The sequence below is a fragment of the Klebsiella sp. JB_Kp042 genome, from assembly GCF_040065275.1.
GTDB lineage: Bacteria > Pseudomonadota > Gammaproteobacteria > Enterobacterales > Enterobacteriaceae > Klebsiella > Klebsiella quasipneumoniae.
The window spans coordinates 56766-108422 of record NZ_JBEAJL010000026.1; the positions used below are offsets into that span (position 1 = coordinate 56766).

77 protein-coding genes, 2 tRNA genes and 3 pseudogenes (2 of these 82 running past the window's edge) are annotated in these 51657 nt (G+C 54.2%); 26 read left to right on the forward strand and 56 right to left on the reverse strand.

Going from position 1 to position 51657, the window contains the following annotated elements; all coding sequences use genetic code 11:
- The 5 genes from ABLV54_RS08445 to ABLV54_RS08465 form a co-directional block, all read right to left on the reverse strand.
- A protein-coding gene (locus ABLV54_RS08445; RefSeq protein WP_110236459.1) for a DUF2612 domain-containing protein crosses the window boundary here: on the reverse strand, positions 1-442 show its 5' portion. Its footprint begins 146 nt before the window's first position; the window shows 442 of its 588 coding nt (coding positions 1-442); it begins with the start codon at positions 440-442; its stop codon lies off the left edge, out of view.
- Entirely contained in the window at positions 435-1667 is a 1233-nt protein-coding gene (locus ABLV54_RS08450) for a baseplate J/gp47 family protein (protein WP_101881433.1), read from the reverse strand. Before ABLV54_RS08450 ends, ABLV54_RS08445 begins: the two co-directional genes overlap by 8 nt.
- Before the next feature lie 7 nt (positions 1668-1674).
- Positions 1675-2031 (reverse strand): hypothetical protein, encoded by a 357-nt coding sequence (locus tag ABLV54_RS08455; RefSeq protein WP_001518114.1) that lies wholly within the window; start codon positions 2029-2031, stop codon positions 1675-1677.
- Positions 2032-2128: 97 nt separating this feature from the next.
- Positions 2129-3067: a phage antirepressor N-terminal domain-containing protein gene (locus tag ABLV54_RS08460; RefSeq protein WP_185953508.1), complete on the reverse strand. Its 939-nt coding sequence runs from the start codon at positions 3065-3067 to the stop codon at positions 2129-2131.
- Between the two features lie 106 nt (positions 3068-3173).
- A complete protein-coding gene (locus ABLV54_RS08465; RefSeq protein ID WP_014342925.1) occupies positions 3174-3350 on the reverse strand; it encodes an Arc family DNA-binding protein in 177 nt (58 codons plus the stop codon).
- A 115-nt stretch (positions 3351-3465) separates the two neighbouring features.
- On the opposite strand from ABLV54_RS08465, the gene ABLV54_RS08470 reads away from it, so the two are divergent.
- Both ABLV54_RS08470 and ABLV54_RS08475 read left to right on the forward strand, forming a co-directional pair.
- Positions 3466-3828: an Arc family DNA-binding protein gene (locus ABLV54_RS08470; protein WP_032693640.1), complete on the forward strand. Its 363-nt coding sequence runs from the start codon at positions 3466-3468 to the stop codon at positions 3826-3828.
- A 17-nt stretch (positions 3829-3845) separates the two neighbouring features.
- Complete coding sequence (locus ABLV54_RS08475; RefSeq protein WP_227507444.1) at positions 3846-4052, forward strand: hypothetical protein; 207 nt, start codon at positions 3846-3848, stop codon at positions 4050-4052.
- A gap of 26 nt (positions 4053-4078) precedes the next feature.
- Here ABLV54_RS08475 and ABLV54_RS08480 read toward each other — a convergent pair whose 3' ends face one another.
- The 45 genes and pseudogenes from ABLV54_RS08480 to ABLV54_RS08700 form a co-directional block, all read right to left on the reverse strand.
- On the reverse strand, positions 4079-4459 hold the full coding sequence (locus ABLV54_RS08480; RefSeq protein ID WP_348813939.1) for a zinc ribbon domain-containing protein: 381 nt from the start codon (positions 4457-4459) through the stop codon (positions 4079-4081).
- Positions 4460-4470: 11 nt separating this feature from the next.
- Positions 4471-5061 carry a Gp138 family membrane-puncturing spike protein gene (locus tag ABLV54_RS08485; RefSeq protein ID WP_348813941.1) on the reverse strand — a complete coding sequence of 197 codons (591 nt, stop codon included), beginning with the start codon at positions 5059-5061 and terminating at the stop codon, positions 4471-4473.
- 1 nt (position 5062) lies between these two features.
- On the reverse strand, positions 5063-5917 hold the full coding sequence (locus tag ABLV54_RS08490; protein ID WP_004196801.1) for a hypothetical protein: 855 nt from the start codon (positions 5915-5917) through the stop codon (positions 5063-5065).
- A complete protein-coding gene (locus tag ABLV54_RS08495) occupies positions 5914-6219 on the reverse strand; it encodes a hypothetical protein (protein WP_004177055.1) in 306 nt (101 codons plus the stop codon). Before ABLV54_RS08495 ends, ABLV54_RS08490 begins: the two co-directional genes overlap by 4 nt.
- Before the next feature lies 1 nt (position 6220).
- The gene (locus ABLV54_RS08500; RefSeq protein ID WP_004196852.1) at positions 6221-7063 is read right to left on the reverse strand and encodes a phage baseplate protein; all 843 of its coding nucleotides are present in this window, start codon (positions 7061-7063) and stop codon (positions 6221-6223) included.
- A gap of 3 nt (positions 7064-7066) precedes the next feature.
- Positions 7067-8983, reverse strand: a complete 1917-nt coding sequence (locus ABLV54_RS08505; protein WP_348813944.1) for a lytic transglycosylase domain-containing protein — start codon at positions 8981-8983, stop codon at positions 7067-7069.
- 204 nt (positions 8984-9187) lie between these two features.
- Positions 9188-9664, reverse strand: a complete 477-nt coding sequence (locus ABLV54_RS08510; protein ID WP_001518122.1) for a hypothetical protein — start codon at positions 9662-9664, stop codon at positions 9188-9190.
- A gap of 77 nt (positions 9665-9741) precedes the next feature.
- Positions 9742-10272 (reverse strand): KilA-N domain-containing protein, encoded by a 531-nt coding sequence (locus ABLV54_RS08515; protein ID WP_224347518.1) that lies wholly within the window; start codon positions 10270-10272, stop codon positions 9742-9744.
- 181 nt (positions 10273-10453) lie between these two features.
- The gene (locus ABLV54_RS08520; protein WP_001518124.1) at positions 10454-10897 is read right to left on the reverse strand and encodes a hypothetical protein; all 444 of its coding nucleotides are present in this window, start codon (positions 10895-10897) and stop codon (positions 10454-10456) included.
- Positions 10897-12378 (reverse strand): DUF3383 domain-containing protein, encoded by a 1482-nt coding sequence (locus ABLV54_RS08525; RefSeq protein ID WP_348813947.1) that lies wholly within the window; start codon positions 12376-12378, stop codon positions 10897-10899. Before ABLV54_RS08525 ends, ABLV54_RS08520 begins: the two co-directional genes overlap by 1 nt.
- Before the next feature lie 3 nt (positions 12379-12381).
- A complete protein-coding gene (locus ABLV54_RS08530) occupies positions 12382-12933 on the reverse strand; it encodes a hypothetical protein (RefSeq protein ID WP_047720241.1) in 552 nt (183 codons plus the stop codon).
- Entirely contained in the window at positions 12915-13283 is a 369-nt protein-coding gene (locus ABLV54_RS08535; RefSeq protein WP_012542594.1) for a hypothetical protein, read from the reverse strand. The genes ABLV54_RS08530 and ABLV54_RS08535 overlap by 19 nt, the downstream gene beginning before the upstream one ends.
- A gap of 3 nt (positions 13284-13286) precedes the next feature.
- Positions 13287-13871, reverse strand: coding sequence for a hypothetical protein (locus ABLV54_RS08540; RefSeq protein WP_348813950.1), 585 nt, complete (start codon positions 13869-13871; stop codon positions 13287-13289).
- Between the two features lie 196 nt (positions 13872-14067).
- Entirely contained in the window at positions 14068-14637 is a 570-nt protein-coding gene (locus ABLV54_RS08545) for a hypothetical protein (RefSeq protein ID WP_064157446.1), read from the reverse strand.
- Positions 14638-14639: 2 nt separating this feature from the next.
- The gene (locus ABLV54_RS08550; protein WP_012542596.1) at positions 14640-15083 is read right to left on the reverse strand and encodes a DUF4054 domain-containing protein; all 444 of its coding nucleotides are present in this window, start codon (positions 15081-15083) and stop codon (positions 14640-14642) included.
- Complete coding sequence (locus ABLV54_RS08555) at positions 15083-15409, reverse strand: hypothetical protein (protein ID WP_014342914.1); 327 nt, start codon at positions 15407-15409, stop codon at positions 15083-15085. Before ABLV54_RS08555 ends, ABLV54_RS08550 begins: the two co-directional genes overlap by 1 nt.
- A 1-nt stretch (position 15410) precedes the next feature.
- A complete protein-coding gene (locus ABLV54_RS08560; protein WP_019724831.1) occupies positions 15411-16448 on the reverse strand; it encodes a DUF2184 domain-containing protein in 1038 nt (345 codons plus the stop codon).
- Positions 16448-16930: a hypothetical protein gene (locus ABLV54_RS08565; RefSeq protein WP_064157444.1), complete on the reverse strand. Its 483-nt coding sequence runs from the start codon at positions 16928-16930 to the stop codon at positions 16448-16450. Before ABLV54_RS08565 ends, ABLV54_RS08560 begins: the two co-directional genes overlap by 1 nt.
- A 1-nt stretch (position 16931) precedes the next feature.
- Positions 16932-17255 (reverse strand): hypothetical protein, encoded by a 324-nt coding sequence (locus ABLV54_RS08570; protein ID WP_348814039.1) that lies wholly within the window; start codon positions 17253-17255, stop codon positions 16932-16934.
- Between the two features lie 309 nt (positions 17256-17564).
- Positions 17565-18497 (reverse strand): annotated as a pseudogene (locus tag ABLV54_RS08575) (DUF2213 domain-containing protein); the annotation flags it as partial.
- Between the two features lie 10 nt (positions 18498-18507).
- Complete coding sequence (locus tag ABLV54_RS08580; protein ID WP_348813954.1) at positions 18508-19200, reverse strand: phage minor head protein; 693 nt, start codon at positions 19198-19200, stop codon at positions 18508-18510.
- 52 nt (positions 19201-19252) lie between these two features.
- A complete protein-coding gene (locus ABLV54_RS08585) occupies positions 19253-20773 on the reverse strand; it encodes a DUF1073 domain-containing protein (RefSeq protein WP_348813956.1) in 1521 nt (506 codons plus the stop codon).
- A complete protein-coding gene (gene terL, locus ABLV54_RS08590; RefSeq protein ID WP_004196799.1) occupies positions 20774-22450 on the reverse strand; it encodes a phage terminase large subunit in 1677 nt (558 codons plus the stop codon).
- 1 nt (position 22451) lies between these two features.
- Positions 22452-23084: a terminase small subunit gene (locus tag ABLV54_RS08595; RefSeq protein ID WP_072040663.1), complete on the reverse strand. Its 633-nt coding sequence runs from the start codon at positions 23082-23084 to the stop codon at positions 22452-22454.
- 322 nt (positions 23085-23406) lie between these two features.
- Positions 23407-23658, reverse strand: coding sequence for a hypothetical protein (locus tag ABLV54_RS08600; protein ID WP_049106316.1), 252 nt, complete (start codon positions 23656-23658; stop codon positions 23407-23409).
- Positions 23543-23932, reverse strand: a complete 390-nt coding sequence (locus tag ABLV54_RS08605; RefSeq protein ID WP_348813960.1) for a DUF2570 domain-containing protein — start codon at positions 23930-23932, stop codon at positions 23543-23545. Before ABLV54_RS08605 ends, ABLV54_RS08600 begins: the two co-directional genes overlap by 116 nt.
- Complete coding sequence (locus ABLV54_RS08610; protein WP_004146527.1) at positions 23929-24459, reverse strand: lysozyme; 531 nt, start codon at positions 24457-24459, stop codon at positions 23929-23931. The genes ABLV54_RS08605 and ABLV54_RS08610 overlap by 4 nt, the downstream gene beginning before the upstream one ends.
- 2 nt (positions 24460-24461) lie before the next feature.
- Positions 24462-24710: a phage holin gene (locus tag ABLV54_RS08615; RefSeq protein WP_004146526.1), complete on the reverse strand. Its 249-nt coding sequence runs from the start codon at positions 24708-24710 to the stop codon at positions 24462-24464.
- 195 nt (positions 24711-24905) lie between these two features.
- Positions 24906-24980: transfer RNA gene (locus ABLV54_RS08620), tRNA-Gly, on the reverse strand.
- A gap of 173 nt (positions 24981-25153) precedes the next feature.
- Positions 25154-25654, reverse strand: coding sequence for an antiterminator Q family protein (locus ABLV54_RS08625; RefSeq protein ID WP_004884209.1), 501 nt, complete (start codon positions 25652-25654; stop codon positions 25154-25156).
- Positions 25651-25791, reverse strand: coding sequence for a YlcG family protein (locus tag ABLV54_RS08630; RefSeq protein ID WP_004884232.1), 141 nt, complete (start codon positions 25789-25791; stop codon positions 25651-25653). The genes ABLV54_RS08625 and ABLV54_RS08630 overlap by 4 nt, the downstream gene beginning before the upstream one ends.
- Positions 25788-26171, reverse strand: a complete 384-nt coding sequence (locus ABLV54_RS08635; RefSeq protein ID WP_348813964.1) for a hypothetical protein — start codon at positions 26169-26171, stop codon at positions 25788-25790. The genes ABLV54_RS08630 and ABLV54_RS08635 overlap by 4 nt, the downstream gene beginning before the upstream one ends.
- Positions 26168-26806 carry a recombination protein NinG gene (locus tag ABLV54_RS08640; RefSeq protein WP_040227079.1) on the reverse strand — a complete coding sequence of 213 codons (639 nt, stop codon included), beginning with the start codon at positions 26804-26806 and terminating at the stop codon, positions 26168-26170. Before ABLV54_RS08640 ends, ABLV54_RS08635 begins: the two co-directional genes overlap by 4 nt.
- On the reverse strand, positions 26799-26969 hold the full coding sequence (locus tag ABLV54_RS08645) for a NinE family protein (RefSeq protein WP_032413853.1): 171 nt from the start codon (positions 26967-26969) through the stop codon (positions 26799-26801). Before ABLV54_RS08645 ends, ABLV54_RS08640 begins: the two co-directional genes overlap by 8 nt.
- Positions 26970-26974: 5 nt before the next feature.
- Positions 26975-27571 (reverse strand): DUF1367 family protein, encoded by a 597-nt coding sequence (locus tag ABLV54_RS08650; RefSeq protein ID WP_348813966.1) that lies wholly within the window; start codon positions 27569-27571, stop codon positions 26975-26977.
- Positions 27572-27727: 156 nt separating this feature from the next.
- Positions 27728-27919, reverse strand: coding sequence for a hypothetical protein (locus ABLV54_RS08655; RefSeq protein ID WP_348813968.1), 192 nt, complete (start codon positions 27917-27919; stop codon positions 27728-27730).
- Positions 27916-28644: a hypothetical protein gene (locus ABLV54_RS08660; protein ID WP_348813970.1), complete on the reverse strand. Its 729-nt coding sequence runs from the start codon at positions 28642-28644 to the stop codon at positions 27916-27918. The genes ABLV54_RS08655 and ABLV54_RS08660 overlap by 4 nt, the downstream gene beginning before the upstream one ends.
- 132 nt (positions 28645-28776) lie before the next feature.
- Positions 28777-29553, reverse strand: a complete 777-nt coding sequence (locus ABLV54_RS08665; RefSeq protein WP_348813972.1) for an ead/Ea22-like family protein — start codon at positions 29551-29553, stop codon at positions 28777-28779.
- Positions 29546-29941, reverse strand: coding sequence for a hypothetical protein (locus ABLV54_RS08670; protein WP_086549653.1), 396 nt, complete (start codon positions 29939-29941; stop codon positions 29546-29548). The genes ABLV54_RS08665 and ABLV54_RS08670 overlap by 8 nt, the downstream gene beginning before the upstream one ends.
- Entirely contained in the window at positions 29938-30423 is a 486-nt protein-coding gene (locus ABLV54_RS08675; RefSeq protein ID WP_348813974.1) for a hypothetical protein, read from the reverse strand. The genes ABLV54_RS08670 and ABLV54_RS08675 overlap by 4 nt, the downstream gene beginning before the upstream one ends.
- A complete protein-coding gene (locus ABLV54_RS08680) occupies positions 30420-30722 on the reverse strand; it encodes a helix-turn-helix domain-containing protein (RefSeq protein ID WP_123806356.1) in 303 nt (100 codons plus the stop codon). Before ABLV54_RS08680 ends, ABLV54_RS08675 begins: the two co-directional genes overlap by 4 nt.
- Positions 30722-31498 carry a replication protein P gene (locus ABLV54_RS08685; protein WP_004178817.1) on the reverse strand — a complete coding sequence of 259 codons (777 nt, stop codon included), beginning with the start codon at positions 31496-31498 and terminating at the stop codon, positions 30722-30724. The genes ABLV54_RS08680 and ABLV54_RS08685 overlap by 1 nt, the downstream gene beginning before the upstream one ends.
- Positions 31495-32223: a helix-turn-helix domain-containing protein gene (locus tag ABLV54_RS08690; protein WP_101865526.1), complete on the reverse strand. Its 729-nt coding sequence runs from the start codon at positions 32221-32223 to the stop codon at positions 31495-31497. Before ABLV54_RS08690 ends, ABLV54_RS08685 begins: the two co-directional genes overlap by 4 nt.
- A 133-nt stretch (positions 32224-32356) precedes the next feature.
- On the reverse strand, positions 32357-32578 hold the full coding sequence (locus ABLV54_RS08695) for a CII family transcriptional regulator (protein ID WP_004139615.1): 222 nt from the start codon (positions 32576-32578) through the stop codon (positions 32357-32359).
- 40 nt (positions 32579-32618) lie between these two features.
- Positions 32619-32846: a Cro/Cl family transcriptional regulator gene (locus ABLV54_RS08700; protein ID WP_032431544.1), complete on the reverse strand. Its 228-nt coding sequence runs from the start codon at positions 32844-32846 to the stop codon at positions 32619-32621.
- 152 nt (positions 32847-32998) lie between these two features.
- Between ABLV54_RS08700 and ABLV54_RS08705 the strand changes: the two are divergent.
- The 17 genes and pseudogenes from ABLV54_RS08705 to ABLV54_RS08785 all read left to right on the forward strand — a co-directional run.
- A pseudogene (locus ABLV54_RS08705) lies at positions 32999-33133 on the forward strand (helix-turn-helix transcriptional regulator); the annotation flags it as partial.
- Positions 33134-33220: 87 nt separating this feature from the next.
- Positions 33221-33637: a S24 family peptidase gene (locus ABLV54_RS08710; RefSeq protein ID WP_224750898.1), complete on the forward strand. Its 417-nt coding sequence runs from the start codon at positions 33221-33223 to the stop codon at positions 33635-33637.
- A 24-nt stretch (positions 33638-33661) separates the two neighbouring features.
- Positions 33662-33940 (forward strand): hypothetical protein, encoded by a 279-nt coding sequence (locus ABLV54_RS08715; RefSeq protein ID WP_077273355.1) that lies wholly within the window; start codon positions 33662-33664, stop codon positions 33938-33940.
- Positions 33928-34527, forward strand: coding sequence for a hypothetical protein (locus ABLV54_RS08720; protein ID WP_137916672.1), 600 nt, complete (start codon positions 33928-33930; stop codon positions 34525-34527). Before ABLV54_RS08715 ends, ABLV54_RS08720 begins: the two co-directional genes overlap by 13 nt.
- Positions 34528-34901: 374 nt before the next feature.
- Positions 34902-35027 (forward strand): hypothetical protein, encoded by a 126-nt coding sequence (locus tag ABLV54_RS08725; RefSeq protein ID WP_009652632.1) that lies wholly within the window; start codon positions 34902-34904, stop codon positions 35025-35027.
- Complete coding sequence (locus ABLV54_RS08730; protein ID WP_004151303.1) at positions 35020-35214, forward strand: hypothetical protein; 195 nt, start codon at positions 35020-35022, stop codon at positions 35212-35214. The genes ABLV54_RS08725 and ABLV54_RS08730 overlap by 8 nt, the downstream gene beginning before the upstream one ends.
- Before the next feature lie 88 nt (positions 35215-35302).
- Entirely contained in the window at positions 35303-36274 is a 972-nt protein-coding gene (locus tag ABLV54_RS08735; RefSeq protein ID WP_348813979.1) for a hypothetical protein, read from the forward strand.
- 7 nt (positions 36275-36281) lie between these two features.
- Positions 36282-36566, forward strand: a complete 285-nt coding sequence (gene gamL / locus ABLV54_RS08740) for a host nuclease inhibitor GamL (RefSeq protein ID WP_008807813.1) — start codon at positions 36282-36284, stop codon at positions 36564-36566.
- A gap of 15 nt (positions 36567-36581) precedes the next feature.
- Entirely contained in the window at positions 36582-37427 is an 846-nt protein-coding gene (gene bet, locus ABLV54_RS08745; RefSeq protein WP_032438697.1) for a phage recombination protein Bet, read from the forward strand.
- Positions 37424-38104, forward strand: a complete 681-nt coding sequence (locus ABLV54_RS08750; RefSeq protein WP_348813982.1) for a lambda exonuclease family protein — start codon at positions 37424-37426, stop codon at positions 38102-38104. The genes bet and ABLV54_RS08750 overlap by 4 nt, the downstream gene beginning before the upstream one ends.
- Positions 38101-38529 (forward strand): regulator, encoded by a 429-nt coding sequence (locus ABLV54_RS08755; RefSeq protein ID WP_348813984.1) that lies wholly within the window; start codon positions 38101-38103, stop codon positions 38527-38529. Before ABLV54_RS08750 ends, ABLV54_RS08755 begins: the two co-directional genes overlap by 4 nt.
- The gene (locus ABLV54_RS08760) at positions 38526-39182 is read left to right on the forward strand and encodes an MT-A70 family methyltransferase (protein WP_230128134.1); all 657 of its coding nucleotides are present in this window, start codon (positions 38526-38528) and stop codon (positions 39180-39182) included. The genes ABLV54_RS08755 and ABLV54_RS08760 overlap by 4 nt, the downstream gene beginning before the upstream one ends.
- Positions 39179-39946, forward strand: a complete 768-nt coding sequence (locus ABLV54_RS08765; RefSeq protein WP_348813986.1) for a dcm methylase — start codon at positions 39179-39181, stop codon at positions 39944-39946. Before ABLV54_RS08760 ends, ABLV54_RS08765 begins: the two co-directional genes overlap by 4 nt.
- Positions 39943-40161: a hypothetical protein gene (locus tag ABLV54_RS08770; RefSeq protein ID WP_023304908.1), complete on the forward strand. Its 219-nt coding sequence runs from the start codon at positions 39943-39945 to the stop codon at positions 40159-40161. The genes ABLV54_RS08765 and ABLV54_RS08770 overlap by 4 nt, the downstream gene beginning before the upstream one ends.
- 1 nt (position 40162) lies before the next feature.
- Positions 40163-40378 carry a TraR/DksA family transcriptional regulator gene (locus ABLV54_RS08775; RefSeq protein ID WP_348813989.1) on the forward strand — a complete coding sequence of 72 codons (216 nt, stop codon included), beginning with the start codon at positions 40163-40165 and terminating at the stop codon, positions 40376-40378.
- Between the two features lie 3 nt (positions 40379-40381).
- A pseudogene (locus ABLV54_RS08780) lies at positions 40382-40474 on the forward strand (helix-turn-helix domain-containing protein); the annotation flags it as partial.
- A 134-nt stretch (positions 40475-40608) separates the two neighbouring features.
- Positions 40609-41769 (forward strand): site-specific integrase, encoded by a 1161-nt coding sequence (locus tag ABLV54_RS08785; RefSeq protein WP_049084560.1) that lies wholly within the window; start codon positions 40609-40611, stop codon positions 41767-41769.
- Between the two features lie 18 nt (positions 41770-41787).
- Here the strand turns inward: ABLV54_RS08785 and ABLV54_RS08790 are convergent.
- Positions 41788-41864: transfer RNA gene (locus tag ABLV54_RS08790), tRNA-Arg, on the reverse strand.
- 340 nt (positions 41865-42204) lie between these two features.
- Here ABLV54_RS08790 and folD point away from each other — a divergent pair.
- On the forward strand, positions 42205-43071 hold the full coding sequence (folD, locus tag ABLV54_RS08795; protein WP_004143017.1) for a bifunctional methylenetetrahydrofolate dehydrogenase/methenyltetrahydrofolate cyclohydrolase FolD: 867 nt from the start codon (positions 42205-42207) through the stop codon (positions 43069-43071).
- Between the two features lies 1 nt (position 43072).
- Positions 43073-43285 (forward strand): ribosome-associated protein YbcJ, encoded by a 213-nt coding sequence (ybcJ, locus tag ABLV54_RS08800; RefSeq protein WP_050533050.1) that lies wholly within the window; start codon positions 43073-43075, stop codon positions 43283-43285.
- Positions 43286-43330: 45 nt separating this feature from the next.
- Here the strand turns inward: ybcJ and cysS are convergent, their stop codons facing one another.
- A complete protein-coding gene (gene cysS, locus ABLV54_RS08805; RefSeq protein WP_004204706.1) occupies positions 43331-44716 on the reverse strand; it encodes a cysteine--tRNA ligase in 1386 nt (461 codons plus the stop codon).
- A gap of 175 nt (positions 44717-44891) precedes the next feature.
- Between cysS and ppiB the strand changes: the two genes are divergently transcribed.
- From ppiB to purK, 5 genes are all read left to right on the forward strand, one after another.
- Entirely contained in the window at positions 44892-45386 is a 495-nt protein-coding gene (ppiB, locus tag ABLV54_RS08810) for a peptidylprolyl isomerase B (RefSeq protein ID WP_004151319.1), read from the forward strand.
- 3 nt (positions 45387-45389) lie between these two features.
- Positions 45390-46112, forward strand: a complete 723-nt coding sequence (lpxH, locus tag ABLV54_RS08815) for a UDP-2,3-diacylglucosamine diphosphatase (RefSeq protein ID WP_050533052.1) — start codon at positions 45390-45392, stop codon at positions 46110-46112.
- Between the two features lie 107 nt (positions 46113-46219).
- Entirely contained in the window at positions 46220-46558 is a 339-nt protein-coding gene (locus ABLV54_RS08820; protein WP_050533053.1) for a hypothetical protein, read from the forward strand.
- A 96-nt stretch (positions 46559-46654) separates the two neighbouring features.
- Entirely contained in the window at positions 46655-47164 is a 510-nt protein-coding gene (gene purE / locus ABLV54_RS08825; protein ID WP_004151322.1) for a 5-(carboxyamino)imidazole ribonucleotide mutase, read from the forward strand.
- Positions 47161-48228, forward strand: coding sequence for a 5-(carboxyamino)imidazole ribonucleotide synthase (gene purK / locus ABLV54_RS08830; protein ID WP_050533054.1), 1068 nt, complete (start codon positions 47161-47163; stop codon positions 48226-48228). Before purE ends, purK begins: the two co-directional genes overlap by 4 nt.
- A gap of 263 nt (positions 48229-48491) precedes the next feature.
- On the opposite strand, the gene ABLV54_RS08835 is transcribed toward purK, so the two are convergent.
- The 4 genes in view from ABLV54_RS08835 to ABLV54_RS08850 are tightly spaced (at most 9 nt apart) and all read right to left on the reverse strand, a layout consistent with a single transcriptional unit that may run on beyond the window.
- Positions 48492-49385 (reverse strand): carbamate kinase, encoded by an 894-nt coding sequence (locus ABLV54_RS08835; protein WP_048334242.1) that lies wholly within the window; start codon positions 49383-49385, stop codon positions 48492-48494.
- 8 nt (positions 49386-49393) lie between these two features.
- Positions 49394-50197 carry a DUF2877 domain-containing protein gene (locus ABLV54_RS08840; protein WP_050533055.1) on the reverse strand — a complete coding sequence of 268 codons (804 nt, stop codon included), beginning with the start codon at positions 50195-50197 and terminating at the stop codon, positions 49394-49396.
- An 8-nt stretch (positions 50198-50205) separates the two neighbouring features.
- Entirely contained in the window at positions 50206-51465 is a 1260-nt protein-coding gene (locus ABLV54_RS08845; protein ID WP_050533056.1) for a DUF1116 domain-containing protein, read from the reverse strand.
- A 9-nt stretch (positions 51466-51474) separates the two neighbouring features.
- Positions 51475-51657: the 3' portion of an acyl-CoA synthetase FdrA gene (locus ABLV54_RS08850; protein ID WP_050533057.1), read on the reverse strand. 1485 nt of this gene lie beyond the right edge of the window; the window shows 183 of its 1668 coding nt (coding positions 1486-1668); its start codon lies off the right edge, out of view — the gene reads right to left on this strand; it ends in the stop codon at positions 51475-51477.

The window sequence follows — 51657 nt, forward strand, 5'->3', positions numbered from 1 at the left end:
GCCCACTGGTGCCGAACATGTACATCAGCATGCGGTTCATGACCGGCACAGTGCAATCGCTGATGTTCGCCATCGCTTTGCACATGATCAGCTTGCGGTATGCATCATTGGTCAGGACCACAGTGTTCGTGTCCTGCACTCCGGTATAGAAAGGCGCCTGGTTAAAGGGTTGCGGGTCGGTGAGTTCTGCCGGGGTGCTGGTCGCTTCGCCAAACCCCAGAAACTGCTGGGATGGCGTCACAGTCAGCAAACGCTCTACATCAACGATTTTACCCCAGCACATCAGCCCGTAATCGCCGCAGGTCTCGATGTTGAATACGAGGTCATAGAACGTGTCTATCCAGTCCTCTGGCGCTACAGAAGCGTTAAAGGTGTCAATCAGTGACCGCAGGCTGGTTGAGTTCACGTACTGCGCGTAGATCGTCCAGTCGACATTATTCACTTACCGCCTCCGTTATGATATTTGTCGCATCGAGAGTCGGCTCCTGATCTATCCCCATAGTCAGCGCACTAGACCAGGTGGTTCCGTCCAGAGAGATCTGGACCGAAAGAACGTTCATGTTCTGTGCATCAAGCGCCTGAATGGGTCCGATATAGCGGCTGCCATAAATTCGCGCGCCGGCACGCGCCCGGGTACCGCCATCTGCGCCGGTAAAGGCATTCAGGACGACCGTTCTGATCTGCGCGTTGATATCTGACGGAAGGCCATCATTTGCCTCGTATTCCACCTTGATATGAACACTCACCGCGTCCAGCGTTTTCCACCTGTAGGTGTACTCCGGATAAGGGGCGTCATAATTTTCGGTATCCTGCACGGTTCCGGTGGTGTCACCGTTCATAACGGTGCCCGGGGGGAGTTTTTTATTGATGGCCGCTGCAATCTCAGCTACTGCCCCGCCATAAACCCCGATATAAATCGAGCTGGCCAGCAGCGTGTAATTCGTGGAACCTTTCTCGACGGAAGTCGGCTCTTTGTTGTCGATCACATAAACATCAAGTACCCCGTCGACTTCCAGGACAGCAGCCCGCACAGCCGCTGCTGTGTTGAAGGCGTTACGTGCCACTGACTGGCGACGGCGATATTCAAATGCAGATCGCCCTTCAACATTCGAGCCCGGCACACCTGCAGTCTCGTTGGTGATACTCGACCAGCCACTTACCGCGACATAGATGTTTGTCAGCGTACCGATGGGGCAAGCTATCGGCCCGGTAGTCAGGTTCTGGAACTCGATCTTTACCGTCCCGTCCGCACCTATCGTTCCGGCCGCCAGGGACACGTACATATAACCGTTGTCGTCGGTTGCATAGGACTGCGCCGGGATCACCGTTCCCGGTACGCCGGAGCATGTGGCCGTTACAACCGTACCCGCAGCAGCAATGCGATCGAGGAAGTAAATCCTGCCGATGCCATCCTGAAATCTGCCGGAGGAAAAGTCCGGGTTCATGTTGTTGACGATAGCCAGAAGCTGATCGTTCTTGTCTGCGATGATTGCAGTATCAGTGACAGCCAGTTGCCCCTGCGGCGTCTTGAGGTTCGTGCTCATCGCCGTCCCGAATGCAGAACCAATATCTGCTATACGCCCGGCAAGAATGTCTCCCTCATCTGGAACATCAAGGCCAGTGGTGGAAAAGGTCACGGCCGGTACCGCCGTAGAGATTGTCGTCATTTTTTCCTCACAGGGTGACGCTGGAATCCAGGCCATTGGTATCCACGATCGCAATAACGCCGGTAGTGCGGCGCGTATCGCGGTTGTTAATCAGCGTCGGCTCAGCGCGCGCGATATAGCTCATCCGCAACGCTTCAACCTGAAGCGCGGCCGCCATGGCGCCGGTGCTGGCCTTAACGTTCAGCAGCTCTTTGTAATTAACGCCGGTGTCTTTTTCGTAAATGCACTCGCCGCGTATAGCCAGGCATGCCGTCGCTACGTCCTGAGCGCAGGCGTAGGGGTTTTCAACCGTGGCGATATTACCCAGCTCATCAAGGACAAGATCCCAGGTATCGGGGTCGAGTTTGAGAGATATTGTTTTCATGGATTTCGCCCATAAAAAAACCCCGCCGAAGCGAGGTTTGTGTCATGGGTTACAAGATTTTTGTAACCCGTTTGACCTACACTTTTTGTGTAGGTCCCTAACCAATTACGTATTCAGCCTTTCCGCCACGGAACGAGATGGTTTTATTTCCCGCCCGGCGGCAAGCATCCGCGATAGCCTTCATACCGTACTCGACATTACCCAGATGTTTGCGCATCGCCACAATTTCAGCCTTAGGTGCCGACACATCAAAGCCAGCCTCTTCCAGAACGTTAATCAGGCGAATAGCTGCAGATGTCGAGTTGTCACCACAAAGCATCTCCATCGTCACGTCAAAGGACGGGGCCGTTAGAGACTTCCCAAATGACAGGTTGCCACTGCGAACCAACGGGTTGTTATCGATCCACCATTGAAGCGGAATGTTAACGTCAAACTTCGGCGCTGGCAGTGTTTCCTGCTTGCCAAGGAATTCCCCTTCAAGCGGTACACGCGCAGCGATAGAAAGGGCCTCGGTAAACTGGTCGTCGCTGATTTCTTTGTAACTGCAACCAAAGTGAGATTTCAGTGAAGACCACATGGTGATCATCGCTTTGGCCTGATTCTCTTTCGGCAGCGCCTTGCCGCGAGTCATTACCAGTTGCTTAATGGCTTCCTGCTGCTCAGGGGTGATTTTGCCGGGTAGTGACTCTTTAGCCTTGCGCGGGTTCTTAACCTCGCCTTTCGTCCAGTACTCGTAAAGAACGTCGTCGCACTCTTCCTGGTAGCGAATGACGTTATCGCGAATTTCAGGACGGACTTTGTTGGGACTGATGCTGTTCAGCCAGGCTGCCAGCTTGCGCAGGGCGAGGCAAATCATTGACTGAATACCACCAACTGAGGGTATGGTGATTTCCACCATACCTTTGTAAAAGCGCTGAGAAATCTTTTTGTGCTGAGATTTCCAGTCCAGCCCCATCCCCTCAACAATCGGTTTCATCGGCGTGTAGGCCTCGCCGTTATGCTCAACTACAAAAAGAGAATTGCCATAGAAAGGCACGTTGATTGTACGATCTGCAATTGCTAAACTTGTCATGTCAGTTTTCTCGTAGTTAACTGGTAAATTAGAGACCTCGGAGGTGGCAGCCTTCGGGGTTTCGTTGTTTTTAGGCGCCGAACATTTTCTCATCGTTTTTTAAGCTCCAAACCAACCGCTGAACGATCGCTGCATTCAATGACAACCCCTCTTCTTCTGCTTTTTCCTGAACTGCTTTCTTGACTCTTTCCGGCAGTCTCAGTGAGAACTGCTCGATCACGCGCTGGCTATGTAACAGGTCTTTCATATTCTCCTCCGTTTTAGCACCAAACCAATTTGGAACTAGAACCAATTTAGCACCATTTAAAACAATGTCAAGTTGGTGCTATTGTTTGTCGTCGAAATTGAAACTTTGAGGACTTATGAGCAAATTCCCTAGCCAAGAAATGGACAGGTTTAATGTAAGGTTGCCTGTTGGCATGCGCGATGCCATAGCCGATCGCGCTAAGCGGAACGGCAGGTCTATGAACTCTGAGATTGTCCAGATCCTTCAGGATGCGCTGGAGACAGAAAAACTGATAGCTGAAACCGACATTGTCGATTTTGACTCAACCCAGGCAGCTCTGGATTCAAAATCCACGCCAGAGGAAAAGGCTGCGTTTCTTGCCGAACTGGAGAAAAGAGATCCCTTTACCGCTGCAATTCTTCGTGAGGGAGAGGAACATAACAGAAGGCTTGCTGCAATCCTTGGGAAGCGCATGGGTTATCTTGACAACGATAAATAGCAAAACCTCTGGAGAACATGATGGAATGGATTATTGGCGTAATCGTAATAGTGTTTCTCGTTAACCTTTTCAAACCAAGGCGTTGCGATGTATGCGGCACAGGTTTTAAACGTAACTACTACACCTGGAAGATCGACGGCAAAAAGCAACACCTTTGCCCGAACTGCAATAGCAAAATGAAAAAAAGAAAAAGTGACATCAGCTTTAAAGACAGATTCGGCTGAGGAGGTGCCCATACACGTGGGCATCATCAATCGTGCATAGCTCCGAAAAGCAAAGCAATAGCCACAATACCTCCTATGAGAATCAGCACCCGATCCCAAGCAATTTGAGTGCCGTTGTATTTTGGCTCTGGTAATACCATCGGGGTAATCTCACTCCCGCAATGCTTGCACTTCGTAGCCTGATACTTCACTGGCTCTGCACAGTAGGGGCAGTCCCTCATTGGGCCCTTAGAATCAGCTACGGCAGCGCCAGAAGAATTAAGCGAGGGGACGAAAAGAACGTGAATAATTGCAACGATGAAAAGCAAGAATCCATAGAGCCACCAACCGCCGAAAGATCGCCCCTTACTTTGCGCAATGAACGCAGGTATTAATCCCAACAATGCTGCAATAACTAAAAACGACATTTTTATTCCCTCTATGCCGCCCCCAGAGGATCGGTTCGGCTTCCTCCTGATACTACCCCACCATGAGTATGCCCATCAACGATAGAGCCATCGACAAGCTCAAGTTTCCCGTCTGGGTGTACTTTCAGGCCGTTGATGTTAACTACGCCAGGGCTCTTGATGTTTATGCCGCTACCGGTGAACTCTGCAAGCTCCGTCGGCTCATCATTCAGGCTGGCGATCGCCGTGATGTAAACAGCATCCGAGTATGAGTGGCGCCGCTGAGTTGGTGGAGGGCCTCCGCCTTTAGTTTTTTTCACATTTGTGATGTCTTTATCACAGGCAATCACCAGGCCAATATCACCTACTCTGGGCGTCATTTGTACCGAACTATTTCCAGCCTGGTACTGAATGAATGGAACATTGTAAACATCCTGGTTTTCAATTGATCCGCCAGAAGCGTTTGTTCCAGTAACCAGAGGAAAAACGGTAAGGGTCTTCCCATTCACTTTTTTGACTATGACGATATCGGCAAATACGCAGCCCTTTATGGCTCCGGCTATAAGCGAAAGAACAGCGTTCCCCTGGCACGACATGTCACTAGGCTTTTGCTTGGTAAGCATTTCATACTCCAAATACAAATCCCGGATAAGCTACAACGAACGTTTCCCACAGACCACCGGGGACCCTGCATGACAAGTAATGAGTGGTTCCATACTGGACTATCCAATCCCCGCTTGCATGAGGGAGAGAGGTTTCCAGTTTTATTTTTCGAGCCAGCTTTATTGACGGTGAATAAATGCAGCGAAAGTTTATACCAATATCATAAAAAATAGGGTAGCCAATTAATCCATTCTCAGGAGATATAAATGGAACTACAGAGTCAATAGGGCTTTTCCCTGTGTAGATTGTAACCGTCCCAAAGTCTATATCTGCGATGATATTATGGTCGGCCGCAATTTTCTGAATTTGCTCAATAGCATTTCCCTCATAATAGGGGTTGCTATGCACCGATTTAACATCAACGTTTACGAACTTCAAATCCACCTTAGAGGCCAGTGCTTTTATCATATCGGAGACAGAAGCTTCACCTTCAATTGAAGTTGGCTCGCATACGACAAGCTTTTCCTTTCCAATAGCTGAGGCCGTTATTTCAATCGGAGCGTCAGGCATTTGATTCAGATTTACCCTGGCAGATATTATCGTGCCCATAAACACGCAAACATCTCCAGTAAAAACCCGTATGGCGTTTTGCTGCTCACCGAAGAATTTTTCGGAGTTGGTGGTCAATTTAGCCATGTTATCAAGGGATAAGCCCCACAGGCTAAGCTCCATCATCGTCCCTGTAGCTCCCCCATAAGCCGAAACAGAAAGCTCGCACTTGAACCCTTCGGCTATGAGCGTGTTACCTTTTTTACCGTCAAAGGTCCCATTGGCCAGAGTAAACTCAACCGTTATCTCTCTTTCCTTGTAACTCATCGGCCCACCTCATCGCTCGATGCATAATAAAGCTTAAAGCGCGTCCCTATTTCGTCATAAACCGGATCGGAATCCCCTTTTGTGTCTACAAAAATGAGATCACCATTAAATCCAAGATACTTATATCTGACAAGATATATACAGTTAAGGCAGAGAACACCTTGCATAATTGCCGTGTCATCAACATACAGGTCTATGTAGAATCCAGTTGAGCGCTGATGAAGCTTTATCGCGCAGTTCTGGCCGCCAAGCGTGACATAGACCTTTTGAGATAGTGACGGTGATAAGCTAATTTCCTGCATGTCACATCACCTTATTTTTAAGAAAATCAGCCACCGTGCTTTTGATCTGTTTTGCGACCGCTGTTGATGAGTTATCCCATACTTGAGATACCGATTTGGCCGCCGAATTAACACCTGAAACTATGGCACTCCCGGTAAGATCAAGGGCGCTTGATAGCGATGTATTCCCGCTTGTCCATGCGTTTTTTGCGTCAGTAAGCGTTACTTCTTTAGTTGAAGCAGTGATTACCTCTGTTTTTGCAGCGCCCTTATTATTTGTTTTGTCGTTATCTGTCGGAGCCTTACCGGAAACCCCGTTAGCGATAATTACTTCACCGCTATCCATTATCTCTTCGAAGGTGCAGTTCGCCATCAACAACGTCTGCCCGCGATATGACCCCACAAAATAATCGAAGTGGGTCAGATCGTAGCTGTAATACACCGTGTCAGGCGTCTCGATGTTGTAGGTGCTGGCCGTGTTTTTCATCTCATCCAGCTTCTGAATGAAATTACTTCGGCTAAGAAGAGATAAGTTTGTCAGGTTTGGAAGCGCACCTGTATATGCAGTCCATCCCTCAAGTGCCAGGATCACCCTTAATTCCGATGGCTGCCGGACCTTGTTGTACGAAGTATACTGCCCATTTTCAACCGGCCCCTTCGTCACGTTAGCATCACCGTAGCGATCAACGCTAACCCAGCCGGAAGGAGAAAAAACCTCCTGCCCGGCTGCAGCCGTCAAAAGCGACTTGTCAACGGTGTTGTAGGTGATCCGGTACGTTGGCGACAGAGCGCTGTTAAGGACGGATAACAGGCTTCCTCCCTGAATGGCGGATAGCACTGTCGAGACATTCAGAGAAAACGACATGAGTTATTGTCCTGAGTAGCCAGCCATTAGCATGACGCGGTTGTCGCCGTGCTTTTTGATGTCGCTGGTAAGCTGTTCCACGTTCTGGGCCTGGGTGGTGATTTTGGTGCCATAAAAGTTATAAACACCGCCAGCCTGACCCGGCATCGCGCGGTCTACGGCCATACCGGCGCCGGGACGCATTCCGGCCATGACTTTGGGGACGTAATTACGAGTTTCCGACGGCAGGTTGTCCATGCCTTTCTTCTGGACGTTTCCGAGCCCCCAGTTATAGGAAGCAAGGGTTTTCTCCAGATCTCCGCCCGTAGCCTCCAGCAGATAGCGCAGGTATCTTGCAGCGGCATCAGCTGACTTGTGAGGGTCGAAAACATCACGACCTTTGAGCCCCATATCCTTTGCCGTGCCTGGCATGAACTGGAACAAGCCTTTGGCTCCAGCTTTCGACTCCGCAAACGGGTCGCCACCTGATTCAGTAGCAGCTACCGAAGACAGCAGTCCGGCAGGAAGGCCATATTTACCTTCCAGCGATCCGAACTCCCCAGCCATTGCCTGAAGAAATGCCTTTCCTTTAGCGCCAAGACGAGCGGCCTGAGCGTTAAGCGGGACGTTTGGCTGATACCCCCCGATACTTGGCTCTAAAGAGGAGGCGCCAGCAGGGGTGACAATGGCATCGGCTATTTTAGAAAGCAGAGTCTTTGTCGTATCCCAGTAAGACTTCTCATCTTGGTCCTTCTTTCTGTCCGAAGGTGTTCCCCCCAGCCACTCGGGTAGATACTTGTTCAGGAGGTCATTATATTTTTTATACGTGCTGTTTTCGTAAATGCTTTGGGAGTTACTTGTCACCCCGGGCAGCGCATCATTACCGGTAGGCTTTCCGTCTTCAGTGCCGTACCACGCCTTTTTAAACTCATCGGCAGCCTTGGAGAAGTTGCCGTTGTTGAGCTCGTTTAAAGCGTTACCCAAATGGTTGAGCACTTTTCCGAGCATGGAAAAGTTATCTTTTAGGTTGCGCAGATCGCTTGATAGCGTCCAGCCACCAAGGTCAATACCAGTAATGTCGTTAATGTCCCGCTTCAGCTCTTTAAAGAATGAAGAGGATTTAACATTCCCTGATGACCATTCTTTTAGCAAGCCATTTAGGTCTCGAATGGTTGGTATCAGACCTTCATAAATTTGGTTTTTTACCGTGTCGAGATTTTGCCCCAGCTCCGCCCATGCGGCTGTAAATTCCTTTGCGCCTTTGGTTGAGGCGTCTGTAATGCCGGAGCTTTTTGTTAAGCGGTCAACATCCGGAAGAAATCTACCCTCCTGGTTTCGCTGAATGGTCGCATCATCGAACCCACCCATAGCACCAATCTGGCGCCGAATGTTTGGGTCTTTGACTTTCCTGAGTGACTCCAGATAAGACCTTGCGAGTGACTTGGCATCCTTTGAATAGACGTCAAAAGTATCACCAGTTAACGCCGTAAGCATTCGCATGCCGCTAAAGATCGGGCTGCTGGTATCCCCAAATAGAGAGCCTTGCTTTGCAGCCTGAAAACCCTGCAAGGCGGCCGTGATCCTCTCAAAAGAGCTTCCGGCTGATTCTGCAGCCTTTCCGAAACCATCAAGTTCCCTGGCTGTCATGCCAAGAGCCTTTGACTGAATGGAAAGGTCCATCAAGCTAGATGTGGTATTTTTAACAAGGCTCATCAGGCCGCCGGCAGTGACAGTAACGCCAGTCAGTGCCAGCAATTCAGTCTTTATGCTGCTGAAGAACGAAGCGGCTTTCTTGCCCTGCTCCGCCATTTCCTTGGCAGTTTTTTTCGCATCCTCACGCTGCTTCTTGAGGTCGTCGCTAACGTCTTTCTGCCCCTTACGGAAGTCAGACGTATCAAGGCCCAGCGTAATCAGGAGGGCGTCAATTACCGTTGCTGCCATGATCACTCTCCGCTGCTATGGCTCTGTTGGTGTTATCCACGGTCATTATTTCAATCAGCCACCACATATCCTGAACGCTGTATACGGTGTCCAGTTCGTGGAGTGTCGCCATTTCCCCGGAGATCACCGCGGCGATGGTGCGCGGTACATTCGCATACTGTATGAAGCCGCGATCTGAATCTTCCGGGACGGATAGGGGAATTTCTAACTTGCGGTGGCTGCTACAAAAGCGATATGGAGTTTGAAGGCTTCGATTTTCAGGCGCGACCAGGTGCTGATTTCTTCGATCTGACCTTCGTCAACAAGCGCTGTTTCGATACCGTTACCGCCGAGGAATTTCACGCAGCCAAGCAACTCATCAAGCAGAGGCTTTGACTGTGCGAACGGAACTTTAGCCAGTGAAGTGATACCCCACTGAGCGAGTCCGGCCATACCGCTGGCCATCACGCTTTCGTACAGCTCGCGAGCTTCTGCGTTATCCTCGGCTGGGGCCGGCGCCACCGCAGCACCGATGGCCATCATCATATTGTCGGGAACGGTAACGCCGGCGCCAATCACGGCACACGCCAGGCGGATCGCCCACTCTTCGGCCTTTCTCGCCGGCATTTCGGTGATTTTGAACTGCTTGCCCTTGTCACGGTTATCTGCTTCAACCGTGAATACGATGCTTTTACGAGCCATTTTTGTTTCCTGAATGAGTGATCTGGCAATAAAAAAGCCCACCGTGGCGGGCTATCTGGAATGGTGACTTAGGGGGTTCACGCCTCAAATCCGGGGAGGTACATCTGAACCTCGTCCACCACACGTGCGCGGGCGGCCATAAGCAGGCGCTTTCTTCCACCGGCACCCCACTTGCCCATTCGACTTGCGCACTGACTCACTTCCTTAGTTTCAGCGTTTATCACATGGTCGATTTTATTTAAGCGGGCCATGGCATCAAATCCCTGACGAACAAGAGACTGGAATGTCTGATAAACACGGATTTCAAACTCAGCACTGAGCCATGCGGCATAGCGTATAGCGACAATCTCCAGAGCCCAGACGCCTTGATTCAAACCACCATTAATAACCTTAACTGGTTGATTTTCTTCCTGAATGCATTTTTGCATTCTGGCTAAAGTCTGAACAAAATCTTTAACCTTTTTGGAGCGAAGAAACTGGCTTGGCCCCTGATTCTCTTTGGCCTGACCGCTACATACTGCTGAAGCGTGAAGATCATTCAAGCTGTAGCGCCCATAGTCATCAACACGAACGGAGACTCCGTTTACTGATACGGTTGGATACTTCATCGTATTTACCTTTCTGTGGTGTGAGCCTGCTCGCGTAGACGTGGGCGGCCAAGAGCGGAACGATGAAATCCACCGCCCTGTCTCAGACTCACACTACGGAAAGCTCTTGTGGGAAGACGCACGCGAGTGCGCGATTTGTTGCGGGCATAAAAAAGCCCGGACTTAGTCGGGCTGTTTTTTTTTACGCTGAGTAGTCTGCCGGGGTGACAGTTTCCCACTGGATGAGTCCAGTTACCGGCTGAAGCACACGGCCGGCAGACGGCATACGGCGCGCGCGCTGCAGGATGCCGTTGGTCATGATGTACTTTTTGCCCAGCGACGGCAGGATCACAGTCCCATTAACACGCAGCACAGACCGCGTGGTCATCTGCGTGGTTTGCCAGTTGTCGATGTACTTAATTGACGGGGAGGATGCCGCCAGATGAAACGTCCACGGCAGATCACCATAAACAAAACCACCCAGCAGTTTACCGTCAGCAGTACGCTGGTACTCTGCCATGTCGGTATCACCCATTTCGAAGATGTTTTGCGCTTCGAACTGCTCCAGGTTAAACCCTGACGGGTAGAGCTCAGCGATTACCAGCTCAATGATGGCGTCAGCCGCCGTAATATTTTGACCGGCCATTACTGCACCTCCGTGCTGTTAACGGTGATACCCTGGATGATCCCGCCGTCGGTGTACCAGAAGTAAACCGTTGGCTTGGTACGCGCGGCGCGCATTGCCGGGGTGAACGGGCCGATGTAGACGTAATACCCTTCAGCCAGAAGCGAATCCGTAACATCGACGCCAGCGATGGCGTTAATCTGGTCGATCTGCGACTGGTCAAGATCGGTGCCCGCCGTCATGCCACCCCACGCCCTGAATTGCTCAATGGTCGGCTTCATGCACGACTCAATGCGAGCTTTTCCGGCTGCTGCGTAGGGCAGATTGCTCGCCTGCTGGAACAGTGCAACGAGAGCCGCCTGAAGCTGAGCATTTACCCATACCTGACCAGCCCATGCGTCAAGCCAGGCGTAATCACCGGTAATAGAGCCGGGCGCCCACTGGTTGGTTTCGACTGCATTCGAGGCATAGTTGCCGTAGAAGTTATAGCCGTTAGCCTTGGCCGCCTCGTAATCAGTATCGTTACTGATCATCGGCAACAGGCCGGACACCTGACGGCCATTCAGCGAACAGCGCCCATTGGCCTGCGTGAAGTTCAGCGCGGCCACAAACCCCATCGCGTTTGCTGCGTGGTTCGGGTAACCATACACGGGGCAGGTATCGTTGTAGGCGTAGGTGTTGATGATGTCATACACCAGTGCATTCGAGCTGCCCGCCACGATTGCCGTTCCTGATGCGTCCCATGGGACATAGGCAAAGCGGTGATTCTGGCTGTTTACCCAGAGCGCAAACTCATTAGCCTGGTCTTTGGTGACAGCGAACGTCGTGGAGAATGTTACCCAGTCCTGCTCTTTGGCAAGAATGGCAGTAAAAATATCGTCAACCACTGCTGGCGCAGCGCCCTGGGAAATTACCGCGCCAGTTGCCTCGGTCAGCTTAAGGCCAGCGGCCAGCGTGCCGTCATCGGCGAAGGTGATCGAACTCTCTGAGCCGGTGGTGGCAGAGGTGATGATGAATTTCTTCAGCACGCTATCCCAGGTCACAACAACCGAGGAGCCAATGCCGGTTTCAATCAGCTCTGCCGCGTTATCAAAACTGGTCGCGCCGCTGAGGTTGATAGCCGCAGAAGTCTCCTCCGTGCCGTCAACGGTCAGAGTCAGCGTACCAGAAAGCAACTTGAGCTGTGCCAGCGTGGTCGCGGCGTGCGATCCGGAACGAAGGAATGCCGCCACTGCTGCGGTATTGAATCGGCTAAAATACAGTTTGCCAGGCATCTGTGTTTTACCGGCGAAAGCGGCGAAATACAGCACCGCGGCGGTGTACTCAATCGACGCGCTGCCGAAGTACGCCTTTACCTCATCCGCACTGGCAAATGAGGGTACTGCACCAACCGGCGCGTATGCGCTGTCGGTCAGGAACAGGCCATTGAGATCAATAGCCGTCCCTGTCGCCTTCAGTACGCCGGGAAGCATCTGGGCGATTTTTGATAGCGAAATTGCCATTTATTATTTCTCCGGAGGAAATCTCACGTCGACCGGCTGCGATATCACATCTGCGCCTGTCATAAACTGCTGAGGAACGCTGACGACAATCAGCGGGTTTGCGTGGAATTCAAGCGTCCAGCGGGATTCCCACTGTTTCTCGCCGTTGATCATCGATGTTTGCCGCGGGGGGCCGGAATAAAGCGGCACCAGGACATTCGCATTTTCCCTGAACCAGGTGCATGCGAATTCAGAGCGTGCGATGCGCGAAAAGATGGTGGCATTGTTTTGCGCCTGATCCCCGTAGAAATCGAGCTGACACTGCCATTCATCAATGCGGCGAAGTTCTGCCCGCCCGTAATCACTGACGCCGTCATACTCGTAATCAACAGCACTGGTTGAGAGGTCAGTCAAAAAAAGCGGCGTCATGGTAATGAAACCGCCTTTCGGCATCGGGGTTTGGTTTTGCTGTGTCTGCGTGACTTCTGCGTCCGGGAAAAGAGCTGAAAGGAAATCGCCGGTCGCCTTAAACAGATCGCTTTCAGTGACCTGCAGCCCTACGTCAATTGTTGACATGCGATAACCCTCGTCCAGTCCGGCCAGACTTCAGGAACAGCCACAACCAGCCATGTTTCATTGCCGATAACGAACTTATCCCCACCCTGCTGCCGATCCCTGTTAATCCCGCACCAGTTGCCATCCGTCCAGATGCTGACCAGTACACCCTGGATATTCATGTTATCCATGTGCCTGATATCTTCCTGACTTAACGCCTGCTTCTGCACCATCATCGTCACTGGCGGATCGAAACCAGGCGAGGTCGAATAATCTGGGTTTTTGACGGGCCCGGATGAGCGATAAATTTGCGCTTCGACGCGAGGATTAACCGCGCTAATGGCGCTGCGCACTATGGAATGCAGATTCATGGGTCACCCCATATCAAGAGCCTCTTGAGGCTGCATTCCTTTTCTAATTCTTGACCTGACTTTGTCATAGTTAATACCCCTTAAAGCGCAGGCATGCTTGAGACAATATTCCACCCCATCAACAAATACCCTGATAGTCCTCCTTGTATTCGCCATCTGCTCGCTTTGGGTCGCCCAGCGACAGTTTGCTGCAGAATAACCAAGGTCGTTGTCGATGCGCTCAAGAGATGTTCCTGCTGGTCTAGGCCCCATATCTTGATAAAACCTATCGAAGCTATTCCATTCCTGACAAAAATCTATTCCACGCTCAACATAATGCTTGATGGAAACGTCGTCCTTACCACCACACCTGGCCTTCATTTCCTGCCATGATCGGTATTCAAGAGAATTTGCCATGCCATGTGTTTTGTGCGGATTGGAATGCTGCATACATCCGCAGCTTTTTTGATCGCCCATAACATGGGATGCGGAAAGGGATAGTAATCTTCCACAGACACAGACAAATAACCACTTGTAAGAATTGAAGTATTTCTCCTCAGTCTTTTTGATAGCAGTTAAGTATCCATAGGTCTCTCCGGCTTTAATCACGGACTTTTCCTTTCGGTAACATCCGCAACTTTTAGTCGAACCAGAAGTGACATGTTGAGGGAGTGCTTGATGCGTATTTCCACAGTCGCATAACCATTCCCACACAAACCCCTTATGAAATTTCTGTCCGGTATTTTTTAAACCGGTGAGCATTCCATACTTTTTGCCTGTGTAATCTATCGCCTTTCGCCCCATGCTATACCCCATCGTTAACCTCATAATCAACAGAGTTTAGCATGTCGCCACTCCACACCAAAGGGTCATTAAACCCTTTTTTGTCGACCGTGCTTTTTGCGTTCGGCGGCTCAGAAAAGGCGATGATTGACGACTGAATCTGCCCCTTGATCCGCTCCCCCATCAGAGCCAGGCTTTTGCGGGCGTCAAAATCGTTTGCCTTCATGAGTTTCCCGAGCTCTCCGCCCCACTCCGGACCATGTTCAGAAATGGTCTTCCTGAAGTACGGCCGGGATGGGATCGTAACGATATGCTCGGGTATCATTACTGACTGCGCGAAATTGGCCTTTGATGGCTTTGCGAAGCGCGAAACACCGTCACGGCGAACGTAAAAGTTCAAATCCCGGGTATGCGCCGGGATTTTTACAGTGCCACCAAATTCGTTGGTGGCTGCCACAAGTGCTACCGGCGTCCCGTCTGGGTACTTAGCCCCCTCAAGGAACCCCACCTTCAAATCATCGCCAGAGGACAGCCCCTTTGCGATCGACTGCAGGTGCTCCATCAGCTTATCGCCGCCTGACATTCCATCCATAGCTACCTCCGGATGAAAGAACGGCGGTTATAATGGCCCGGGTACATTGAAGGGGATGAGCCAGGGACATAAAAACCGGTCCTGTAAGGCTTTGTGGCCTCCCAGTAAGCTGACCCGTAAGTAGTCTGCTTATACCACCAGGAGCTTTCGCTTGAGGGCCCTGCGTCAGCTGATACTGACACTGACCCCTCCGATGCGCTTGCCACACGGCCAACCAGGCCAGAAGCCTTTTCGCCGTTTACGCCTGAATTCAGCGCCGCAATGTGCGCAACCAGCATGTTCAGGAAAAGGGCCCGGATAGAGATATCTTTTACCGGGCTGCTGTCCGTGTTATTCAGGTAAATCGTTGCCTCCGTGAAGTACGCATTAAGCAGCGTTTCACTTACGGCATCGAACTCCGGATAACGCTCACGAAATGCGGCAACATCAAAGACAACGATCGCCATTATTTTTTGTCCGCCTTCTCAACGCCCGGGGCCGGGTTGTTCTGATCCAGACCTTCCAGACCGGTTTTCTCCGAAGCGTTTTCATTCGCTTTCGCCTGGGCGCTGCTGGTTTTCGCCTGGGCAAACACCAGCTCTTTGCGAACATAGGGCTGATCAGCATGTACGGCCAGCCACGCCTCAAAGGCTTCCTTGTCCACGTTTTCGGTCAGGCCGTAGCCGCCGAAAACGAGAGAGGAGTTGGAGCCGTTAAGCTCCACTTTGTACCCGCCCTGCTCCAGGATCAGGCCGTTCGGCAGTTTGCATCCTACAGTTACTGTTTCGGCCATGTTACACCCCGATCATGCTGGCAATGCCCAGCGGTTGACGAATGATTGCACCCCAGGTGCCACCGGATTTTTTCTGCCGCCAGGAAGACTCTTCCACCACGACAGCGTGGGCGCGCATCTTCTCGGTGAACGCTGCGTAAGCGGTGTCCTGCTCACCCAGACGCTCAACAATCAGCTGCACAAGCTCGCCTGCGTCGGTGCTGTATTCAACAGCGGTTTCGATACGCATGTTCGGGAAGTTTTTCTTCAGCTGATCAGTGACGTTCACGTTGTACTGGTTCGTCTTTGTCAGGTTGACTTCCATTTCCGGAGACATGCCGAGCACCATGCGATCGGTACGCTCTACGAGGCCTTTGGTCTGAGAGACCAGCTGCTTATAGAGGCGACCGGAAATGTCGTCATATACAGCTTGCCCGTCTTTCGTTGCCCAGGTAACGCTACCGCCGGAACCAGTCGCCGCCGGAGTAACCGGAGCGCTCAGAGACGGATCGTTGAGCAGACCGTAGTTTTCCAGCCCGGCGATGCCGTAGAAGTAGGACTTGTTCTGGAACTTGTTCAGCACAAGTGCAGAGGCCACATTAAGCTCGGCGGCATAGCCGATACGCCCGGCGCCGTACATGTCCAGCTCGCGCTCACCCCATCGAGTGTGAGTCTGATAATGGAACGACTGGCGCGGTACCCAGTTGACGTTGGCGGACGTCATGCCGTTGTTGTTGAAGTCGCCGTAAGCGCTGGTTTCACCAGTCGACTCGACGATCGGGAACTGCGAGGTCAGCGTCGTCCAGTCGCCTTTTTTCACTTCACCGATAATCTCTGCGGCCTTCATCGGCGTTACGAGAACGCGGATAAGTTCCGGATCGACGTAGTTCGTGAAATAGGCCGGGATACCGGCGTTATTCGCAGTAACCATTTGCGGCTGGGCATCCATCGCCAGCGCGAAATTTTCCGCAAACTCCGGCTTCAGGTAGTCCTTCGCGCCGGGCAGCACAATGCCATATTTCCCGCTGGCTGCGGCGTAGTGTCGCTGAAATTCGTTCATTACTTGCTCCAGGTGCTGATTTTGACCAGTTCGCCAGCGTCACAATCGCTTGCGGCATAGAATGCGGTCTCGATAAAACCGGCCACGGTTGCGCCGGCTGCGGCGACTTGCACCTCACCGGTAGTCAGGGATGCAAAAACCTTCTGCCCGCGGGTGGCAGCGGTTGACGTTTTGGCCCAGAAGTCACCGGCAACCATCAGGGTGATTTCTCGGCCGGGCTGGATAAGCATGGATGCCTGGCCCAGCCAGATGGTGATCGACGCCTGACCGTCACGATGGACAAAGCCAGACGGAACACCGCTACCGGCATTGGAAGCCACACCGTCAACATCCCAGGCAAAGCGGCCGACAGTCAGGCCGTCATTGCCAGCAACCAGAGCGCCCTCGCCAGCCTGATAGGTCGCGTGAGGGTTGGTGCCAGCAAAGGCCCCTTCGACGCCGGGGGCCGGATACTGGTTAATTCGTGTCTGAAAACCTGCCATGTTAACCTCGTTTCAGTTTGCCAGCGGTCGGGAATGCTTTTTCGAACTCACTGACGGAAGCGGAATCCTGCGCAATGACAGGGCGTGAATTTTCTTTCTGGCTGATCGCCATTTTGACCATCGCCGGATAAGCGGACGGGTGAACGCCGGCGATATCCACGCCGCTCTGTTCAAGCGCGGTGCGATAGACATCTTCGGCTGAGTCCATGGCAACGACGTCGCCGATCAGCGGGCGCACAACCTGCTCGGCTTCACGGATTTTCCGGAAGTTTTCCGCAGCCTTTTTAGTTGCGCTGTCGGTTGCCAGGCGAATCGCAGAGTCCATCGCCGTTTTGGAGACTTTGTCGTCTTCTTCATCGTCTTCATCTTCGGCGGTTTTCTTCTTGTCCTTGTCTTCCTCGTCGTCCTCATCATCCGCCGTTTTTTTCTTGTCCTTCTCGTCGTCGTCTTCGTCGTCGGCGGGTTTGTTTTCTTTTTCGTCTTCCTTTTCGGCTTCATCAAGAGCCAGAAGAGCTTTGCGGACTTCTGCCTCCAGATCTGCATCCTGCGCCAGAAGTGGCTTAAGGGTGGCGCGGATCGCCGCTACCTTATGTTTACGCATGTGATTAAGCTCCGGTGGTAATGAATCTGCGACCAGTACATCTGGCCCTGCGCGGCCGTCAGGGACCAGCGCTTCGTGGTTTCCGAAAATGTCACGCATAACGCCGTCATAAGGCTCGCCGTCAGGGGTAACACCCGGGGTCATGTCTGCGACGTACTTGTACGATGCAGATAGCTCTCGCTGCTCTCCGCTCTCAATTCCAGCAATCGCGCTGTTATCCCAGATCGACATACCAACCGTGAGATACGTGCCGTCAAATTCCGCATTGGAGTGCGTCACGCCAACACGAAATTCATTGGGCGGGTCGGTGGGAAAATCGGGGATGTGCTTGCTGAGCACGGGGATGTTATTGAAGGTTTTGGCTGCTTTCCGGAGCTCGTCCGGGTGGCGCCAAAGCCGGTAAAGCTTGTTGGGTTCGAGCCCAAGTTCTTCGCTTCTTGGTATCTCGCGTCCGTAATATCCGTTGACGTTTGCCTTACTGATATTCGTTCGTGAAATCTGAAGGCGGCCATTTGCGTCGATGGTTCGCACAGAGGCACGATCGAAAGCAAGCGACTCTGTAATAAAGCGGATGTTCGGCGACTCATCTCCAGCCAATTTATCCGGCTCAATGTTAGGGTACATTTTGCTTAACTCTCTGACGCCAGCAGGGTTTCCACTAAGCAACTTTTTCATGGTGGCCCTGGCTTCGGGATTATGTTCAGCATCCTTGAATAGTTGCCTTACCTGAGCATTTTGCTTTGCCTTATATCGCTCGTCAGGTGGCTTGGATAACTCCGCTTGCCACTGTCTGTAAGCTGAGCTCTGCTTTTCCCCAAGCTTCATTTTTTTTACATATTCAGGTGGCTCATGCCTCGTTGGTTCTGCGCTGTTTTTATTGGGGATGTTCCCACCTCCACCAGTTATCACATTGCCATTTTCATCAACCTTTACATGAGAGCCGTTTATGGTTATCCACTTCGTCATGATTGGGCCTCTATGTTTTCAGTCCTGGAATGACTGCCTCCCAGGTGCAACGACAATTTGGTAATTCGCCTGGCATGATGTGCTCGCCATCAATGAGCATCCCCTCCGAGAGGTCGAAAAGCCTGCCATTAGCTTTCACATGGGACTGGCGAGGCTTCTTACCTGCATGGGAGTGCTTCCATATACCCTGGGTAATGCCGAGCGCCTGCTGTCGCGCAGACTGAACGACTGAGGTGGCCTTGTTGTTCTGATCTCGGGCAATGAACGCCGCACGCCGCCGGGTAATCCCGTATCGCTTCTGGAGTTCATCTGTGAGATAGGAGAAGTCGCGCCCACGCGCTACCGACCTCATAACCAGACCTTCCACCTCGGTGAAATACTTCTCGGGGATGGATCGGATAAGGCCGACATTCTCGGCGATGGTCGCCTGAAGAGCGTTATTCATCTGCGAGGTCATCTTGAACTCGACAGTAAACCCCGCATCTTTGAAGGCTGTGGCCAGTGAAGCATCCGCGTTTTTCATGGCATCGTTAGCGAACCTGTCGGCCAGCTTTTGCGCCATGTCATCAAACCGCCGCGTCCAGCGCTTAGCCAGTTTCTGCATGGCATTCCGCATCATCACTGCAGGAGATGCATCCATGGCGACAGCCGCGCCGCTGGCCCGATAGTTTGCCGACAGCCAGTAGACAACAGATGCCTGCATTTCCTGCACCTGCTTATCAAGCTGTCGGCGGTACCATGCTTCAACGCCAGCGTTAGGATGAACCGCCCTTATCGTCATGGTCTGTTTCTTCCTCTTCGTCGTAGTCGTCTTCGATTTCGAGGTCATCATTCAGGTCCAGAGAGTGATAGGGCGAGTCCGGGTCACCGGCGATTTTTTCGCGGACTTCGTTGCCGGATAGCACGTTGGCGGCCACATAGACAGCGTCCGTGTCAGCGTCTACTTTGCGAATTTCCGCCCGCTCTTTAGCGCTCATTTCGTACAGCGGCTCAAAGTCGAAGGTTATGCCATCGTCAATGTCGCCAAACTCAGAGAGCTGAATGATGTCCATCACACGCTTCAGGTTGTCTTTAAAAACAGACTGCTGCAGGGCGTGAATGTAGTCGTAGAAAACGCGGATTTCGCCGTCAGACGTTGCGTTAAGGCCATTTGGAGTGATGCCCAGCAGTTTGACGAGCGGGATGCTCGAAACCGCTGACATGTGCTCCTGCGACTGTGCCTGCAGGGCATCCAGACCGTTAAGCGGGGCGTTAACGAACTCAACCGTTTCTGGCTGGGTAGGGTTGTTGTCTTTAGCGAATGCGCCACGGTTATCGCGGCATCGGTTAAAGACATCAAGTCTTGCCAGAAGACTATCAGCCCCACCGCCCTGCAGAATCGTGCTCATATTTGTTCCGATTACCGGAACTGAGAACGAGTGAATCATGTCGCTGACGCTGTCGCGGGTGCGAAGCCAGTTATTGACGTAAGGCTCGGCGATCTGCGAGAGAGACAGGCCGCGAAAGTTATACGATGCCTTCAGCAGGTCAGGCACCTGCCGCGAGACGAAATCAATCATCCGGCTTGCATGTACGGTCCGGCCCATGACAAACCACTGCGTCGGCTTGTAGAAATCCGGGCTCAGCGGGTTGTCGGAGTTATAAATCCCCGGATAGGTCCAGATAGGCTCGATGACCCTGAACCCCTGCAGGCTGCCTTTCGTGATCTTCTTGTCGCTCATGAAGAGCTTCGATTGCAGCTCGTTGTCGTCCATCCATGCGGAGATGCCCCGCGGAGAACGAACGTCGATGTAAATCTGTCCGCCGCCAAAGTAGCCGTCGTGTTCTGCGGCTTCTTTAAAGCGCTCGCGCACCTTAAACCGCTTCATGGCCTCTTCGAGCTGCTTCACCCGATCCGCCTTGTCTTCATCGCCGACAGTTTTGAGCTTTATCCATTTGCGGGTCATTTCCTCCGCGATGGTGCTGACCATCTTGCGATATTCAGGCTTTTGCGCCAGCGTGGCCAGATACGGGTATCCGGGAAAGCTATCAAAGTCGCCGTAGCCGTAACCGCCATATGCAGCATTGAGATCATCGTAAGGCGTGGAGTCCATTGCCAGAATGGCGCTTTTGATAGCCTCGGGGATGACCCCTTTCGGCGGTTCATAGCGCTGAAACTCTCTTTTCGGTGATGCGCGGACTTCGGCCACGGCCTCTGGCCTGATCCCGACCTTCGGTGCTTCAGGTTCTTTTGCCGGCTCAGGCGCGGCGACTTCTTTCTTTTTAAACCACCACACTTAAATTCTCCTGAGTTGATTCGGGTCGATAACCATCGGCTGCGGGCCGGAAATCAGGTTGTCGTCGATTGCGTCCATCCAGGTATCGAGGATGTCGTCGTTGTCGTGACTGTCATCAGCGGAGAAAGCAGCGCATTCCGTCATCGCCGTCAGAACCCACTCCGTTGAGCCTGCGATCGTGCCGTCCTCGTAGAAGATGCTGGAAAGCTTCTGTCCGTCGTCGGTGTGCGTCGCCGGGACGAACACTTTCCCGGTTTTGATTTGGGGGATGACGTTAAGGCAGCGAACAAGCTTGTTCTGCCCGGTACCGCGCGGAATTTCCCTCACCGGGATGGCGAGTTGTCCGGGGGTCTGGCTACGTTTTTTCAGAGTGGTGATGAGGCCCTGTCCGGCCTGCTTCTCTTCAATGGCCATATGACGCAGCGGCATAACCCGCATGGAGCCAGAAAGGCGCCACTTTTCCCAAACCTCTTCTGCTTTCTTCAGGAGGTCTTCCGGGTCCCACCGGCCGCGAACGACGTCGATGATGTACAGATTCCCGTCCACGCCCATTCCAGCCAGCGTAAACACGGTGTAATCCAGCCAGTCCTCTACCTTCCCGCTGTTCGTATCGACGTACACGGCACGGTGCGTAAGCTTCGGCAGGGTGGTGTACGTTCTGAACCAGCTGGTGTCGATGATCCCGCCAGTCAGTGCCATCGGGTTTTGCTGGTATTGCGACAGGAAGGTATAGCGATCCTTTTCCCACAACTGCAGGAGGTCGTTAACGTCTTCCATCTGTGGCCAGTAGGACCAGTAGCGAACGCCACCAACGACCACAGAATCGGTATCTTTGACCGTTTCCCAGCAAAGCGAACGCCATGGCTCATCGAGCGACTGGATGTACTTCTCGTCGATCATGGCCGGTATGGCGACATGGTGAAACGGCACGCCCATTCCGCCGGCAAGCATGAAGCCCGTTGCATCGTCGGTGTGCAGGCGCTGCTGAATACTCACAAACGGAGTCGGGTGCTCTTTCGACTTATCGCCGCGGCGTGATCGAATGGTGTTTACCAGCAGCGTATTCGCGCTTTTGCGTCGGGACTCGCTGAGCATGTCCACCGGCTTGTTGTAGTCGTCCAGCATCACCATGCCGGAGAACTCTGGTCCGTAGTATCCACCACGACCACCGGTGATCTGCCCGTTGCTTGAGCGCGATACCGTCTGGCCTATAGAGCGCCCTCGCTCGTCCTTTATCTCCCACTCTTCTGCCTGGTTGACACCAAACGAGCAGGGCCAGAACTCCTGATATTCACGGCTGGCGATAATGTCGCGGGTGCGACGGCTGTTACGCTTTACCAGCGTGTCAGCAAAAGAGATATTCAGGTTTCGAAAGCGTTTAAGCCGCTTTTCCTGCACCAGGGCGTTGACATACGCCGGGAAGTGAATGGAGAAGAACTCAGTTTTCGTACCGCCTGGCGGGATGTTGATAATCAGGTTTCGCGGGACAAGGCGCCCGGCAAGCAGATCATCAATTTTCGAAGCCATCAGGCGGTGATGCCAGTTAACCAGCAGCCGATCGCCCTGAATCAGTTCGAACCATATTCGGGTGAAGTTCAGGAATGACTTCGTGGACTTTGAACGGATGATCACGCGCTCCGGGAATGACAGGTCATCCCATTCGATAATTCCGCTCATATCAGTCCAGCCCTTCTAACCTTCCCTCCAGCTTCTGCTGGGCCTTCGCATAGTCTTCAGCGGTGTACGTCACCTGATTCAGCGGGCCGCCGTCTTTACCGGTCAGCTCGGTTTTCTTCGGAGCGTCCCAACCCTGCATTTCGGCAAGCTGCTTAATTGCCGCTTTGGGGTCGTGCATCTTCAGCTTGATGCCGTCCTTTCCCGTAGTGAGCTCAGAGATTGCACTCATTGCGTCAGGGTCCTGAAGAGCGGAATCTTTGAAGCTCCACACGGCCTGGAACACAGGATTGCCATCGTCATCTTCGCCAACGATGCTGTTGCTGAACTCGGCTATATCAGCGATGGATGTTCGACCCATCTTAGAAAGGCGCTTTAACGCCTCCTCTCGGGTCATGATTGCCTCGTCGACAATCTCGCCCTGTACTGATTTGAGAAAGGCTTGCACACCAAGATTTGTAAAGATCTGACTCGCCGAGTTGCGAATGGCTTCTGGCGTCTTAGCCTTCCCCTTCGCAGCCTTATAGGCGTCCGTCTGGTTCTTCCCTTTGATGATTGCAAGTGCGAACCTTTTTTGCAGCGGAGTCAGAGCATCGAAAAGCTGCTGCTGATCAGCTGTAAGCTTTTTCGACGCCATACAGAATATTCCTCTGGGTTGCTCGAATACTTACCGGGGAATTTTTTGATCGGTAAGTTGTGAAACTTATATAAAACTCTGTCAATGGCGCTTTTAACGCACCATTTGCAGAACTTTATAATTACGCCTTCTTCTCAATCACAGGGCCAATCCGGATACACTTCTTAGTGAGCCAACCCCAGCGCAAAAGCACTGAAAGGATGAGCAGCGGCCTCATGTATGGGCGAAGCGTAATTTCCGCCATTAGGATTCCAGTGGTGCGCATATGACTCACCTCGTTGTGACATTATCGAGCCACCTCTGGAAGTGGCTCTGTAATGCCTTACTGACGTTTTGATTCTGCCTGCCTGATATCGGCCTTATCCCGGTTGCACTGCCCCAGCGCCGATAGCAGGCTGACGTTTAAATCCAGGCTCTGGCCCCACGTCAGGTTGTCAGGGATTTCCGGTTGCGGGGTGTCAGCCGTCAGGCTGGCTGGTAACGGGACCACCGGCACTTTGACGTAGACCGTTCGCGAATTGTTGCAGCCGCTTAACTGCGCCAGCAGGCACAGGGCGATTAGTGCAATCATCATTCGCAACAGCAATCCGGATATCAGCCGAGGCTCCCGATGCGTCCAGTGCGATCTGCTCTTTTGCATGCTGATTGGCCTCGGAGATGGTGTTGAAGATGGTCATGGTGGTCAGAACGTTGGATGTGATCGCCTGCGCTGCGTTTACCTGCTGCTCGGCGCCATCGGCTCGGGTTTTCTGCTCAGCAGCAGCGTTGTGGTAATGCATTGCCAGCCAACCAAGGCAAACAACCAGGCAGATCATAATGGCGCTGATAATGGCTGCTAATCGGCTCATTCATCTATCCCCCAACATGCCAGTGCGCTTTCCTGATCACGGCGAGAGACCTGGCCGTAACAATTGTTGGAACGCACGCGGCAATCTTTTCCGCCATCAAAAATCCACCTGCGAATTTCAGCGCAGGCGCCTTTACGGTCACCGGCATTCAGCTTGCGGTAGAAGGTGGAAGGAAAGCACTTACCGGGCCCGATGTTATATGGGCAGAAACTGGCAATCCCGACCTTTTGAGGAGGCGTCAGACGAACACGCACATTCTGATCAACCCATGCCAGCGCCTTATTGCGCTCGACGGCATTCACCTGATCGCATTTGGCCTGGGTTAACTTCATTCCCTGGGTTACAGGTCTTCCATCTACCCGGGTAGCTCCACGACATATCGTCCAGATTCCGGCGCCATCGCGGTATGACGTGAGGCTATTGCCCTCTTTCTCGTTCAGGAACTGATCCATGAGAACGGGAGCTGATGCGCCAGCAGCGATAAGCGCCAGCATGGCCGCGCTGAGTTTTGTTTTCAGGTTAGCCATCGCTATTCATCCTGCGGTGGCGGGCCACCATAACCACGATCGAGGGATTGCTGATACATCTTCGTCCAGCGGCGCTTAAAGTAGAGATTGGTCAGGTAAGTCGCCACACCGATTATCACGCCGCTGGCCAGAGCAATAAAATTCCAGTCAAGTCCATGAAACCAGTCATAGGTCCTTGCCAGCCCGGTGCATATCAGGCCGCCTGACGAGCAGTACGAGGCCGCCGAAAAGATTTTGTCAGGCATTTTCATAGTCTCCACCTCCGATAATGTTCGGGGTGCTATCTGTAGTCAGTAAAAGGTTCAGGGCCGTCGGGCTGATTTACCAACAAAGCGTCGAGGGTGATTCCCGCGACCCTGAAAATAAAAAACCCGCTCAAGGCGGGAAGAAATACCAAGGGTAAAAGCGACGGCGCGGTAGCCGTAATGGTCCCAAGGTAGAGGGATTGGAGCATCTGGCGGGGATCGAACCCGCATATTCTGGTTGGAAGCCAGACGTAATTACCAAACTACGACAGATGCAATCTGGTTCAGGGCTCTGCGCGGCGGGTGTCGACGTGTCGTGCAGCACGTCTCTACCCAAGAACCCTGACCGGATCGCAGGCATAAAAAAACCCCGCACGATGGCGAGGCTCGGTGTTCTGATAGGTCAAACGCAAATACGGCAACCTACACTAAATATATTGCTCATTTGTTCATTGAAATGCAAGCACGTTATGACTATTTTTTGCAATTTTCCTCACACTTTCGCGATCGTTAAACGCATTTTGCAGCGGCTGGTACAGGCAAAAGAGTGCCGCGTTGATAACCTGCTTAACTTCCCGGCGGATGGTTGAAATGCTCGGGTGCTTGTACTGGTTTCCGGCGCGCGTCTTCATCAGGCGAGGCTTGCTCACAGCATGCTGCCATGAGGCGATCCTTATCTCGCTTGAGTTGCAGACGTAATAGGCAAAAATTACCTTCCATGCGTTCTCATCTACGTTTTTCAGGTAATGTCGGATAACAGCATCAATCAGCAACCCATCATCATCGCTGCATACAGGCCTTGATGGTGCTTGCGGTTCAACCGTGGCCATGAACTTGGCAATCATATTTATCATCGCCTTGTCTATCTTCCCTGTCTGGCACCATGCGCCCCAAAGCTGGAGCCACTGATCTATCCACTGGTGCTGTTCGTTGGTTAATTCCAGTTTCATGCTGTCTCTCCCAGGGTCTGATAGATGCGAACGAAATTTCTCAGTATGCGGTAGTCAACCAGTACGGTGCCGCGGTGCCGGCATAGACGCAGCTTTTGCCAGCGGTCGCGGATGCGTTCGATAACGTCACGGCTCATTCGTCAACCCTCTCGTTCTGCCAGAGAGGAAGCGGAGACCTATCCCCGGCACGGCGAATTCGGGACTTTGCGTTCTTCTCAATCTGAATGAGTTTCTCGATGTTCTGGCGGCGCTGCTTTTCTTCCCGTCGGAGATATTTCACGCTTTCCATGTAGCGAGACTCCTGGTCACAAAGCGTCATCAGGAAGTCAAAAGGCTCTATCAATGTTTCGCACTTCCTGCAGCGTAAGGTCCGGTCCTTTTCGTTAACCCAAACGGTGGAGTGCAGACACATCACCTTCTTACCTTCGCGCTGAATAACGAGCCCATCCTGCAGGTCGTTATTCTTCGCTGGGAAAGCTACAACCTTTCCCAGTTCAATTTCGGTTTCTGTGCTCATGCGGCCTCCTGATGGCGGGCGCGGCGCTTCTCCAGCGCGCGGGCTCTGCGGGTGAATATGGATTTGATGCGCTGCAGGTAGGGAATGTCGAATCGGCGCGGCTCGTTATCAGCCTCAAGGCGCTCTACGCGATCCAGGCCAATGCGCTCAATCAGGTGAATGCGGTATTCAACGGCATTTCCGCTTAACTGCCGGTTGCAGCGGGTGCAGGCGGAGTGGACGTTGAACACGTTGAATTTCAGGTGCGACGCCGCGCCACGGGAACGGTAATGACTGGCGTCAATAGCGCTGCCGGTCAGGTAGTTGCTCTTGCCGATAAGCGGGCTTCCGCAGCTGACGCAGGGCTTACCTTCATCACGAATGCGAATGTACCGGTTAAAGGCTGACTGAGCCTCTTTATCCCATTGGGCCTTTGTCTTGAATGACTCTCGCTTGGCCCGGCGACGCTGGCGACCTTCCTTTTCGGATTCGCGCTGGCGCTTCACCGCCCTGGCCTTCGCCGCCTCCCGGGCTTTTGCTGTCTGTTTTTTGCCGATCGCGCTGGCGCATTCAAAACTGCATACCACCTGCCCCTCCCGGGCAGGATGGAACCATTCGCGGCAGTGGGCGCATTTACGGCGTGCTGGTTTACGCATGTGGCCTCCTTGCTCTCAGGCGTAGCCACTTCTTATCGACCAGGCGGGCGGTATAGTCTTTCAGGGTCGGTATGTCGGAAGGCTTAACTTCGACCTTGCGCTTGCGGCGCGCCGGTACGCGGAAGATGCCGCGCTCCATTACTTTGGCAAGAAGACATTGCATAGCCATCACCCCGCAAAGCTCAGCAGCTGACTGGCGGCGTTTTCAGCCTCAGCCGGAGAGTGGAATTTGCGACGCAGAATGTAGTTCCAGAGCACATTCAGCACTGATTTGTAGACGCCGTTAAACTGGCTGTCGTCCATGCTGGCGAAGGAGATCGACTTTGCGACACGACGTCGGCTGCCGTCAGGCATCTGGTATTCGTCATAAAAGCCAGCCTGAATGGTTGCCCACTCGCGGAAGGATTCGAAGTGTTTCAGCAGCGCCATATCGCGGGAACGAGATATTCCGACCGATGAGAGATACATCTCGGAGGCGTTCTGGAGCGCAGCGCGCTGATCGTAGTCGGATGATAGGAAGTCGATAAACCCGGATATGAGGGTGCGCTCAGCGGGCTCAATGAGTCCACCGGAAGGCGTCCAGTAGTGATACCCGAGAGTCAGAAGCTTGAAAAACTTTTTGTGGAATGCGTAATTCCGGGGCTTGCGGAACTCACCGCAAAGCAGTTGCCCTACGGGGATAAGTTGCAGATATTCGCTGGTTCCCGGCTCCGCAGGAATCAGTACGTTTTGATAACTCTTCTCAAATTGCAGTGTTTGCGCCATGTGTCCCCACTTGGCGCCGGATAATCGTGTCAGTTGCTCAGGCTGGCGAGGTAATTATCGCCCTTCCCGGGGATAAATGCAAAATGAGCATATACGATAAAACCCCTCAGGAGAGGGGTTTGATTTCAGCTGGAGGCTTTGCGCTCTGCGGGGGATTTAGGCACCCTTCACCTCTACGCATTGAACATTATCTACGCTTGGCGAAACGTCGTCCCAGGACCTCTTATCATCTGCAACTTTCATCGCCTTAATGGCTGCTTTGCACTGCTCCATACTCTGCGTGGGGACCACCTGCATATTCGATGTATTGCTGCTGATGACGAAAATCAGGAAGATGTACGGCATCATTTCACCTCCCGTGGAGTGTCCGGATGCGCACTCCCTTCCTGACCAGGCTCATTGCTTCCGGTGCAGGCATTTCTATGGTCATTTGCCCGGGGGCATCTCTTGTTTCCGCAATCAGGGCACACCACAAAGCGCATATCGTTCAGGGTCACAGGTCGGCATGTGCGGCACCAGCAACCAGGCTTTTGCTCGCTTACCGGAATCCATTTACCCGGCACTACCGGCGCTGGCTGCGAGTTAGATCCGAGGACGCTCCAGATGTCCCACGCAAAGCCCTTCAGCTCGTCATCCTGTGCCAGAGGATGAATATACGCTGACCAAAATTCCTCAAAATCGCTATAGGCTACCGGCGCAGGCTGCGCGTGGCGATAGAGCGGCGTGACTTCACGCAATGGGTCTGCGTATGCATTCCCGCCGTCAAATACGACAACATTTTTCGCACCACCACCTGACAGCAGCCACGCCACCGGCTCGGCAGATATTGGTTCCGGTCGAGGGTCGGCATACAGGGGCATTGGCTCGCTGTATTCGGCGAGTTTCGGGTCGCCTGCGTGCAGGAGATATCCTTTGTACGTCATGTACGCCACCGGCTCGCCGTCCATTGCGGCCAGCGCCATGCGGGCCACTCGCTTGAGAATCTCTATGTCGGCAAACTCAAGCCGATATCCAACCTTTAAATCAAATATGGCCTGAACGCTTTCTTCTCTGGTTATGGTTGATTTGGTCATTACCCTAACCTCCGAATGAAATGTGAACGAACGAGAACAGCCAGAGGATGAACTCAATTACTCCCCAGCCAACCACCGCGCAGAATATTGCAAAAATAACAATCGCCGCTCCATAACCATGTGAACTAAACATCACTCAGCCTCCACCTTGATGCCAGCGGTGCGGTCGAGGCGCTCAATTTCCGCCAGAATTAACGCTCCAGCCTTAACCAGGTCACGGCGGCGATTAGTTGGCTTCCACCATTCATCAGGCCATAGCCACGGTCTGGGCGGCTCACCGGCACAATCGAACAGTTCAGAGGAAAGCGCATAGCAACCGGCGGCATCGGCTAATTCGCCGTGTTCATATTCATCATCATGTCCTGGTGTCCACCCCTCAGCTGTAACCTGCCGCTTACGCTCGGCCAGTACGTCAGCGGCGGCAGCGGTGACGGCGCGGGACTCCAGCTCGGCGATGCGCTGGCGATAATCAGCAACCATTCGACGCACTCCTTCAAGCGGCGTGACATCACCGCCGTCTGGAGGGTCCATGTACTCAGCGCCTGGAGGCAGGAGCCTGCAAAGTTCTTCGTCTACCTGCTGCGCCTTCTCCAGCGCCTCTGCCAGCGCCAGAACGTTGGCAGGGTTAGCCAGGGCGATGAATTCGGCATTACGCTGCGCCGTCTCATCCCATGCCACATGCCCCTCGCCGTCGTATTCCTCACAGATGCAGGCGGCGTCACTGTTGAGCGAATCAAAGAGGGTTTGCCCGTCAGAGCCATAAATTGCGTATGAGGTGAATCCCTCCACGCAGTCATCGCCAGACCCGTAGCATCCTTCGTTTTTAACTTCGTCGGCCCACCATTCGCCCTGCGTCGCTTTCTCTGCCGCTGCTTTCAGGCTCTGCGCCAGTTCGGTGATATCAGTCATCGCTGTTCTCCACTCCATAATCCGCAAAATACCCTGACGACATTTTGATGAATCTGTCCTCGGTTACCGTATAGGCCTTCCTGCCTTTCCTTTCTTTCCCCTCCGGGTCAACAAGATGGCAGGCATAGATGATCCGGCGCTGCCACTTTCCAGGCATTTCGGCGACTGAAAGAACCTCAAGAATTCTTTTCCCTTCTGCATCAGCTGTGTAAACGGTCTGGTCACCATAACCGCAATCAGCTGGCTCAAATGTCTTTCGGCAACCACCAATCCACCTTTCATCGGTGAATACATTTCCGTCCCATTGCTGATAGTCAGTGCATACGAAAATGAATGGGTAAACCGTTTCGAACCGGTCACCGGCGCGAATGTCCAGCGTCTTGCTCATTTGTCTGCCCCCTCGCGCAGCTGCTTGGCGAATCTCTCGGCGTCTACTGCACTCCCTGCATAAGCCGCACGCAGTACCTGGTCCATTTCGTTGCGATGCTGACGAACGTATTCCTTCTGACTTTCAGCGAACTCCTTCACCCCATCAGCCTTAATCCCGGCTACGATGCGATCTGTGGCGGGGGTTTCGATTTCAGGCTTGGCGTAAACAGGCCAGGAATCACTGCCGTCATCGTTTTTCTCCCCAGGCTGCTCATGCACTGCAAGATACTCACCACCGCGATCTGGCTCTTGATATGTAGGCGGAATAGAATGGCAGGACAACCATGCATCTGGTTTGTTGAATGCAGCCTTCAGCGCCACATTCTCCGCAGCCAACTGCTTAAACGCTTTCGCCAGCTTCAGAAACTTCTGCTCTCTGATCGACAGCTCGCCTGCGCTCTCCAGGGAGGCGATGAGCTCGTTTACTGTTTCGATGTTCATTTTCTTACTCCCGCCAGGCACTGGTTAAACAGGTTGGTCATTGGGTTTACACCGCCAGGACGCTGGCGATACTGAACAGACGGATCGCTGTCGTTTACGGCTGTTGTGTCAATCAGGGTGTAGCGGTAGCTCCTGCACTCACCCTCACGCTTAACCTGGCCGTCACGGTGCATCTGCCACAGGGAGGAGTTGACCACTGAAGAGTCAAGACCGGTACCGCGGCGGATATCCTGAAAGCTGCAGCCAGGATGCTGGCCGACGTAATTGATTACGGCTTGTTTGCCCGAGTTCTTTTTCATCAGATAAGCCCTCTCTCTTTCCCGCGCAGGTATTCATCCCGCAGCCACTGAGCCGGAGTTAACGCACCGAGCGATGCCGCGCTTGGCATACATCCGAAGCTTTTGCCTTCAGGGTGAAACCCCTGCTGCCGGCTGACATGGTTTGTCGGAATGGCTTCCTGGTTGTTCTCCAGAGCCAGTACCGGCGACGGTATTTGTTCTCCGGCAGCGACTTTCAGCGCCCAGTCTTCCAGCTTTTTAGCAGCATATTTCTCGGTTTCTGCCTCGCTGAGCTGGCGTTGGTACATTGCTCGCCGGGTATCGGTAACAACCCAGTACATAACAGGGTGAGACCACGGGAAGCGCTCAGCACCGCCGGTATGCAGCCCTTTTTCACGGCTGTAGCGGTGGAACTCGTTCATCACGTCGACAAGAGTCACGCCCAGCACGGTGCCGCTGTCCTTGCACCACTTGATGAACTGGCCCGGCGATGGCCAGAACGGCGACTCACTGGCTCTCGCATGGCGTACGCCGGCGGATAACTGCTCACGGGTGCGGATTCCGTTTTCGGCAAAAGCAGCAATCCACTGGCGCTTTGCTGTCTTCTCTTCGGCATCGGTCCGCAGGTTAGTCTGGGTAGAGGCCGGGAAGATCTGCTTCAGCTGACGGAACAGAGAGTCAACCAGCCTTTCAGCTTCGAAATCGAGAAGCCTCTGCGGCTCCGTGCTCCCTGCGGCCATTCTGGCCAGCGCATCACCATCGCGATTGCTGATCGCGGTCATAAGCTGTGCGGTCATATGAAGTCCTTCCAGCCTTCAGGGCTGTTCCAGTGTGGGGAATCAGATTCGCTTCTCTGGCGCCCGGAAAGCGGATTAACTCTCGCGTTCCTGAGCCATACCCGGAATGCCGAGTTCCAGTCGATCAGCTTTGTGCCGCGGGCCTGGTGATAATCACGAAAGTTCAGCAACTCGGTTTCAATGTTGATCCCTTTCTCCGAGGCAATCGCAATGTGATCTGCCGATGGCTTGAAGGCAGGAGGGAAAGGTATCTCCCCGTTGGGTGAAATCCCGATCCGTCGCTTTGCAGCCTCGCTGATAAACTGCCCTCGCGCAGAGAGAGAGTCTGGTTCAGTGACTGGTTCAAAAGAGTGACTGGTTCTGGTGCCATCTGGTGGCATAGGGGGTGTGCCATCAGATGGCATAGGGGGTGCTATTTCATGGCATACCCCTGTGCTTTTTGATGGCATAGGGGTGGCATCAAGGTTCAGATAATATACGTTGGATGTATTACCCTTCCCGTTGTTGACCCCAACGCGATTTTCACGCTTGAGAAGCCCCATATCCTCAAGCGCGTCGATATGGTTGCGAACAGCGGATTTACTGCATTCGCACTGGTCGGCAATGTGTTGATACGAAGGCCAGCATTCGCCCTTGTCGTTGGCGTTGTCGGCCAGCTTGATAAGAACGAGCTTACGCAGTGAGTTTCCCACTTTGACCCCCATTGCTTTCGCCATAAGTGACATGCTCACGTGCTACCTCCGGATTGTTTACTCTTACAGATTTACCAGGCATAATTACCTCGCAATTACCTCTTCGTTTTTGCACCTGAAAGCCGTTAGTGTTCGCGCACTGCGGCTTTCGCCTTTCTGTTTCCACTCATGCTTCAAAATCACCTTTCTCTCCCGGCCTGTTAGAAATCAGGATGGCCAGCAGCAGCGACATGTTCGGCAGCAGGCTTTCCCGCCAGCGACTCACCGTCGACTTATTCACTCCGGCCACTTTGGCGATAGTTGTGGTCCCCAGTTCAGCTATCTGGCTGTGTAACCAGCTTTCTATCCTGCGAGCCTCCACTTTGTTGCGTGTCGTTGAACTCTCCATCTGTGATACTTCCCCTGGTGTTGTTTGGAATGGCCGCCAGTCAGGCGGCTTTAGGCTTGCTGACTTCCCGGATCTGCGCGGCAGTAAACTGGCCGCCAGAAGCGAGAGCGATCTTTTCTGCGTAATTGGTCTCGTCGGTGTAGTCCGTTCTCGGCAGACTTCCGTTGGCAATCCACTTGTAAATTGCGCGCGGAGAGCAACCACAGGCTTTAGCTACAACAGGAACGCGAATCTTTTTGATGATTTCGCCAAGACTGTTAGGTGCCATATTTAACCCTCAATAATGAACTGTAAGTACATATTAAGTCGGAACTGATAGTTCACGCAAGTGATATTATGATTGAACATATGGTTCACGAAGAAAGAGCGCGAAAAGAATTTTCTCTGAGGCTAGCGCTGGCCTGCGATAAAGCTGGATTGATGCCACACGGTCGCCAGGCTGAGATCGCCAAGAGAATGAAGTTGACACCGAAGGCCGTGAGCAAATGGTTTAATGGGGAGTCAATACCAAGGAGGGGGACGCTCCAGGCTTTAGCGTCCCATATTGGCACGTCTGCATCGTACCTACTTGGCGATGCTGATGAGGACGGTATTGAGCCTGGGTCGGCAACTAATCGGAAAGACGTCTTTAGGGTTGACCTTTTGGATATCTCCGTCAGCGCAGGACCTGGGGTGGTAAACCAAGAGTTCGTTGAAATCCTCCGCTCTGTTGAGTATGCGCCAGCCGATGCGAATCATATGTTCGATGGGCGTAAAGCTGAGAACATCAGGATCATCAACGTCAGGGGCGATAGCATGTCTGGGACGATTGAGCCGGGTGATCTGCTGTTCGTCGATATCAGCGTTAAGAGCTTTGACGGCGACGGGATTTACGCATTCCTGTACGACGACACTGCACATGTTAAGCGCCTGCAGAAGATGAAGGACAAGCTGTTGGTAATCTCTGACAACAAGAGCTATGCCCCTTGGGACCCGATCGAGAAGGAAGAAATGAATCGGGTGCTAGTGTTCGGTAAGGTGATCGGCAGCATGCCGCAGACGTACAGGAAGCATGGGTAAAATATTGTTTTTAATGAAGTTAAAATGAAGGAAAATGATATGTCAGGAAAAGAATACACAATTCAGCCTAAGTTTATGTCTGCGACATCCATACTCATTCCGCCAGATAACACACAAGCTATGATTACCTTTTATAGTCATGAGTTTACACATGCTCCGGCTAATACAAACGCAGAAGGGCAGATGCAGATAAAAGTAGACTTGGTTCCTCAGGAATCAATTATTATGACCCCAAGTCAGGCCATCCTTCTGGCTGAGTCATTAATAACCGCACTAAAAGCTAATGGCTTATGGAAAGAATAACTCCAACTTCATCCCCATTTACAAAAAGTATTTCTAGTGCGGTGATTACGGCAACTATTGTTGGCGCGGGTGTTACAGCTTATGATGGAGGCACATTAAGTTCGTGGGGGAGTCAAAGCATTCGATTGCCGCATGACTCATTTTCTGGATTTGATACTAAAATACACTTATCAGATGCGCCACCAGATCATCTATCAGCGGACGTTAAAGTGAGTAATTTTACCAAAGATGAGTTGAATGCAAAGCTAGCACAAAACAAAGCCGAAGTTGATTCGGTTGCAGCTGGCATGAAAACTGAAATGGCAAACTTCAGAACAGCTTACGTTGAGAGTTTTTCTGAAATATCAAAAACTTTAAGCCGTATTGAAGCTAAGGCAGATGCAACCGAAAAGCGACTGACTCAAGCTCAGTGGATTGTGTCCCTGGTGATCAGTATTTGCGCCGTAACCTTATCTGCTGTCATATTTTTCTCGAACAAAAGTGCTCAACGTAACGATTCGAATCACAATGTGGCTAGTCAACCCACCGCAACGCTTGAACAGAGTCACCAAGGCAGCAATGCCCCCCTTCCCCCCAAGTCTAATTGACCCGGCCACCGCGCCGGGTTTTTACTGCCCCACTCTTCCCTCAGCATCAGCACGTCCAGTGCCAGCTCCGCAGCCAAACAACCCCTACCAAAAACAAAACATAAAATAAATATACTTTAAGTTCATTGACTTACACTGAAATGAACTATTGCCAAATCAAAAATGTACTTTTGGTACTTTACATTGATGAACCATTAGTACATTATCATCTCATCCAAACAACAACGTTGGCGCCGGTAATAGGTAACAACGCTCCGTTAGCCGCGATAAGGCAAAGGTGAAGAGATGATCCGCGAAGAAGACAAGCCTGCATGGCGTAATTTTTGGTTAAAGGTCGTTCCGTTTTTGGTTGCTGTCCTGTTTTTTAGCTTCGCATGCTGGGGTGGAAAATGAGCAAACAAGGCATTCGTTCACTGATTTACTGCCTGCTGATCTGCGGCGTCATCTGGACAGCGTTGATTATCAAAATTCTGCACGTTACGGGGGTGTTCAATGGCTAACTCAATTCCTAACAACGGACGCGCCGTGATGATGCGCAATCGCCGCACCGGAGCCGCCTGGCTGGTCAGCTTCGACTACCGCGACGGCAGCTACTGGCATGAGCCGCAGGGTAATCTGCGCCACATCCGCCGGCCATACGCTTCACGCAGCATTGAGCCGAACCTGGTTCCAGCCGGGACGCATTAACCGCGCATATCAGCGCACGAATTTAACTGAGCTATCAGGCGGCTTTCATCGCGCCGGGGATTCTTACAACAAAATTTCAGGGGAAGCCATGAGCGAAATAATGGATTTAGTCGTCATCGAGAAAAAGAACGCGATGGCGGTTTTCACCAATAACGACCAGCTCGACCCGCTTATCGAAGCGATCGAAAAAGAGGCTCGCAGCCTGGTGCCGGACGTGACCACCAAAAAAGGCCGTGACGCTATCGCATCCATGGCTCACAAGGTCGCGCGCTCTAAAACCTACATCGACAACGCAGGTAAAGACCTGGTCGCTGAGCTGAAGGCTCTGCCAAAGCAGATTGACGAAAGCCGCCGCGTTGTCCGTGAGCGCCTCGATGCGCTGAAAGATGAAGTGCGTCGCCCGCTGACTGAATGGGAAGCCGAGCAGGAACGCATTAAGGCAGAAGAAGCCATGAACGCACTGCATGCCGAAGCGCTGGCCATGAATGAAGAGTTCGATCGGCAGCTGGCTGCTCGGATTGAGTCTGACCACGAAATGGCTCTGCTGATGAATGACGCTTTCGACCGTGAGCAGGCCGAGAAGAAAGCAGAAGCTGAGCGCCAGCGCATTGCCCGCGAAGAAGAGATTAAGCGCTTGGCAGAAGAGAAAGCGAAGCGTGAAGCAGCAGAACAGGCGCAGCGTGAAATTGACGCCGCAGCCGCCAGAGAGCGCGAAGCGATTTTGGCCAAAGAGCGAGCCGAGCGTGAACAGCGAGAGGCAGCTGAGCGTGCGGAGCGCGAAAAGCAGGCCGCTGTGGAAGCTGAACGCCGCAAAGCACAGGAAGAAGCCGATCGCATCCGTCGCGAGGCAGAGCAACGCGAACAGGCCCGCCTGGCTGAGGAGAAACGTAAAGCCGATGAACAGGCACGCCGAGAAGCCGACGTTAAACACCGCAAGGCTGTAGGCACTGAAATCGTCAAAGCTCTTCTGGCCAATACCAGCCTTACCCGGGATCAAGCTATCGAGGTGCTCACTGTGGTTAAAGACGGATGCATTCCTCATACCGGTATCAGTTACTGAGGTGCTTATGAACGCATACCGCGCATACGACGTAATCGAAGAGCGTAAGTGGGCCGAGCAAACGCTCACCGAAGAGAAGCAAAAGTGGGTTGACGATCGGGCGCAGGAAATTATCGACGCGCTGCCGAAAGAGCCGTCAGGCCTGTTCCGCTTCTCTGTGCCGATGGACAAAAGCCCATACGAAGGCCTCCGCAGCGATTCCGCCGGAGAGGCATATAACGATTTCATTTCGGCAGTAGCTTACGCCCAGGCGGAATACGACTGGGATCACCGCACCGGCTGCCCGTTTTAACTTTGGGGAATAGCAATGGCTAACGAACTTGTGATTACAGCCAGCTCTCTTGCTGAGCGAGGCATTGACGGCGCTACCTGGAGCGCCCTCAAAAACAGTATTTACCCTGGCGCCAAGGATGAGTCGGTGATGATGGCACTGGACTACTGCCGGGCCAGAAACCTCGATCCGCTTCTTAAGCCCGTTCATCTGGTGCCAATGAGCGTAAAGGATTCGAAGTCGGGTAAAAGCGAGTGGCGCGATGTGGTTATGCCTGGCATCGGGCTTTATCGGATTCAGGCCGATCGATCAGGTGATTACGCTGGCGCAAAAGAACCAGAGTTCGGCCCGGACGTCACTCTGACGCTTACCGGTATTGAGGTGACCGTGCCTCAATGGTGCAAGTACACGGTCAGTAAGCGCATGCCCAGCGGGGAGATCGTAGAATTCAGCGCGAAAGAATACTGGGTTGAGAACTACGCAACCGCCGGCCGCGACACTACCGCGCCAAACGCAATGTGGAAAAAGCGCCCCTATGGCCAGCTGGCGAAGTGTGCCGAGGCTCAGGCTCTGCGTAAGGCGTGGCCTGAAATTGGCCAGCAGCCCACTGCCGAAGAGATGGAAGGTAAAACGCTGGAAGTGGATGCGCGTGACGTGACGCCGCGCAGCACGACAGAGGCGCTCCCCCTGGTGGCCAGTGAGGAAACGCTGCAGGCAATTACCGACCTCCTGACGTCCCTGAATAAGGACTGGGAGCAGGACTTCCTGCCTCTGTGCAGCAACATCTTCAAGCGTGACATTTTCCAGGCATCACAGCTCACCGAAGAAGAAGCGCAGAAAGGCTTTAGCTTCCTCCAGAAAAAAGCGCAGGTGGCAGCATGACACCAGAAATTATCCTCGAGCGAACTGGCATTGACGTTACCTGCGTTGAACAGGGAGACGAATCCTGGCACCGCTTACGCCTCGGCGTGATCACAGCCTCGGAAGTTCACAACGTCATTTCTAAGCCCAAGTCAGGCAAGAAATGGACTGATATGAAGATGTCCTACTTTCTTACGCTCCTTGCCGAAGTGTGCACCGGCGTGGCGCCGGAAGTTAACGCCAAGGCGCTGGCCTGGGGGAAACAGTATGAGGCCGATGCTCGCACCCTGTTTGAGTTCACCACCGACGTGCAGGTAACCGAGTCGCCGATCCTTTTCCGTGACGAAGGCATGCGTACCGCCTGCTCACCTGATGGCCTGTGCAGTGATGGTCGCGGCCTTGAGCTGAAGTGCCCTTTCACCTCTCGCGACTTCATGAAATTCAGGCTTGGCGGCTTCGAGGCTATCAAATCCGCCTATATGGCCCAGGTGCAATTCAGCATGTGGGTAACCGGGAAGGATGCCTGGTATTTCGCGAATTATGACCCTCGCATGAAGCGAGAAGGCATTCACCATGTCGTTGTTGAGCGCGACGACAAATACATGTCCGACTTCAACGAAATGGTGCCGGAGTTCATCAGCAAGATGGACGAATCGCTGGCGGAGATCGGCTTTACCTTCGGGGAGCAGTGGAAATGAAACGCACTCCATTTTACCGCAGGCCCGGCAAATCAGGGAAATTCTCCGGCCTTCGCGAGCGCGTGATCTGGATGATTCAGACGCGCGGACGCCCTGTAACCGGCAGCGAAATAGCGGAGAAGTTCGGCGTGACGCTTGTCGAATTTAACCGCGTTGCGAACGGCATAACCAGGGGAGAAGGCCGCATTGCGCAGCTGATCGCATCGGAAACCTGGCTCAACGAGGACGGCATCTGCGATCGCACCTTTGACCTGCTCACAAGGCCAAAGGTCATTACCCCGCAGGGTAAAACGCGCTTGTTCACTAAGCGCTCGATGGCTCATGCCGCCTCTGGCAACCGCCAGAAATGTATTGATAAAGCGGCCCGGCGCCGCCGGCTTATCGCATCTGGCCTCTATATCGATGAAATGGAGTCAGTCCTATGAACCGCTACTCACTTATCTATACTGACCCGGCCTGGTCTTACGGGAACACGATCAGCAACGGCGCCGCCGCCGACCACTACCCCACCATGAGCCTGCTCGATATGAAGCGGCTCCCGGTATGGGAACTCGCAGCGGATAACGCTGTGCTGGCGATGTGGTACACCGGCACCCACAACCAGGAGGCGATCGAGCTGGCCGAGGCCTGGGGCTTTACGGTTCGCACGATGAAGGGCTTCACCTGGGTGAAGTTGAACCAGTTGGCCGAGCTGCGCATTACCAAGGCTCTGGCAGATGGCGATGTGAACGATTTTTACGACTTCCTCGACCTGCTGAATGCCGAGACGCGCATGAACGGCGGCAACCACACCCGCGCCAATACCGAAGACGTGCTGATCGCCACCCGCGGTGCCGGGCTGGAGCGCAAACACGCCGGCATTAAGCAGGTGGTCTACAGCCCACTCGGCGCGCACAGCGAGAAACCGTGGGAAGTTCGGCACCGCCTGGAACTGCTCTACGGCGACGTGCCGCGGATTGAGCTGTTCAGTCGCAGCGCAGCGCCAGGCTGGAGCCATTGGGGAAACCAGTGCGCCACCGCTTCCGTTGAGCTAATACCTGGATGCGCCATCGACGTTGTTAAGACGGAGGCAGCATGAGCAAGGGAACCATTATCTGCCTGTGCGATATCACTGGCGTCATGGCTGAGCCATGGGTCGAAGCAGGTTATCGCGCCGTCCTGGTGGACCCGCAGCACCCTGAAACTTCGATCGACGGCCCTGTTGAGCGCATATCGGCAACCATCCTTGAGGCGATGCCGCGGCTATCTCAGATTATCCGCTCTGAGAACGTCGTCATCGTCATCGGCTTCCCACCATGCACGGACGTGGCTGTTTCCGGGTCCCGCTGGTTCGAGTCCAAGCGCGCCAAAGACCCGCATTTCCAGGGCAAGGCCGCGCTGGTCGCTGAGCAATGCCGGATGGTTGGCTTGGCGGCCGGCTGCCCGTGGGCATTCGAAAACCCGGTGAGCGTGTTCAGTAGCATCTTCGGATCAGCCGATTACACGTTTCATCCGTACCAGTTCACTGGGCTGTGCGCGGATGACAACTACACGAAGCAGACCTGCCTCTGGACGGGTAACGGCTTCAAGGCGCCGGCAGAGGATATTCACCCGCAAGTGGCACAGGCGATCGAACGCGTGAAGCAGCACTTTTGCCGGATGGTGCCGAAGAAGAAGGCACTGGAGGTGTTCAACTTTCATGGTGAGAACCTCATCGCTGACTGGTATCCGGACAACCGAATTCACGAATGTCCGCCCAGCGACGAGCGCGCAAACATTCGCAGTGCTACTCCCCTGGGATTTGCAAAGGCGGTTTTCCTTTCGAATGCACCCCACCTCAATAAGAAACGGGAGGCAGCATGACGCCAGAAGAAAAGAAAAATGCGCTCAGAAGCATCGCGCGCAGGGCTAACGATGAGGTTAAGGCAAAACGGCGGTCATCTCCCGCTTTAAGTTGCGACGAGATATCACGACCGATCCTCAACGGATGCATGCCGCTGATAAAGCAGCTTGGGTTAACGCCCAGCCATCTCTATGTGGAGATAGGTATTTTGAACGGATATATAAAGGAGCGCTGACATGCCAGAGATCATCGATCAGGCCAACGAGCTGGCAGAGCGCCGGCTGGAAATGACCATCCAGAACATGCGCATCAACCATGCGGCAGTTTCAGCTACTCACTGCCGCGACTGCGGGGAAGAGATACCCGATCGGCGCCGGGAACTTGTGGCGGGTTGTCAGCGCTGTGCTGATTGCCAAGAAGAAGAGGAATTACGCGGTAAGCATCGGAGGTGATGGATGGAATCACATAGCCTTACTCTGGCCGAAGCCTGTGAGTTTCTGCAGATATCACGCCCTACGGCCACTAACTGGATACGATCAGGCAGGCTTATCGCAACCAGAAAAGACCCAAGTAAACCAAAGTCACCATACCTCACAACCAGACAGGCATGCATTGCGGCACTAAACTCGCCGCTGCATACTGTCGGAGTGAGCGCGGGTGATGCACATAAAGAGGATCGAAAATGTCCATCTTCCGCAGAGGTGAAATATGGTACGCCTCGTACTCGCTCCCGGGCGGGAAGCGAATTAAGGAATCTCTTGGGACAGCGGACAAGCGGCAAGCTCAGGAGTTGCACGATAAAAGAAAGGCCGAACTCTGGCGAGTAGACAGGCTCGGCGACTTTCCTGAAGTGACTTTTGAAGAAGCATGCCTCCGCTGGCTGGAAGAGAAAGCAGACAAGAAATCGCTCGATACCGATAAAGGCCGGATGGGATTCTGGCTTGAGCATTTCGAAGGCGTGACGCTAAAGGATATTACCGAGGCAAAGATTTATGCCGCGGTTAGCAGGATGCAGAACAGGAAAGCAAGGGAGACCTGGCAGAAAAGAGTTGAAGCGGCAAAGAGGAAGGGTAAGGAGATCCCAGTGTTTGAGCCAAAGCCTGTCACTACATCGACAAAGGCTAAGCACCTGGCGCTGATGAAAGCTATCCTGCGCGCAGCTGAGCGAGACTGGAAATGGCTGGAGAAAGCGCCAGTCATCAAGATACCGTCAGTGAGAAATAAGCGCGTTCGGTGGCTAGAGCATGAAGAGGCGAAAAGGCTGATTGATGAATGTCCGGAGCCGCTGAAGTCGGTCGTTAAGTTTGCGCTGGCGACCGGCCTCAGAAGGTCGAACATCATCAATCTGGAATGGCAGCAAATCGACATGCAGCGTCGGGTTGCCTGGGTTAACCCTGAGGACAGCAAATCAAACCGCGCTATTGGCGTAGCGCTTAATGATACTGCCTGTAAGGTTCTGCGCGATCAGATAGGGAACCATCATAAATGGGTGTTCGTCCATACGAAAGCATGGCATCGCCCGGATCGCTCATTAACCCCATCTGTAAGGAAGATGCGCGTTGATGACAATCGGGCGTGGAACTCGGCATGCAAACGGGCAGGAATTGAGGATTTCCGTTTCCATGACCTGAGACACACCTGGGCAAGCTGGTTAATTCAGTCTGGCGTTCCGCTTTCTGTGCTTCAGGAAATGGGTGGTTGGGAAAGCATCGAAATGGTCCGTCGATATGCTCACCTGGCACCTAACCATTTAACTGAGCACGCACGTCAAATTGACTCAATTTTTGCAGAAGATGTCCCAAATATGTCCCACAAGGAAAATTCAGTGGCTGGAGGAATTTGATAAGTGATTGATTATTAATGGCACGCCCTACAGGATTCGAACCTGTGACCTACGGCTTAGAAGGCCGTTGCTCTATCCAGCTGAGCTAAGGGCGCCCTGAGAAGCGAGTGCTTCGCGGAGTGAAACGCCTGGAATTATACGGTCCACGTCGGTTGAGTCAATCCATTTTGCCAGGAAACTGCGGGGCTTATACGACGCTGGCGAAATATCCTCCGCCAACTGTACAAGAAGCATACCACCGGGGCTCTTACGCCAGTAAATCGACTGAGTGGCCAGGCGCAATACACCAATAACCATGCAATGAAAAGGGTCAAAAACCGGCTAAATTTGCCCCAGACAGGATAAAACAGCAAACGAGGACTGACAGCGAGGCCGGCTTCTGACAAAATATCCTCATCCCCCTTTCGTAAAGATACAGATGGAATCCTCTCTCTGATGGCAGCAAAAATTATTGACGGTAAAACGATTGCGCAGCAGGTACGCTCTGAGGTTGCGGAAAAAGTGAAGGCTCGCGTTGCGGCCGGAAAACGCGCCCCTGGGCTGGCCGTCGTGCTGGTCGGCAGCAACCCGGCCTCGCAGATTTATGTCGGCAGCAAGCGCAAAGCATGTGAAGAAGTGGGCTTCGTCTCCCGCTCTTACGATCTCCCGGAAACCACCAGCGAAGCCGAGCTGCTGGAGCTTATCGACACCCTGAATGCCGATAAGACCATCGACGGTATTCTGGTTCAGCTGCCCCTGCCGGCAGGGATCGATAACGTCAAAGTTCTCGAGCGCATCGCGCCGGATAAAGACGTCGACGGCTTCCATCCTTACAACGTTGGCCGCCTGTGCCAGCGGGCGCCGCGCCTGCGTCCGTGCACCCCGCGCGGTATCGTGACGCTGCTGGAGCGCTACAATATCGACACCTACGGCCTGAATGCGGTGGTCATTGGCGCGTCCAATATCGTCGGCCGCCCGATGAGCATGGAGCTGCTGCTGGCCGGCTGCACCACCACCGTCACCCACCGCTTTACCAAAAACCTGCGCCATCATGTCGAAAACGCCGACCTGCTGATCGTCGCGGTGGGTAAACCGGGCTTTATTCCTGGCGAATGGATCAAAGAAGGGGCGATTGTGGTCGATGTCGGCATTAACCGTCTGGAAAGCGGCAAAGTGGTCGGCGACGTGGTGTATGAAGATGCCGCTGAACGCGCATCCTACATCACCCCGGTGCCCGGCGGCGTTGGCCCGATGACCGTCGCCACCCTGATTCAGAACACGCTGCAGGCGTGCGAAGAGTACCACGACGTTGAGGAGGCCTGAGATGGCGACATTTTCCTTAGGAAAACACCCGCACGTTGAGCTGTGCGATCTGCTGAAGCTGGAAGGCTGGAGCGAAAGCGGCGCCCAGGCGAAGATCGCCATCGCCGACGGGCTGGTAAAAGTCGACGGCGTGGTGGAAACCCGCAAACGCTGCAAAATCGTCGCCGGTCAGACGGTGAGCTTTGAAGGCCATAGCGTAACCGTCACGGCCTGACCGCGAAAAGGAAAACGCCCGCTTAAGCGGGCGTTTTTTTATGACTTACTTCCGGCGCCAGGTGGTGCCCTGCGGGCCATCTTCCAGCACGATCCCCATCTCGTTAAGACGATCGCGCGCCGCATCCGCCGCCGCCCAGTCTTTCGCTTTACGCGCGTCCAGACGCTGCTGGATAAGCGATTCAATTTCCGCCACTTCCGCGTCGTCAGCCTGCGCGCCGCTCTGCAGGAAGGCGTCCGGCTCCTGCTCCAGCAGCCCCAGCACCGACGCAAGCTTACGCAGGTGGGCCGCCATGGCGTTCGCCGCGGCCGCGTCCTCGGTTTTCAGGCGGTTTACTTCGCGCGCCATATCGAACAGCACCGAGTAGGCTTCCGGGGTGTTGAAGTCATCGTCCATCGCCTCGATAAAGCGTGCTTCGAAGGCTTCGCCGCCCGCCGCGTCGACGGATTTGTCGGTCCCGCGCAGCGCGGTGTACAGACGCTCCAGCGCCGAGCGCGCCTGCTTGAGGTTCTCTTCGCTGTAGTTCAGCTGGCTGCGATAGTGGCCGGACATCAGGAAGTAGCGAATGGTCTCCGCATCGTAATACTTCAGCACGTCGCGGACGGTAAAGAAGTTGCCCAGCGATTTCGACATCTTCTCGCGGTCGACCATCACCATGCCGGAGTGCATCCAGTAGTTAACGTACTCGCCGTCATGGGCGCAGGTGGACTGAGCGATTTCGTTTTCGTGATGCGGGAACATCAGATCGGAACCGCCGCCGTGGATGTCAAAATGGTTGCCCAGCTGTTTGCAGTTCATCGCCGAGCACTCGATATGCCAGCCCGGACGGCCCGCGCCCCACGGCGACGGCCAGCTTGGCTCGCCCTCTTTCGACATCTTCCACAGAACGAAGTCCATCGGGTTACGCTTGACGTCAACCACGTCGACGCGCGCCCCCGCCTGCAGCTGATCGAGATCCTGACGCGACAGCAAACCGTAGTTCGGGTCCGTCGGCACATCGAACATCACGTCGCCGTTATCCGCCACATAGGCATGGCCTTTGGCGATCAGCTGCTCGGTAATCTCGATGATTTCCGCAATATGATGCGTCGCGCGCGGCTCGCTGTCGGGACGCAAAATATTCAGGGCGTCAAAATCCTTGTGCATTTCGGCGATCATCCGATCGACCAGCGCGACAAAGCTTTCGCCGTTTTCATTAGCGCGCTTAATGATTTTGTCATCGATATCGGTGATATTGCGCACGTACTTCAGCTTATAGCCGAGAAAACGCAGATAACGCGCCACAACGTCAAAGGAGACGAAGGTACGCCCATGGCCGATGTGACAGAGATCGTAAACGGTAATACCACACACGTACATGCCGACTTCCCCGGCATGGATAGGTTTAAATTCCTCTTTCTGGCGCGTCAGTGTATTAAAAATTTTTAACATCGAAGATTCCGTGTAGACGTGTGTGGGTAATGAAGCCTCTATAATACCCATAATTCACACAGGACGCAGCACACATTGCAAGGTGCATCGACCCCCGCGGTTATGCTATAACACCCCCCTATATCTCACCCGACACCGGGTGCTGGCACCACACTCATCGGAACAGGATGCAAAAATGGTTACTTTCCACACCAATCATGGCGATATCGTAATCAAAACGTTTGACGACAAAGCGCCGGAAACAGTTAAAAACTTCCTGGACTACTGCCGCGAAGGTTTCTACGACAACACCATTTTCCACCGTGTTATCAATGGCTTCATGATTCAGGGCGGCGGTTTTGAACCTGGCATGAAACAAAAAGCGACCAAATCTCCGATTCAGAACGAAGCGAACAACGGTCTGAAAAACACCCGCGGCACGCTGGCGATGGCCCGTACTCAGGCGCCGCACTCTGCAACCGCGCAGTTCTTCATCAACGTGGTTGACAACGACTTCCTGAACTTCTCCGGCGAAAGCCTGCAGGGCTGGGGCTATTGCGTCTTCGCGGAAGTGGTTGAAGGCATGGACGTGGTTGATAAAATCAAAGCGGTTGCCACCGGCCGCAGCGGCATGCACCAGGATGTGCCGAAAGACGATGTGATCATCAAAAGCGTCACCGTCAGCGAGTAATTCGTGGCGACACTTTTTATTGCAGATTTGCACCTGCAAACAGAAGAACCGGCGATCACCGCCGGTTTTCTGCGTTTTTTACAGGGGGAAGCCCGTCAGGCGGACGCCCTGTATATCCTTGGCGATCTGTTCGAGGCATGGATCGGCGATGACGATCCGAACCCGTTGCATCAGCAAATCGCTACGGCAATCAAAGCCGTCGTCGACGCCGGCGTGCCCTGCTACTTCATTCACGGCAACCGCGATTTTCTCGTCGGCCAGCGCTTCGCCCGCCAGAGCGGGATGCTCCTGCTCGCCGAAGAAGAGCGACTGGACCTCTATGGCCGTGAAGTCTTGATTATGCATGGCGACACGCTGTGCACCGATGACCTGGGCTATCTGGCGTTTCGCGCGAAAGTCCACACCCCGTGGATCCAGCGCCTGTTCCTGGCCCTGCCGCTGTTTATCCGCCGCCGTATCGCCGCCCGCATGCGCGCCGACAGCAAAGCCGCCAACAGCAGCAAATCAATGGAAATTATGGATGTGAATCCGCAGGCGGTGGTTGACGCGATGGAGCGGCATCACGTGCAGTGGCTGATCCACGGCCATACCCATCGCCCGGCGGTCCATGACCTGCAGGCCAACGGCCAGCCCGCATGGCGCGTGGTGCTCGGCGCCTGGCACAGAGAAGGATCGATGGTCAAGGTGACGCCGGACAACGTCGAACTGCTCCATTTTCCGTTCTAATTCCTGCGCGAGCATAATTCCGAAACCGCCTTTTGCCAGGGCGGAGGTATGCGCCTCCCGGCATTCCGCATGCTAGTCTTCCTCGACATCACTCTCAAGGAACGAGCATGAACAGGAAAAAGTGGAGCCCGCCGCTGATCTGGGGAATGATCATCGCGATCCTCAATCCGTTAGGGATAAGCTATATCGCCTTAATCGGCGTCGCTCTCGGCAACACGCTGACGTTTGTCTGGTGCGCCCTGCTGGCGTGGGCCATCTATTTCTATGCCATTTATTTGCTCTGCACCCGCCCTCACGAGAGCCGGTCAGTACAGATCTTTTTACTGATCATGGGCACCCTGATGCTCCCCTGGGGGCTCGTGCTGCTTATCACCTGTATCATGAATGAGAGAAGGGTCGATAAGCCGCGATCGCCGTCCTCGATAAGCGAGACAAAAGACGGCTAACCATGCGCACGCAACCGTTTTCCTTGCCGGCAGTTCATGCTATTCTCTGTGGCCTCTAAAGCAGTGTGAAACACACCCACAGGAGTTTTAAGACGCATGTCTTCCCGCAATAATTCGGCGCGTATCGCCATCGTGATGGGGTCCAAAAGCGACTGGGCTACCATGCAGTTTACCGCAGAAATCCTTGATGCCCTGAACGTTCCGTACCATGTCGAAGTGGTCTCCGCCCATCGCACGCCCGATAAGCTGTTCAGCTTCGCTGAAAGCGCCGAAAGCCACGGTTATCAGGTGATTATTGCAGGGGCAGGCGGCGCGGCGCATCTGCCGGGCATGATTGCGGCGAAAACCCTGGTGCCGGTGCTCGGCGTACCGGTTCAGAGCGCGGCCTTAAGCGGTGTCGACAGCCTCTACTCCATTGTGCAGATGCCGCGCGGTATTCCGGTCGGTACCCTGGCCATCGGCAAAGCCGGGGCTGCAAACGCCGGTCTGCTCGCCGCGCAGATCCTCGCCCAGCATGATGCTGAACTCCACCAGCGCCTGAGCGCCTGGCGTCAGGCGCAAACCGATGAAGTACTGGATAACCCGGACCCGCGGGGTGCGGCATGAAACAGGTATGCGTGCTCGGTAACGGCCAGTTAGGCCGTATGCTGCGCCAGGCCGGCGAGCCGCTGGGTATCGCCGTCTGTCCGGTGGGGCTGGAAGCCGATCCGGAAGCGGTGCCGTTCCAGCAGAGCGTCATCACCGCAGAAATTGAACGCTGGCCGGAAACCGCCCTCACCCGCGAGCTGGCCCGCCACCCGGCGTTCGTCAACCGCGACGTCTTCCCGATTATCGCCGATCGCCTGACGCAAAAGCAGCTGTTCGATAAGCTGGGCCTCGCCACTGCCCCGTGGCAGCTGCTGGCGGATAAAAGCGAGTGGCCGGCGGTGTTTGCCCGCCTTGGCGAACTGGCGATCGTTAAGCGTCGCGTCGGCGGCTACGACGGCCGCGGCCAGTGGCGTCTGCGGGAAAACGAGATCGATCAGCTACCGGACGATAACTACGGCGAGTGCATCGTCGAGCAGGGGATTAACTTCTCCGGCGAAGTGTCGCTGGTAGGCGCCCGCGCCCAGGACGGCAGCACCGTCTTCTACCCGCTGACCCGCAACCTGCATCAGGACGGTATTCTGCGCGCCAGCGTCGCCTTCCCGCAGGCCAATGCCCGCCAGCAGGAGCAAGCGGAAAGCATGCTGACGGCGATCATGAACGAGCTGAACTACGTCGGCGTGATGGCGATGGAGTGCTTCGTCACCGCCGAGGGGCTGCTGATCAACGAGCTGGCGCCGCGCGTACACAACAGCGGCCACTGGACGCAAAATGGCGCCTCCATCAGCCAGTTTGAGCTGCATCTGCGAGCGATGACCGACCTTCCTCTGCCGCCGCCGGTGGTTAACAGCCCGTCGGTGATGATCAACCTGATCGGCACCGATCTCAATTACGACTGGCTGAAGCTGCCGCTGGTCCACCTGCACTGGTACGATAAAGAGGTGCGCCCGGGTCGTAAAGTCGGCCACCTGAACCTGACCGACAGCGATACAGACCGTCTGAGCGCGACGCTGGAAGCGTTGAAGCCGCTGCTGCCAGCGGAATACGCCAGCGGTATCGTCTGGGCGCAGGCGCAGCTGGCGTAATCCAGCGCTCCATAGTCCCGGAGGCGGTGCTGCGCACCTGTCCGGGCTACCTCTCTGGCATAATCCTTCGCCTGAATCCCGGCTTGCGGCGCGCTGCGCCTTAGCCGGGCTACCAGACCAACCATCATTCGCCCCGTAGCCATTCAACCAAATCCGCAAACCGCACGAACATGTAGCCCGGGCAAGGCGCGTCGAGCGCCGCCCCCGGGGAAAGAGCGCAGGATATTTCAGCGTCTGCTTCGCTGCTTGATTTTACCTGTGCATCAGGGCTTAATGCAGGTTCCCGCCCGCCCGGCAAGGGTATCCTCAATGCGTGATAGTGCGCCAATCCACGCCCGCTTGCCCCTGCGGCGAACATAGCTGCTGACTGCCGAAATTTTCGGCCCCATCGCCCCATCGTCGCGAGCAAAAGGCGCCAGCGCTTCCGGAGTCGCTTCACGGATCGGTCGCTGCATTGGGGTGCCCCAGTGTTCATATACCGCATCCGCATCGGTGAGGATCACCAAACCATCGGCATCAATCTGTTCCGCCAGTAGCGCTGCGGCCAAATCTTTATCGATAACCGCCTCTGCGCCCTGTCCGCTCTCGAGCACCGGAATGCCTCCGCCGCCACAGCAGATCACGACATGTCCCTCGCCCAGCAGGCGCTCAATCGAGTCGCTCTCCGCAATTTTCACCGGCCTTGGCGAGGCGACGACCCGACGCAAGTATTTGCCGTCGCGCTTCATCGTCCAGCCATACTCCTCTTCCAGCTGCTGCTGTAACTCAGGGTCATAGACCGGACCGATAAATTTCTCCGGCGCCGAAAAGGCCGGATCGTTCGATGCCACAGTAATACGCGTCATCACTGTCGATACCGGCGGTACCGATGATTCCTGCGCCAGACATTGAGCCAGCATATAACCAATCATGCCCTGGCTCTCCGCGACCAGCACGTCCAGCGGGTAAGGTTCGACGTCGCTATAGGCCAGATTTTGCAGCGCCAGCAGACCTACCTGCGGCCCGTTGCCGTGCACAATGGCCAACCGGTAATGCTGCGCCAGGCGCGCCAGCGCGGGAACGGCACTGTGAATATTGCGATACTGATTTTCTACCGTCAGCGCTTCCCCGCGCTGTAATAAAGCGTTACCCCCGAGGGCAACTACCAGCGTTTTCATAAAAGTCCTTACATTATTTGTTGCGCCAGCCAGAATCCCAGAAGCGTATCGGCACCAGAGGTGTGCCCCATCGCCAGCAGGGCTTCGACGGCAGGTTCAATTCGTCGTCCGCACTGAAGCGCGTTAACAACATGCAGTAGCGGTGAAGCGAAGCATCCCGCGCTGGCGTAGCGTAAATAGTTGACGCTGACCTGCGTTGTGGCGGCATGCAGATCGCCGGAGGCACGAAAGAAATGGTGTCCGCTGTTGCGCGACATCAGTCCAGAACACCACGCGAACAGCATCATGCCGATCAGCATATCGTCCATGCTCGGCGTCAGGCCTGGCCCCTTCCCCAGCCACAGCCGCCAGTCAACGGCGTTCCCGGTCATCGCAGAGGCAAAACAGTGGCGTAATTGCCGCAGCTCAGAATGATGCGGTAGATGGATAGCCTGCGACAGCGGCCCAAACAGGCCCGTCTCTTCCGGACGCTTCATAAGCGCTGTCGGCAGATAAGGGCCATCTGGCTGATATCGAGGCCGCAGGGAGCAGCGTCTGCGCGGTGGTAACAGCAAAAGGTTATCGACCTGAATGCCGTCATCCCGCGCTATCGGCATCCCCCCCGCCTTCAGCGCCTCGTGTAAACGGATAAAATCACGGTGACGTAATACCCATCCGCCGGGGCTCACGCCTTGTCCCCGATGATGCAGCGTCAGCAGCGCGCCGCCTGCAACATAGAGATTGATGGTGCGCTGCCAGAGGCCGCCGGTTCGCCATGGCTGGCGATGGTCCGGCGCGTCAATGCTGCCTGTCAGCGGACGGATCTTATCCATTGCCTGCCTCAGCTCACGCCCAGCTCGTCCGCCAGCGCTTCCAGCGCCAGTTCAAAGCAGGCCAGTGGGGCTCTGACGGTTCCGGCGCCAATCTGGCCGATCCCCGCCTCTTTATGCGCAATACCGGTGTTGATAAGCGGTGTAATGCCAGTTTCAACCACCCGGCGAATATCCAACCCCAAACAGGCGCCCTGGAAATCCCAGCCCGGAATTTGCAGTTGCATATTGCGTTCAAGGAAGATTTCCGCCATCTCTTCGGAGACCGATTTCGCCGCTTCCATCCCACCCGCGCCAACAAAGCGAGTGACGCCCGGGGCCGCGATCATCGCCGCCCCGCCGATGCCGAAGGTTTCAGTGATGGCGCTATCGCCCATATCCGGGTTAGCCTGCTCCTGCGAAAAACCAGTGAAAAACAGCCCCTGCGGCGTATTGACCGGCGCGGTGAACCAACGGTCGCCCAGCCCGCTGACGCGAATACCGAACATATCGCCGTTACGGGTCATCGCGGTGACGATACTGCCCGCGCGGATCTGCGCCCCGGCATCCATCGCTGATTTGCAGTAGGCCATCGCCAGGTTGAGGAAGAACTGATCGGTGATGGCGAGAAAATCCATCACTTCAGCAATCTGCTGTTTGTCGTGATTGAGGCGCGCCAGATGCGGCGCCAGCGTGCGCATTAGCAGCGCGGAGGTGGCGATATTACGCTGGTGGAACTCATCACCCATGGTAATGCCCTGTGCCATCATCGCCGTCAAATCGATGCCGCGCTCCATCTGTTTCAGCGCTGCGCTAAGAACTGGCATCAGCACATCGCGCATCCAGCGCAGGCGCTGCTGCACATCTTCACCGTAAGCGCCGAAACGCATCACCTTGCCAATCCCTTCGTTCAGGTTGCAATAGGCGCGGTTGCCTTCAGCGATGTTTTCCACCACCAGCATCGGCATGTTCGGCGAAGTAATGCCGCCCATAGGCCCCACGGCGTTAACGTGATGGCATGGGATAAAGGTAATTTCGCCGCTTTCCAGCATTGCATGGGCGGTTTTTTCATCCTGCGCCCAGCCTTCGAACAGGCATGCGCCAATGCAGGCCCCTTTCATTGGGCCGGTCATCGCCTGCCAGCGCATAGGCGGCCCGGCGTGGAGCAACGATTTGTTCTGATTCAGCGCCCCGATTAGCGCACCTGCCGGCTTCACATCCAGCCAGTGCGGACGTGCATTCCGAATTCGTTCAATTACTGCCTCATTGGCCTGCGCCACTGATGTAAACATAGGGACCTCTTATTGCAAACGCTCTAATAAACGAGCCAGTTTTTTATTTCCTCCGGCAATCGGCGCCCACTGATAGTGAACAACCGGCGTTCCGGCGGACTGTAAATCGATCGCAAAACTGCGCAGACCGGCATTAATTACCGCCACTCCGTCCAGCAGACTGGAGCGCGGTGCGGGCTCCGCCAGCCGCTG

What these genes read in the sequence shown, in the direction of transcription:
- ABLV54_RS08545 (WP_064157446.1), bottom strand. Translation starts at nt 14,637, where the DNA reads ATGGATGGAATGTCAGGCGGCGATAAGCTGATGGAGCACCTGCAGTCG.
- ABLV54_RS08770 (WP_023304908.1), top strand. Translation starts at nt 39,943, where the DNA reads ATGACGCCAGAAGAAAAGAAAAATGCGCTCAGAAGCATCGCGCGCAGG.
- ppiB (WP_004151319.1), top strand. Translation starts at nt 44,892, where the DNA reads ATGGTTACTTTCCACACCAATCATGGCGATATCGTAATCAAAACGTTT.
- ABLV54_RS08525 (WP_348813947.1), bottom strand. Translation starts at nt 12,378, where the DNA reads ATGGCAATTTCGCTATCAAAAATCGCCCAGATGCTTCCCGGCGTACTG.
- ABLV54_RS08535 (WP_012542594.1), bottom strand. Translation starts at nt 13,283, where the DNA reads ATGAATCTGCATTCCATAGTGCGCAGCGCCATTAGCGCGGTTAATCCT.
- ABLV54_RS08530 (WP_047720241.1), bottom strand. Translation starts at nt 12,933, where the DNA reads ATGTCAACAATTGACGTAGGGCTGCAGGTCACTGAAAGCGATCTGTTT.
- ABLV54_RS08455 (WP_001518114.1), bottom strand. Translation starts at nt 2,031, where the DNA reads ATGAAAACAATATCTCTCAAACTCGACCCCGATACCTGGGATCTTGTC.
- ABLV54_RS08595 (WP_072040663.1), bottom strand. Translation starts at nt 23,084, where the DNA reads ATGGCGTCGAAAAAGCTTACAGCTGATCAGCAGCAGCTTTTCGATGCT.
- purE (WP_004151322.1), top strand. Translation starts at nt 46,655, where the DNA reads ATGTCTTCCCGCAATAATTCGGCGCGTATCGCCATCGTGATGGGGTCC.
- ABLV54_RS08660 (WP_348813970.1), bottom strand. Translation starts at nt 28,644, where the DNA reads ATGACCAAATCAACCATAACCAGAGAAGAAAGCGTTCAGGCCATATTT.
- ABLV54_RS08835 (WP_048334242.1), bottom strand. Translation starts at nt 49,385, where the DNA reads ATGAAAACGCTGGTAGTTGCCCTCGGGGGTAACGCTTTATTACAGCGC.
- ABLV54_RS08615 (WP_004146526.1), bottom strand. Translation starts at nt 24,710, where the DNA reads ATGAAAATGCCTGACAAAATCTTTTCGGCGGCCTCGTACTGCTCGTCA.
- ABLV54_RS08490 (WP_004196801.1), bottom strand. Translation starts at nt 5,917, where the DNA reads ATGAGTTACAAGGAAAGAGAGATAACGGTTGAGTTTACTCTGGCCAAT.
- ABLV54_RS08845 (WP_050533056.1), bottom strand. Translation starts at nt 51,465, where the DNA reads ATGTTTACATCAGTGGCGCAGGCCAATGAGGCAGTAATTGAACGAATT.
- ABLV54_RS08785 (WP_049084560.1), top strand. Translation starts at nt 40,609, where the DNA reads ATGTCCATCTTCCGCAGAGGTGAAATATGGTACGCCTCGTACTCGCTC.
- ABLV54_RS08475 (WP_227507444.1), top strand. Translation starts at nt 3,846, where the DNA reads ATGATGGAATGGATTATTGGCGTAATCGTAATAGTGTTTCTCGTTAAC.
- ABLV54_RS08685 (WP_004178817.1), bottom strand. Translation starts at nt 31,498, where the DNA reads ATGACCGCACAGCTTATGACCGCGATCAGCAATCGCGATGGTGATGCG.
- ABLV54_RS08480 (WP_348813939.1), bottom strand. Translation starts at nt 4,459, where the DNA reads ATGTCGTTTTTAGTTATTGCAGCATTGTTGGGATTAATACCTGCGTTC.
- ABLV54_RS08495 (WP_004177055.1), bottom strand. Translation starts at nt 6,219, where the DNA reads ATGCAGGAAATTAGCTTATCACCGTCACTATCTCAAAAGGTCTATGTC.
- ABLV54_RS08485 (WP_348813941.1), bottom strand. Translation starts at nt 5,061, where the DNA reads ATGCTTACCAAGCAAAAGCCTAGTGACATGTCGTGCCAGGGGAACGCT.
- ABLV54_RS08570 (WP_348814039.1), bottom strand. Translation starts at nt 17,255, where the DNA reads ATGGACTCTGCGATTCGCCTGGCAACCGACAGCGCAACTAAAAAGGCT.
- ABLV54_RS08725 (WP_009652632.1), top strand. Translation starts at nt 34,902, where the DNA reads ATGCTGGGGTGGAAAATGAGCAAACAAGGCATTCGTTCACTGATTTAC.
- ABLV54_RS08820 (WP_050533053.1), top strand. Translation starts at nt 46,220, where the DNA reads ATGAACAGGAAAAAGTGGAGCCCGCCGCTGATCTGGGGAATGATCATC.
- ABLV54_RS08695 (WP_004139615.1), bottom strand. Translation starts at nt 32,578, where the DNA reads ATGGAGAGTTCAACGACACGCAACAAAGTGGAGGCTCGCAGGATAGAA.
- purK (WP_050533054.1), top strand. Translation starts at nt 47,161, where the DNA reads ATGAAACAGGTATGCGTGCTCGGTAACGGCCAGTTAGGCCGTATGCTG.
- ABLV54_RS08645 (WP_032413853.1), bottom strand. Translation starts at nt 26,969, where the DNA reads ATGCAATGTCTTCTTGCCAAAGTAATGGAGCGCGGCATCTTCCGCGTA.
- ABLV54_RS08630 (WP_004884232.1), bottom strand. Translation starts at nt 25,791, where the DNA reads ATGAGCCGTGACGTTATCGAACGCATCCGCGACCGCTGGCAAAAGCTG.
- ABLV54_RS08550 (WP_012542596.1), bottom strand. Translation starts at nt 15,083, where the DNA reads ATGGCGATCGTTGTCTTTGATGTTGCCGCATTTCGTGAGCGTTATCCG.
- ABLV54_RS08580 (WP_348813954.1), bottom strand. Translation starts at nt 19,200, where the DNA reads ATGCAGGCATCTGTTGTCTACTGGCTGTCGGCAAACTATCGGGCCAGC.
- ABLV54_RS08625 (WP_004884209.1), bottom strand. Translation starts at nt 25,654, where the DNA reads ATGAAACTGGAATTAACCAACGAACAGCACCAGTGGATAGATCAGTGG.
- ABLV54_RS08505 (WP_348813944.1), bottom strand. Translation starts at nt 8,983, where the DNA reads ATGGCAGCAACGGTAATTGACGCCCTCCTGATTACGCTGGGCCTTGAT.
- terL (WP_004196799.1), bottom strand. Translation starts at nt 22,450, where the DNA reads ATGAGCGGAATTATCGAATGGGATGACCTGTCATTCCCGGAGCGCGTG.
- ABLV54_RS08665 (WP_348813972.1), bottom strand. Translation starts at nt 29,553, where the DNA reads ATGACTGATATCACCGAACTGGCGCAGAGCCTGAAAGCAGCGGCAGAG.
- bet (WP_032438697.1), top strand. Translation starts at nt 36,582, where the DNA reads ATGGCTAACGAACTTGTGATTACAGCCAGCTCTCTTGCTGAGCGAGGC.
- ABLV54_RS08605 (WP_348813960.1), bottom strand. Translation starts at nt 23,932, where the DNA reads ATGAGCCGATTAGCAGCCATTATCAGCGCCATTATGATCTGCCTGGTT.
- ABLV54_RS08765 (WP_348813986.1), top strand. Translation starts at nt 39,179, where the DNA reads ATGAGCAAGGGAACCATTATCTGCCTGTGCGATATCACTGGCGTCATG.
- ABLV54_RS08730 (WP_004151303.1), top strand. Translation starts at nt 35,020, where the DNA reads ATGGCTAACTCAATTCCTAACAACGGACGCGCCGTGATGATGCGCAAT.
- ABLV54_RS08465 (WP_014342925.1), bottom strand. Translation starts at nt 3,350, where the DNA reads ATGAAAGACCTGTTACATAGCCAGCGCGTGATCGAGCAGTTCTCACTG.
- ABLV54_RS08775 (WP_348813989.1), top strand. Translation starts at nt 40,163, where the DNA reads ATGCCAGAGATCATCGATCAGGCCAACGAGCTGGCAGAGCGCCGGCTG.
- ABLV54_RS08510 (WP_001518122.1), bottom strand. Translation starts at nt 9,664, where the DNA reads ATGGCTCGTAAAAGCATCGTATTCACGGTTGAAGCAGATAACCGTGAC.
- folD (WP_004143017.1), top strand. Translation starts at nt 42,205, where the DNA reads ATGGCAGCAAAAATTATTGACGGTAAAACGATTGCGCAGCAGGTACGC.
- ABLV54_RS08470 (WP_032693640.1), top strand. Translation starts at nt 3,466, where the DNA reads ATGAGCAAATTCCCTAGCCAAGAAATGGACAGGTTTAATGTAAGGTTG.
- ABLV54_RS08690 (WP_101865526.1), bottom strand. Translation starts at nt 32,223, where the DNA reads ATGTCACTTATGGCGAAAGCAATGGGGGTCAAAGTGGGAAACTCACTG.
- ABLV54_RS08640 (WP_040227079.1), bottom strand. Translation starts at nt 26,806, where the DNA reads ATGCGTAAACCAGCACGCCGTAAATGCGCCCACTGCCGCGAATGGTTC.
- ABLV54_RS08500 (WP_004196852.1), bottom strand. Translation starts at nt 7,063, where the DNA reads ATGTCGTTTTCTCTGAATGTCTCGACAGTGCTATCCGCCATTCAGGGA.
- ABLV54_RS08675 (WP_348813974.1), bottom strand. Translation starts at nt 30,423, where the DNA reads ATGAACATCGAAACAGTAAACGAGCTCATCGCCTCCCTGGAGAGCGCA.
- ABLV54_RS08635 (WP_348813964.1), bottom strand. Translation starts at nt 26,171, where the DNA reads ATGAGCACAGAAACCGAAATTGAACTGGGAAAGGTTGTAGCTTTCCCA.
- ABLV54_RS08735 (WP_348813979.1), top strand. Translation starts at nt 35,303, where the DNA reads ATGAGCGAAATAATGGATTTAGTCGTCATCGAGAAAAAGAACGCGATG.
- ybcJ (WP_050533050.1), top strand. Translation starts at nt 43,073, where the DNA reads ATGGCGACATTTTCCTTAGGAAAACACCCGCACGTTGAGCTGTGCGAT.
- ABLV54_RS08515 (WP_224347518.1), bottom strand. Translation starts at nt 10,272, where the DNA reads ATGAAGTATCCAACCGTATCAGTAAACGGAGTCTCCGTTCGTGTTGAT.
- ABLV54_RS08680 (WP_123806356.1), bottom strand. Translation starts at nt 30,722, where the DNA reads ATGAAAAAGAACTCGGGCAAACAAGCCGTAATCAATTACGTCGGCCAG.
- ABLV54_RS08565 (WP_064157444.1), bottom strand. Translation starts at nt 16,930, where the DNA reads ATGGCAGGTTTTCAGACACGAATTAACCAGTATCCGGCCCCCGGCGTC.
- ABLV54_RS08750 (WP_348813982.1), top strand. Translation starts at nt 37,424, where the DNA reads ATGACACCAGAAATTATCCTCGAGCGAACTGGCATTGACGTTACCTGC.
- ABLV54_RS08600 (WP_049106316.1), bottom strand. Translation starts at nt 23,658, where the DNA reads ATGATGATTGCACTAATCGCCCTGTGCCTGCTGGCGCAGTTAAGCGGC.
- ABLV54_RS08555 (WP_014342914.1), bottom strand. Translation starts at nt 15,409, where the DNA reads ATGGCCGAAACAGTAACTGTAGGATGCAAACTGCCGAACGGCCTGATC.
- ABLV54_RS08610 (WP_004146527.1), bottom strand. Translation starts at nt 24,459, where the DNA reads ATGGCTAACCTGAAAACAAAACTCAGCGCGGCCATGCTGGCGCTTATC.
- ABLV54_RS08755 (WP_348813984.1), top strand. Translation starts at nt 38,101, where the DNA reads ATGAAACGCACTCCATTTTACCGCAGGCCCGGCAAATCAGGGAAATTC.
- ABLV54_RS08520 (WP_001518124.1), bottom strand. Translation starts at nt 10,897, where the DNA reads ATGGCCGGTCAAAATATTACGGCGGCTGACGCCATCATTGAGCTGGTA.
- ABLV54_RS08670 (WP_086549653.1), bottom strand. Translation starts at nt 29,941, where the DNA reads ATGAGCAAGACGCTGGACATTCGCGCCGGTGACCGGTTCGAAACGGTT.
- cysS (WP_004204706.1), bottom strand. Translation starts at nt 44,716, where the DNA reads ATGTTAAAAATTTTTAATACACTGACGCGCCAGAAAGAGGAATTTAAA.
- ABLV54_RS08655 (WP_348813968.1), bottom strand. Translation starts at nt 27,919, where the DNA reads ATGATGCCGTACATCTTCCTGATTTTCGTCATCAGCAGCAATACATCG.
- gamL (WP_008807813.1), top strand. Translation starts at nt 36,282, where the DNA reads ATGAACGCATACCGCGCATACGACGTAATCGAAGAGCGTAAGTGGGCC.
- ABLV54_RS08450 (WP_101881433.1), bottom strand. Translation starts at nt 1,667, where the DNA reads ATGACGACAATCTCTACGGCGGTACCGGCCGTGACCTTTTCCACCACT.
- ABLV54_RS08720 (WP_137916672.1), top strand. Translation starts at nt 33,928, where the DNA reads ATGGAAAGAATAACTCCAACTTCATCCCCATTTACAAAAAGTATTTCT.
- ABLV54_RS08840 (WP_050533055.1), bottom strand. Translation starts at nt 50,197, where the DNA reads ATGGATAAGATCCGTCCGCTGACAGGCAGCATTGACGCGCCGGACCAT.
- ABLV54_RS08650 (WP_348813966.1), bottom strand. Translation starts at nt 27,571, where the DNA reads ATGGCGCAAACACTGCAATTTGAGAAGAGTTATCAAAACGTACTGATT.
- ABLV54_RS08560 (WP_019724831.1), bottom strand. Translation starts at nt 16,448, where the DNA reads ATGAACGAATTTCAGCGACACTACGCCGCAGCCAGCGGGAAATATGGC.
- ABLV54_RS08700 (WP_032431544.1), bottom strand. Translation starts at nt 32,846, where the DNA reads ATGGCACCTAACAGTCTTGGCGAAATCATCAAAAAGATTCGCGTTCCT.
- ABLV54_RS08760 (WP_230128134.1), top strand. Translation starts at nt 38,526, where the DNA reads ATGAACCGCTACTCACTTATCTATACTGACCCGGCCTGGTCTTACGGG.
- ABLV54_RS08715 (WP_077273355.1), top strand. Translation starts at nt 33,662, where the DNA reads ATGAAGGAAAATGATATGTCAGGAAAAGAATACACAATTCAGCCTAAG.